The organism is Shewanella sp. 4_MG-2023 (assembly GCF_030548015.1).
Taxonomy (GTDB): Bacteria; Pseudomonadota; Gammaproteobacteria; order Enterobacterales; family Shewanellaceae; genus Shewanella.
On sequence record NZ_JAUORL010000031.1, the window covers coordinates 1 to 55,366 of the forward strand.

The following is a 55,366-nucleotide window of genomic DNA, read 5'->3' on the forward strand; positions in this document are numbered from 1 at the left end:
AATGATGAGAACTTACATACGTAAGTATGGTGCAAAAAAGCCTCAACATTAGTTGGGGCTTTTTTGTATCTGAAATTTGTTTAAATAAAACTTATTACTCATAATCCCTCGTCGTTTTTAAATAGGCGTGCCAGTTCAAGTCTGGCCTCGGGTACCATTATTCTTAGTCTTTGCTTAGCAATGATGAGAACTTACATACGTAAGTATGGTGCAAAAAAGCCTCAACATTAGTTGGGGCTTTTTTGTATCTGAAATTAGTTTAAATAAAACTTATTACTCATAATCCCTCGTCGTTTTTGAATAGACAACATCAGTTAAACTTTAGCTGGTCTTTCTTTATTCGATGTACTCAATTAAGACTATCTGAAATAAAAAACACACAATACTGAACCATGAACTAAGTTAGAGTTCTTTTTATCAAGAATATTTGGTTTTATGGGAATATTTTTAATGAATCTTCAAACTGTGATCTAATTATTACCAGAATGTCTTTTGTGACTACTTCCTAAAGTCATACAATGGTATAAATAGAAAAAAAGTTGTTCACTTCAATAGTAGGAAAGATGTAATGATATTTTCTCAAATCCCTCAAGCGCCAGCAGATCCTATCTTAGGTTTAACCGATGCCTTTAAAAAAGATACTCGTACAGACAAAGTTAACTTAGGTGTTGGGATCTACAAAGACGAAGCAGGTCAAACTCCTGTACTGACATCGGTAAAAAAAGCTGAAGCCATTTTATTAGAGACTGAGAAAACAAAGAACTATCTTGGAATTGAAGGTGTGGAGCGTTATAACCAAGTGGTTCAAAGCTTATTATTTGGTAAAGACAGTGCCATCATTCGTGACAAAAGAGCATTTACCGCCCAAGCACCTGGCGGAACAGGTTCTTTACGAGTTGCAGCTGAGTTTTTAGTAAACAACACTGACTCAAATATCTTATGGGTGAGTAACCCGACATGGGCAAACCATCAAAATATTTTTCAAACTGCTGGTTTAGAGATAAAAGAATACGGTTATTACAAAGCTGAAACCCATGACATGGATTTCGATGCTATGGTCACCGATCTAAATACTGCGCAAGCTGGTGACATGGTGCTTTTACATGGCTGCTGTCATAACCCTACAGGCATTGATTTGACTATTGAGCAGTGGCAAATCATCGGTCAACTATGTAGCGACAAGCAATTGGTTCCTTTATTTGATTTTGCTTATCAAGGCTTCGGCGCCGGCATTGAAGAAGATGCACAAGGGTTACGTGCTGTAGCTGCCAAAGTGCCTGAATTATTAGTCGCTAACTCATTCTCAAAAAACTTCGGTCTTTATAATGAGCGTATCGGTGCAGTAACCGTTGTTGCTGAAACAGAAGTTGTAGCACAAAAAAGTTTTAGCCAAATCAAAAAGACTATCCGTGCGAGTTACTCAAACCCTCCAGCTCATGGTGGCTTAATTGTGAGTACCATTTTATCTGATGATGGCTTACGTAAAGAATGGGAATCAGAGCTTAGTGCTATGCGTCAACGTATCGCAGAAATGAGAACCTTATTTGTAGATACCTTAAAGCAAGAAGGCGTATCACAAGACTTTAGCTTTATATCACGTCAAAACGGTATGTTTAGTTTTTCTGGTTTAAATAAGCAACAAGTAACTCGTTTAAAAGAAGAGTTTGGTGTTTATATTGTAGGCTCAGGTCGTATTAGCGTTGCAGGAATGACAAAACAAAATATCCCTGTGATTTGTAAAGCGATTGCACAGGTGCTTTAACGATAATGGGCCTTAAAGGCCCATTATTTTTACTTAATCAGTTATCTAAACTTGATATAAAAGCGCTTAAGGTAGTCCATTTTTAATCTCTATTATTGAAATATTTCAGTCTGTTAAAATAGCGATTAATCGCTTTAAGTCATACCTTCTATTACGTGCAAATCTCGGTATAATCACTAAAAAAATTACATAAAGGCTTTTAATTGAAAACAGGTAGAATTGGAAAGTTTACCCTTGCTTTAGCGGGGGTCATCATTGTTATGTTTTTTATCAGAGCTTGGCTAGTACCAACGATTGAACAAATCTTGATAACCACTCCTGATATAAAAGAAAACCCACAGCTTTCAAATCAAGTGCCAGATTTTTCGAGCATTTCAGATATCCCAACTAAGAAACAAACGTTTTTTGATTACATGACGCCTGCAGTCAAACATCAAAATGCAATTATTAGTGCAGAAAGAAAATTTTTAATTGTTATTCTCAATAACCTTCGTAATGGGCAACCGCTTACTGATGCTGATATTTTTAAATTGCAAAAGCTAACTCAAAAATATCGATATCAAGTAAAAAAGTTTGATTTAATCACTCTGACACCGTTACTTGAACGCGTCGATACCTTGCCAGTTAAAATGGTACTAATTCAAGCCGCCAATGAAACTGGTTGGGGCAGCTCTCGCTTCGCTACAGAAGGTAATAATTATTTTGGGCAATGGTGCTTTTCTAAAGGCTGTGGTTTAGTGCCGCAATCAAGAACCCCAGGGCTTAATCATGAAGTTGCATCGTTTGATACCCCAGAGGACTCAATAGCTGCATACCTGCTTAATTTGAATACTAATTCGGCTTACCATTTATTACGTTCAATCAGGGCGGATCTAAGAGCCCAAGATATTGAGCCCACTGCAGAAGAATTGGTCTTTGGCCTGTTACATTACTCAGAACGTAAACATGAATATATCGACGAATTACTTCTAATGATGCGTCATAATAAAAATTATTTAGCTGGATTATAGTTAATGAAAATAACAACAAGATTAGCAATGGCTACAGTGGCTTTCTCGGTAAGCTTTTTTTCAATTGCCGATACGGTATCTATTCCTTATGCCGGTTTTTACGAAAGATTAAAGCAGGTCAACAAAGCCAACTATCAGTTAGTTGAAATTGTGTTTAGTGTGCCTAAAACTCAAGCTTGCACTATTTTAAGCGGGGATATCAGTACTGAGAAAAACCAATATCCATTAACTTTTAATGAGCAGCAGCGGCTTTTTTTACCTTATGATGCTCAGTTAAAATCTGATCGCGGTTTAATTAACTTAACCATGAAGGGTGATCCCACAGGATGTGGCATAGCAATGCAGGTGAGGGCGAAGCAACAGCTTAAATCATATAATCAGCAGCAAATCCTTGCGATAAAAGATGATATGGATGCGTTATTGGATGGCCAGCAAGGTTTTCCAATGAAGTATTTTAGAAAGCCAATATCTGGTGTTACATTCAGTTTTAACGATACTGACTATCCGGTAACTGTTAGCATTGATAATAAACAGCAGCTTATTAGTGAGCCGCTACAATTGGCTAACTTTACACTCAATGAATTAAATGAGATTTCTTTTTCTGTTACTCCTGCAGTCATTAGCCCGTTTGTCGAGTAAAACTTTTTAGATAGATTGAAAAAGCCCTCAATAGAGGGCTTTTGTATATCTACAGCACTTATTAAAGTGCTGTATAATCGAACGTTATGTGATTACGGCTTGTAGGTACTCACAACATCAATTCTTGCTGCAGCATCAAGATTAATATGGCCGTTGTTACTCATATCAAGAAAATCAAATGCAGGTAGCTCTGATTCAGCCACAGCGCCAGACATAGGTGCGTCAGCATTTCTTTCAAGTGATAAGAAATCAAATTGGTTACGATCAACACCTTGTGACGGCGAGGTATTTTGCATCGCCGTGAAGATGGATTCGATTCTACCAGGGAAATCCACATCCCACTGTTTTAGCATGTCTTTAACTGCACCACGTTTTAAATTTTCTTGTGATCCGCAAAGGTTACATGGAATAATCGGGAACTGTTTCAATTCTGCGTATTCAGCGATGTCTTTTTCTTTACAGTAAGCTAATGGACGGATCACCATGTTAGCCCCATCATCCGAAAGTAATTTTGGTGGCATTGCTTTCATCTTGCCACCAAAGAACATATTTAAGAATAATGTTTCAATGATGTCATCACGGTGGTGACCTAAGGCAATTTTAGTGGCGCCGATCCGCTGTGCGAAACCATATAGGGTTCCTCTACGAAGGCGAGAACATAAAGAGCAAGTGGTTTTACCTTCAGGGATCTTATCTTTGACTATCGAGTAGGTGTCTTTTTCTAAGATATGGTAGGCCACTTTTAAACTATCTAAATAGGCAGGTAGAATATCTTCTGGAAACCCAGGTTGCTTTTGATCTAAATTTACCGCGACAACTTCAAAAGAAATCGGGGCACGTTTTTGTAAATTTAATAAAATATCAAGCATGGCATAACTGTCTTTGCCGCCTGAAAGGCAACACATAACAATGTCACCTTCTTCAATCATTTGATAATCGCCGATAGCACGACCAACTTCATGGCGGAGCTTTTTTTCGAGCTTATTTTGACGATCCAATTGTAGTTTGTTTTGTTGTTGCATTTGCGACATAAAAAAGCGCCCAGTAACCATTTGTTTCAGGGCGCGTATTATTCCAGCATTCTGCCTTAGGGTAAAGGATTTACTCTTCTAGAGGTGACTTATACCCATCTGGCTTGATAGCGAGTAGATCACAGTTAATGCTATCAATAACATGTTCTGCTGTATTACCAATTAGTGCGGCAGAAAAACCTGTACGACCCACTGTACCTAAAATAACTAACTCAGCGTCTAACTTTGTGGCTAATTCAGGAATAATATCTTCAGGCAGACCTTCTTCAACATGGCAATTTTCTAATGGAATATCAAAGCTATGGGCGATAGATTGGATCCGTTGTTCATGCTGCATTCGGACCGTGTCGTTATAACTTGCGGCATCAAACTCTGGCAATTCTATGGCTAAATTGACAGGGGTACCTGGATAGCCATTAACTAAATGCACTTTAGCTGAAAACTTATCGGCTAAATTTAAGGCGTTTTTAATAACTTTGGTATTAAGAGTCTGATGATCTTCATCTTCAGACGCTACATTTATTGCGCAAACAATATTACCTGCTACTGGCCAATCGTGTTCTTTAACCATAAGAACAGGAATAGGCGCTTTACGTAATAAATGCCAATCAGTAGGGGTGAAAATAATTGATTTGAGTTTATCGTGCTCGTGGGTGCTTTTGACCAACAAATCAAATTGTTCATCGATAGCGTATTTAATAACACTTTCAAATGGGCGATTGTGCCAAACTACTTTCGCATCAATAGACATTCCAGTCTTAGTATAACTTTCGATGGCTTCATTTAACCAGGTTTCACGTTGAGCTATAACGCCTTGACGCATAGCTTCACGCTCATTACTGGATAAAATTGATGTCATCTCGTAGGAGAAGTCAAAAATAGTGAGAAATGCAGTGATAGTTGCGTTGGACTTACTCGCTAGCTCAACAGCTCTAGCTAACGCAGGTTGATGATCTGTCATAGGGTTTATGACAACGAGTATCTTATTATAATCCTTCATAAAACCTCCAAGCTAAAATGTTAAACTCTGTTAATTAACTATCACTGTTATTGCCATAAAATACTTTGAGAGAGATCAAACTTTGAAAAGTTGTTAGGCCTAGGTTGCAATCCGCGAATTACCCGCTAACTGACTCAGTGCTTTATGATCAACAATAGTGATGTATTTGCCTTTAACTTCAATAAAGCCTGACTTTTGAAAACGGCCAAGTAAGCGGCTAATTGTTTCAACTGTTAGCCCAAGGTAATTACCAATATCACCACGGGTCATGGTTAATCTAAATTCATGAGGTGAGAAACCGCGGCTACCAAAACGGTTAGCCAGATTGCTGATAAATGCGGCTAGGCGTTCTTCGGCATTCTTTTTAGATAACAACAAAATCATTTCTTGATCGCTCATGATCTCATTACTCATGAGACGCATTATCTGTTGTCTAAGTTTTGGCATACTGCCCGCTAAGGTATCTAAAGTATCAAACGGTATTTCACATACCATTGCAGTTTCTAATGCTTGGGCAAAACTCTGATGAATTTGAGAATGAATTCCATCAAAGCCGATAACGTCACCAGCTAAATGAAAGCCAGTGATTTGTTCATCGCCTTGCTCTGTGATGGTGTAGCTTTTAATTGTGCCAGATCGAATAGCAAATAAAGACTTGAGAGGATCACCAGACTTAAATATTTGGTCACCTTTTTGCACTGGCTTTTTACGCTCAATAATCTCATCGAGTCTATCTAACTCGTTGTTATTAAGCGAGAAGGGGATACATAATGATTCCATACTGCAATCATGACAATGTATCGCACAACCTCCGGTTGATGCTCGAAGTTGTTTAGTTGGGTCTATAGGCATATGTACTCTCAATTAATTACTACTTAGCCATGTTAAACTAATAACAAAGTTACAGCTAGTTTAGCTGCATGATGGCGATATATATAGTTTGTAGCCCAAATACTACAATCAAGATCCCACTTATCATTCGGACCTGCTTTTTTTGTACCCATTGAGCTAACGTTTTCGCCGCTACACCGGCACTGAGTAACGCGGGCAATGTACCTAAACCAAAAGCTAACATGATTAAGGCGCCATCAAGGACATTACCAGCCGCAACAGCCCAAGTTAGGGTGCTATAGACTAAACCGCATGGTAACCAACCCCATATTATACCAGCCATAACGGCTTGATGTTTATGTTTAATGGGTAACAATTTGTTAGCCAATGGCTTTAAAAAACGCCATAACATTTTGCCCACTTTTTCGATTTGCACAATACCAAACCAAAGCTGGGCGATGTAAAGCCCTGTGGCTATCATCATAATGCCAGCAAAAATACGCAGGCCGATAAGATAGTTATCAAGGTCAAACATATAACCTAAGGCTGCGGTACTGGCTCCAGCTAATGCACCTGCTAGGGTATAACTGAGTATCCTGCCTAGATTGTAGCTTAATAAAAAACTTAACTGATTGGCGAGCTGATTCGATGCTGTATTAGGTAAGTTAGATGCAAATGCGCCAACTAAACCACCACACATGCCAAAGCAATGTGCCGCACCCATTAATCCAACTAAAAAAGCACCCCATACATTGTATTCAATCAATTCTTTTTCTCTGATTCTGTTTCACTTGGTTTATCTTCATCAAATAAAATAGAAACACTTTGACGGTCTAAATCGTCGAATTGTTCACTTTTGACTGCCCAAAAGAAGATGGCAACAGCAATTGCAACAAATAGCATTGCGATAGGAATTAGTACGTAGATGATACTCATATTTTTATCCTGAGTAAGCGTAAGCTGTTAGATACGACAATAATCGAACTAACTGACATTCCAATCGCTGCAATATACGGTACTACATGACCGGTAACCGCTAGCGGTAGAATAATGACATTGTAAGCAAACGCCCAAATTAAGTTTTGTTTTATTATTTTATTTGTTAACTTTGAAACTGTAATTGCTTGATTAAACTTAGATAGTTGATCACCAAGTAAAATCAAATCAGCACTATTTTTAGCGATAGCGCTGCCACTTCCCATCGCGACGGATAAATTGGCTCCGGCTAAAACGGGAGCATCATTAATGCCATCTCCAAACATTGCCACATCTTGTGTTTGTTGTAATTTGTTTATCAAATCTAGTTTATCTTTAGGGTTAAGTCCTGCATAACTATTTTTAACATTAAGCTGCTGCGCGATAGCGTTCACATGGCTGGCACAGTCACCACTAGCAATACTAACATCGATATTTTGATGTTGAAGTTGTTTTATGGTTTCTAGACTATCTACCCTGAGAGCATCCTTTAGGGAAAAACAGGCTGTAATAATGTCATTCACAGACAACCACAACAGTTTGCCGTTACACTGATTGGCATCGACTCCCACAAATTCAGCATTACCAATTTTAACGACATCAGTATTAATGTTACCTGATATGCCTAAGCCAACGTGATGCTGTATGTCGGTGGCACAAATATCACTGTGAGCATGGGCTTTAAATGCACTGGCAATTGGGTGAAGTGAGCCAGTTTCTAATGCGGCGGCATAGGCTAAAACGGTTTGTTCATTTTGGCTATCGGTTAATACAATACTTTCAAGTGAAATAGTGCCGCAGGTTAAGGTACCGGTTTTATCGAATACGACATGGTTGATACGAGGCAGTTTTTCAAATACCCCAGCTTTTCGGGTGATTATACCCAGTTTGGTAAAAATAGCCGTCGCGCAAGTAATCGCAGTTGGCGTAGCAAGGGCTAGGGCACAAGGACAGGTTGCCACTAATACCGATAATGTCACCCAAAAAGCATCTTCTGGTGAAATTTGTAACCACACCACATAGGTTAACGACGCAATTGCTAAAATCGTACCTGAAAAATAACGCGCTAACCTATCAGCCAGTTTCGCAATAGCAGGTTTGGTGTTTGAAGCCACTTCTTGCAAGCGAATAATTTCAGCGACGAGTTGATCTTGTCCTAAAGCGGTGACTTTTACCGTCAGGGCTTGATCAATATTAATTGTGCCAGCAAATACACTGTCATTAATGGTTTTAATGAGAGGCATTTGCTCACCTGTGAGCATTGATTCATTAAGACCCGATTTCCCTTCAATAATATCCCCATCAGCGGCAACGATATCGCCCGGTCTAACAAGGATAATATCGCCTAATTTTAATCGCTTGGCAGGTATTTCTGAAATATCACCATCAAGTTTTAAATGAGCTGTTAATGGCACCAGTTTATGAAGATTACTTGAATTGACGGATGCAGTTTGTTTGGCTTTTTGTTCAAAATAGCGGCCAAGTAATAGGAAGAAAGTAAACATGGAGACAGATTCAAAATACACTTCTCCATTGCCATTAATCGTTGCAAAACAACTGGCAATATAAGCTCCGGCGATTGCAATTGATACCGATAAGTCCATATTGAGTTTACCGCTAAGTAAACTTCTTATGGCGCTGAAATAAAAAGGCTGAGCAGAATAAAATACCACTGGCGCGGCCAAGGTCATACTGACCCAGCGAAAGTAATCGCGCATTTGAGTATCTTGGAGGGTGAAGTAATCAGAGTACAAGGCCAATGCAAACATCATCACTTGCATGGTAGCAAAACCAGCTAAGCCTAAGCGTAATAAAAACTTTCGGCCTTCTGTTTTACTTTGCTTTTCTTGCTCATCCACTTGATAAGGCGCAGCCTGGTAGCCAATACGGCTTATCGCCGCAAGAATTTCACTGAGTTTCAGTGACTCTTCATGCCAACTAACTAAAGCGCGCTGCGTGGTAGAATTTACGCTTATGTTAGTAATACCCGCTAATTGTTTTAGCTTATGTTCAATTAACCATGCGCATGCCGCACAGGTTATACCGTCAATCGAAACTGAAATGGTATTGATACCATCAACTTTGTGGGTAAGGTCTTGTTGAACTTCAGGGATATCATAAGCTGAGTATTGCGCTAATTCAGCTGGGACCAGGGCAGTTTGTTTGCTACCCGGTTCACTTCGATATTGGTAATAACTCGCCAGACCTGAATCAATAATAGCTTGTGAAACCGCCTGACAACCAGGACAGCACATAAGCTGATCTTGGTTGTCGATAAAAGTGGTGAATTCATTGCCAGTTAAAACAGGTTCATTACAGTGATAGCAGTTTTGCATTATATATATTAATTCAACCAGTATTTGACATCATCATGAATTTCAATACGTTGCTGGATTCTCCAGCTTGCATCAAAGCCTTCAAGTCGGACATTCCATGGCCCAGAAATCGCTTCTGATAAACCAATTCGATATGTGCCGTTGCCATCAGCAGTGGCATTAATGTTGAAATCTTTTTCTTCAAGGGTTGGGTGAATAAAACTGACTTTCAATACGGCTTGGTATGCAGGACCGCCATGCTGAGATATTTTAAGTTCGTGATCGTCAACTTCAATTAAGTATTGCATGCCTAAGTTTTTAGCTTGCTTAATTTTACGCAAATCCATATTGATGGCTTTGCCTTCTTTGTAATAATCATCTGAAACCAAGGAGTCAGCATTATCAATGGCGATACTCATCGCAACCATGCTTTTAAGGACAACAACAAAAAGAAGAACAACGATAAACCAAGGCCAAAAGTGCTTATACCAGGGAAGAGGAGCAGACATAAAACGGTCCTAATTATTAACTTTTATTATTAATCTATTTTAACCTGAAAACCATTAATAATCACTTAAAAAAAAGGCCTCGTTTAAACGAGGCCTTTTTTGTTATCAAGCTGTAACTATTTGTTTGATAAGCTATAAACGTATGCAGATACTACATGAACTTTTTCTTCACCTAGGATATCTTTCCACGCTGGCATAACACCTGAACGACCATTTGCAATTGATTGCATAACTTGTAAACGGCTTCCGCCATATAACCAAGCATCATCAGTTAAATTAGGTGCGCCCATAAACTTATTACCAGTGCCATCCATACCATGACAAGCAAAACAGCCTTTCATGAATGAACCTTGACCTTGAGCTGCTAACGTAGCGTCATGATCACGTCCTGATAGTTTAAACACGTATTCAGCTAAGCCACGAATTTCACTATCTTCGATGGGTAATCCGCCTTTAGGAGGCATCATGCCGTTACGACCATTCATCAGCGTTGTCTTAATAGTTGCAGGATCGCCACCATATAACCAATTACCATCGGTTAAATCTGGGAAGCCAACACTACCGCGAGCATCCGAACCATGACATTGAGCACAGTTTTGTAGGAATAAACGCCCACCAACTTTAAGTGCCTCTTCGTCTTTAACTAGCTCTTCAATTGGCGTAGCTAAATAAGCAGCAAAGATAGGGCCGTATTGCTTGTCAGCACTTGCGACTTCACGATCGTACTGAGAAAGGCGTTGCTCTGCAGTAGCTAACTCAACCGCTGCTTTAGACTCTTCGATTGAACGAACACTTTGGTTCGAACTTGTCCAACCAAATAGCCCTTGATAGCTGCCAAGACCGGGGTAAAGTGCTAGATAAATCAAACCAAACACGATACTGATGTAGAACATATAAGACCACCACTTTGGTAGTGGGTTATTGAGTTCTTCAATGCCGTCAAAGCTATGACCCATTGATTCCCCTTCATCAATTCCTGTGTTGTTCTTAGAGCAAGCTCTAAGCAGGAAAAAACAACCGGCGATAACTAATAATGTTGGAAAAATAATCCAAACGTTCCAAAAGATACTCATTACTTATTATCTCCTGAATTATTAGCGCGTGTCGCGATTTCTTCTTCAGAAAAAATCAGATTAGCAGCTTCATCAAATTTGGCTTTGCTTTTTGAGCTATAAGCCCAATAGAAAATACCGGCAAATACCACCATAACAATAATGGTTAGAATGCCTTGTAATGTTCCATAATCCATAACTGCCTCCTTATTTCAGTGCATGACCTAAAGACTGAAGATAAGCAATTAACGCTTCAAGTTCAGTTTTGCCTTTAACAGCAGCTTCAGCACCTGCAATTTCTTCCGCGGTATACAAATTATGATCCGGGTGGAAATTACTTAAGATTTGCATTTTATTGCCCGTTAGTTTTCCATCTAATTTGGTATCTGCTAACCAAGGGTAAGCAGGCATATTAGATTGAGGCACTACACTACGTGGGTCGATTAAATGCACTTCATGCCATTTATCACTGTAACGACCGCCAACACGGGCTAAGTCAGGACCAGTACGTTTAGACCCCCACTGAAATGGGTGGTCCCAAACTGATTCGCCAGCAACAGAGTAGTGACCGTAACGTTCAGTTTCGGCACGTAAAGGACGGATCATTTGACTGTGACAGTTGTAACAACCTTCACGGACATAAATATCACGACCTTCAATCTGCAAAGCATTGTACGGCTTTAAACCTTCAACTGGTTCAGTAGTATCTTTTTGGAAAAGCAAAGGGGTGATCTGTACTAGACCACCGAAACTAATTGCGATTACAGTAAAAATACCAAGCAGGCCGATGTTTTTTTCGATTATTTCATGATTAAATTTCATCGTTCTGCTCCTTATGCTTTGGCTTCAGCTAATGCTGGAAGGGTGTCTTTAGGGGCATTAACGGTACGCAACACGTTATACGCCATGATAAACATACCCGTTAAGAAGAACACACCACCAATAAAGCGAACAAAGTAGAACGGATAAGATGCTTCTAAGCTTTCAACAAAGCTATAAGTCAAAGTACCGTCAGAGTTAACTGCGCGCCACATTAGACCTTGCATCACACCAGAGATCCACATTGATACTATGTATAAAACTGTACCAATTGTCGCTAACCAGAAATGGACGTTAACTAGGCTAGTACTGTACATACGGCCATGGCCAAATAGCACAGGAATTAAATGGTATAAAGAACCAATTGAAACCATCGCAACCCAACCAAGCGCACCAGAGTGAACGTGACCAACAGTCCAGTCAGTGTAATGAGACAGTGCGTTTACGGTTTTAATTGCCATCATTGGTCCTTCGAAGGTAGACATACCATAGAAAGATAATGAAACAACTAAGAAACGTAATACTGGATCTGTACGCAGTTTATGCCAAGCACCAGACAGTGTCATAATACCGTTAATCATACCGCCCCAAGAAGGTGCGAATAAAATTAGCGACATCACCATACCCAATGTTTGTGTCCAATCAGGTAAAGCAGTGTAATGAAGATGATGCGGACCTGCCCAGATATATAACGCAATCAATGCCCAAAAGTGAACAATTGATAAACGGTAAGAATATACCGGACGACCAGCTTGCTTAGGTACAAAATAGTACATCATACCTAAGAAACCTGCTGTTAATAAGAAACCAACAGCGTTATGGCCATACCACCACTGCACCATGGCATCTACTGCGCCAGAATACATTGAATAGGATTTGAATAAGCTTACTGGTACCGCCATTGAGTTAACAATGTGCAATACTGCAACCGTAATGATGAAAGCACCGAAGAACCAGTTTGCAACGTAAATATGCGATGTTGTTCGTTTGATAATGGTACCAAAGAACACAATTGCATAACTCACCCAGACAATGGTAATGGCGATATCAATTGGCCACTCAAGTTCTGCATATTCTTTACCAGAGGTGAAACCCATTGGTAATGTAATTGCAGCAGAGAGGATAATGGCTTGCCATCCCCAAAACGTGAAAGCAGCTAATTTAGGTGCAAACAGTTTGGTTTGACAAGTGCGTTGTACGATATAGTAGGATGTTGCGAAAAGGGCTGAAGTACCAAACGCGAAAATCACGGCATTCGTATGTAAAGGTCGTAAACGACTATACGTTAACCATGGAGTTTCAAAGTTTAGTTGTGGCCAGATTAACTGGGCCGCAATCAATACACCAACTGCCATACCAACGATTCCCCACAATACTGTGGTTAATGCAAATTGGCGAACAACGGTGTAATTGTAATCAGCGCCTGTAGGCTGGGAATGGTTCATCATAATGCTTCCACGGCTTATTACTTTTACTTTAAAATTAGTAAAGAAAGATCTTTACCTGTTTAGGGTGACAGGTGGTTAAAAAAGTATCTGTTTTAGAGTTGCTTTTTTAATTATTGTCAAGGTGTTACCTCATGTTTTTTATAACTATCACGAGGCAATGCAATGATACTTGAGCTAAGTCAAAAAAGATATATGTGAGCTAGGTGTAAACTTGATCTAGATCAATTTCCTAAAGATAATGTTATCAATATGAATCGAGAGGTTAAAAGTTGTGCAGTTTTTAACAAAATGGATTGTTGGCTCTTTTTTTATAGTGTTTTTAGGTGGATGTAATCCTCAATCAAACACTAAAACAGTAACATCTGATGTAATAGACAGCAGTTTGTGCCAATTTCAACAAGGGGTATGTAAGTTAAATGTTAACAGTGTCGACATTATGCTGATGATTAACCCCGTTTTCACACCAAGTGAAAAACCTTTGAGTATTGATTTACACTTTTCTGTCCCTGTCACTGATGTAAAAATGCGAATCGAAGGAAGAGACATGTTTATGGGGGTAATACCGGTAAATCTTACTGCAGAAAAAAACAGTAATCCTAACCACTATAAAGGTAGTGCTATTTACGGTTCCTGTAGTAGTAATTATATGGTTTGGCGCGCGCTAGTTAACTATTCAATTGACGGAAAGCCGCAATCAACATGGTTTGATTTTTTAGCTGACAATAAATAGTCAAAGATAAAGGCTGAATCTTATTGATAATCATTCTCAATTAGTTATAATAGCCAAAAAATCAATTGAGAAAATTGTATGTCCCAATTAAACATTTCAATATCCATCGATAAACTTGCTAAGTTAATTCAATCAGGCCAATTGTGCGTTGCTGACTTTAGAAGTTTAGACACTCAAACAAAGCAACAGTTATGGCAATTATGTCTGCTCAGTTGTAAAGAACGGATACACTGCCAGCATCCTGCCGATAACCCTAACAACTTAATAGAAATGTTTTCTGAGTTAGGGTGATTTAAGCATTATGAAAACTAAAATCACCTTCTTTAAACCAAGTTAGTACTACCGACATAGTGAATGTCAAACTTCATTAGTAGATGACGAGTTGGTACCTCAAAACGTTAACAGTGCTTAACTTCAGATTGCATCAAACTTTCAAATCAAAGCCAGTATTATTGATTAAGTCTAGGTTCAGTTACTGACAAGCTTTTAACGGGCCAATTAATTGTTAGTTTAGTTATTTGATGCCGCCATAATCATTTTATTACGAAGCCACTTATTAGCGGGCTCTTTATCGACATTCACATGCCAATATAAATGCACGTCAATGCCCGGCAATTCAACAGGCATCGGATAAATGTTGATATCAAACAATTCACTGTACATCTCAGCTGCTCTTCTAGGCAATGTGAGCAACATATCGTTATTGGTGATAATACGGCATGCCGAAAAAGGATGTTGGCAGCGTAATGATATTTTACGATGTAAGCCTAAGCGTGATAATTCAAAATCTTCAAGTCCTGGCCCTGTTGAGCGCGAAGACACTAAAACATGTTGAAGATGTAAATAAGTATCCAAATCTAAGCTGCTATTAATAGTAGGGTGCTCCTTGCGTGCCACCACCACCACTTGATCTAGTTCTAGTTGGGTATGCAAAATATTATTGCTAACAGGAATAAGTGCATCAATGGCTAAATCGATATCGCCACTGGCTAATTTATTTTCTAAATCACTACGCCTTACGCGTTTATTACTGCGTAGATTTATCGTCGGAGACTCTTTAGATAAACTTTGCTGTAGTGGCGGTAAATAGTAGGGTTCTAATGAACCATGTAATGACAGTGAAAAATTTTCACGGGAGGTTGACGGCTCAAACTGCCTTGATTGCACCAAACAAACCTGTAACTGATGTAAGGCTTCACGCACATCCGCAATAACATTCTTTGCCACCGGCGTCGGTCTCATTTCATTACCTTGTCGCACAAATAAAGCATCATCAAAGTGAGCACGCAACTTACCTAAGGAATGACTGACTGCGGGTTGAGACAAATTCAGTACTGAAGCCGCCTTTGTTATATTTCCCTCACAATAAATTGCATCAAAAACCACAAACAAATTTAAATCTATTTTCATGCTGACACCATTGCATCCTTGCTAAAAATCTACACTGCTAACTTTAATCAAAAAAATTCAACCTACGCTGGTCAAAATTTATCAGCCTAACTATTTAAAATATAAATAGTAGGGTATAAGAACTATTCATTTGTTTAATCTAGGTTGCAACTTTAGCATAGTCAAGTCGATTTTAAACAGCCCGATTACAAAGGTAACTAAACCACCAGCAGTTGTTAGTCAATAAACGTGCAGGTGGTAATTAAAAGCTATAAACAAATTGAAGCATCAATAAACGTTTTTTGTTTCGCTGCTTAAAACCCAATATCACACTGAGTATTTATATGGCTGCAATATATTTGATAAGACATGGGCAAGCTTCTTTTGGAAGTGCTGATTACGATCAGCTGTCAAAAAAAGGTGAACAACAAGCACAGCTTCTTGGTGAATATTGGCGCGCAAGAGCCCAGCCAAGTAAGTTTTATTGTGGCGATCTGTTACGCCATGGGCAAACATTATCTGGATTTAATAAAGGTTATCAAACCAGCACAGTACCGATGATTATTCACTCGGGCTTTAATGAATTTGACCATGTTGATATTTTAAAAAAACACCACCCTCAATGGCAAAACTTCCCCAAGATGAGTGAAGATATCAATAAATTGCAGCACCCCAATAAAACCTTTCAAAAAGAATTTGCACTGGCGTTAGAACGCTGGATGTTCAGTGATAAACATGACGAATATAAAGAAAGCTGGCCGCAGTTCAAGTTACGCTGCATCCGTGCGCTACAAAATATAATAGATCAAGAGTTGGCCACTAAACGCCAGCTTAGTGCTAATGATGACAATGCAAAAAAATCAAAAGATATATTGGTATTTACTTCCGGCGGAACAATTTCAGTCATCATTCAACATATCCTTAAATTAACCAATAAAGAATTATTGATGATAAATCAGCAGGTTAGAAATACCAGTGTTACTAAATTATTATTTTCAGAACAGATGCTAAGTATCGATTATTTAAATAATTATAGTCATTTAGAGCAAGCAGGAGAAGACTGGGTAACCTTTAGATAACGCCGCATAAAACAACTTAAAAATAGATAGGGATTAAGCATGGCAGAGATCAACTTATTTGATTTAACAGGGAAAGTAGCATTAGTCACTGGCGCGAGTCGTGGTATTGGTGAAAGTATTGCGAAACTTTTAGGCCAGTACGGCGCGCATGTTATCGTTTCAAGTCGAAAACTTGATGCGTGTAATAAAGTGGTCGATGACATTGTTATCGCTGGCGGCAGTGCAGAGGCAATTGCATGTCATATTGGTGAGATGGAACAAATAGACTCGCTGTTTGCCGCTATTACACAAAAGCATGGCAAGTTAGATATTTTAGTGAACAATGCCGCCGCTAATCCATATTTCGGCCACATTATGGATACTGATTTAAGTGCCTTTCAAAAAACTGTCGACGTTAACATTCGTGGCTATTTCTTTATGTCTACCCAAGGCGCTAAATTGATGAAGCAAAGTGGCGGTGGATCTATTGTCAATGTGGCATCCGTTAATGGCGTTATCCCGGGTGATTATCAAGGTATATATTCGATAACCAAAGCTGCGGTAATTTCAATGACGCACGCTTTTGCCAAAGAATGTGCTCAGTTTAATATTCGAGTTAATGCGTTACTACCTGGCGGCACAGATACTAAATTTGCCTCGGCATTAGTCGACAACCCTAAAATCCTCAAACAAATGATGCATCACGTGCCAATGAAACGTGTGGCGCAGCCAGACGAAATGGCCGGAACAGTATTGTATCTCGTCTCTAACGCTTCTAGCTATACCACAGGCACCGCGATTAATGTGGATGGTGGCTATTTAATCGGTTAATTAACGAGATTATGGCAAAAGCCGTTATTAATAGCAGTCAATTCGCATCAAATAACTAAAAACAATAACCAATAAAAACCCGTGTTAGGAAAAAAATTATGAGCAGTCAAAACAGCACTATTTCAAGCAACAGCACTCCGAATAACACCAATAATAGTATCGATAAACTATTTGAATCTTTCAGCAGCAAAAGTTTGTCATTAAAAAATAAAACCGTGATGGCACCAATGACACGTGCCTTTTCGCCAAACTATGTGCCTACTGCAGATGTTGCGGCTTACTATCGTCGCCGCGCAGAAGGTGATGTAGGTTTAATTATTACCGAAGGTACCTTTATTTCCCATAAAGCGGCTAACGGTTATGAAAACGTGCCCGCGATTTATGGAGAGAAGGCCCTTGCAGGCTGGAAGCATGTGGTAGATGAAGTACACGCCGCTGGCGGAAAAATTGCCCCTCAGCTTTGGCATGTGGGGTCTGTCAGAAAATTAGGCATAGGTCCAGATAAAGAAGCGCCTGCCCATAGTCCGTCTGGTTTATACAAACCTGGCGCAGAAAATGGTGTCGCTATGACTCAGGCCGATATTGATGACGTTGTTGCTTCATTTGCCCAAGCAGCATTGGATGCGAAAAATATTGGATTTGATGCTATCGAAGTGCATGGGGCACATGGTTACTTAGTTGATCAGTTTTTCTGGGAAGGCACCAACCAACGCCATGATAAATATGGTGGCTCACTTGAAAATCGCACTCGTTTCGGTGTTGAGATTGTCAAAGCCATACGTGTAGCTGTAGGTGCAGACTTTACAATTATTTTCCGATTTTCTCAGTGGAAACAACAAGATTATAGCGCCAAGCTTTGCCAAACCCCTGAGGAATTAGAAACTTTCTTATGTTTACTCAGCAATGCCGGTGTCGATATATTCCACGCAAGTACCCGACGCTTTTGGGTTGCTGAGTTTAAAGGTTCAGATCTTAATTTAGCGGGCTGGACTAAAAAGCTTACCAATAAACCCGTTATTACAGTGGGTAATGTTGGTTTAGATGCTGACTTTATCGGTGAAGGTAACGCCGATCTTTCTGGCACATCTAACCCAACGGGTATTGATGAATTACTGATCCGTTTAAATAACGATGAGTTTGACTTAGTGGGTATTGGCCGCGCTTTACTCGTTGATCCGCAGTGGGTAAATAAGATTAAGTCCAATGCGATAGACGAGATTAAACCATTTAACAAAAAATCACTGATGTCGCTTAGTTGATTGTTAACTGACGACATGACCTGCGTACTGCACTGTTTGTAATGCAAAAAATGATGTTCAGATTGAAAGGGGAATAAAATGGATTTTGAATACAGTCCTAAAGTTCAGCAGCTAATGAAACGTGTCAGCAAATTTATGGATTTACATATTTTTCCTAACGAAGCAGCAATGCATAAACAAGTTGAACTTGAACCTTGGTCAACCCCTCCTTTAATGGAAGAGCTCAAGGCAATCGCAAAAGCGGAAGGCTTATGGAATTTATTTTTACCGGTTACCTATGGCAAATATAGTGCAGGGTTAACCAACCTTGAATATGCACCGCTGGCAGAGTTAATGGGCCGAGTCATGTGGGCGCCTGAAGTATTTAACTGCGCTGCACCTGACACTGGCAATATGGAAGTATTAGCTCGTTACGGTAACGAAGCCCAAAAGAAACAATGGTTAGAACCATTACTGGAAGGCAAAATTCGTTCAGCTTTTGCGATGACAGAGCCAGAAGTCGCTTCAAGTGATGCGACCAATATTGAATTACGTATAGAACGTGACGGTAATGAATATGTCATTAATGGCCGTAAATTCTATATCAGTGGCGCATGCCGCAAGCAATGTGAAATTATGATTGTGATGGGTAAAACGGATCCAACAAATAGCAATCGCTACGTACAGCAGTCACAGGTGCTGGTACCAATGGATACCCCTGGTGTGACTTTAGTCAGGCCGATGAAGGTATTTGGTTTTGATGACTCGCCAGAAGGCCACGCTGAAGTCATGTTTGACAATGTCCGTGTACCTGTTGCAAACATTATTGTTGGTGAGGGCAAAGGTTTTGAAATCGCTCAAGGTCGCTTAGGCCCTGGGCGGATACATCATTGCATGCGCTCAGTTGGCATCGCCCAGCGGGCTTTAGATTTAATGTGTAAACGTGTCAGTGAACGCATTGTGTTTGGTCAGCCGATGATAAAACAACAATCGGTACGTGAAGATATTGCAAAGTCAGCCTGTCAGATTGAACAAGCGCGATTGATGACGTTAAAAGCAGCCCAAAAAATGGACACCGAAGGCAATAAAGCCGCTAAAGATTTAATCGCCATGATTAAAATTGTTGCCCCGAATATGTCCCTTGATGTCATCGACCGTGCAATCCAATGCCATGGGGCTGTGGGTGTTAGCCAAGATACATTTTTAGCTCATGCTTGGGCTGGGCAACGAACCTTACGTTTAGCTGATGGACCCGATCAGGTGCATATGATGCAACTGGGACGTGACTTAGTTAAGAAGGTAGCGAATTAACATCTGGCATCACCTGACTGTAATCAAAAGGGTGAAGTGGTTTTGATTCGCGACACTAAATTAAGTTAACTATTGACCCTAAGTGGTCTAAAAGAGAATTGCCAATGTTAGACGATAATTTAATAGACCTTAAACAATTAACTCAGTATCTAGAGCGCCATATTGCGGGTTTTAAGGGTCCCATTACGCTTGAAAAGTTTGCCGGTGGCCAGTCTAACCCGACGTTTAAATTGCAAGCGGCAACAGGTAACTATGTGCTGCGCAGGCAACCACCTGGCAAGTTGCTAAAGTCAGCCCATGCTGTGGATCGCGAATATAAAGTGATCAAAGCATTGCAAGATACTAAGGTGCCAGTCGCAAAGGTATATCACTTATGTGAGGACCCAAACATCATCGGCTCGATGTTCTATGTGATGGAGTATTGCGATGGCACTGTGTATTGGAGTGCATCTTTATCTGACATAGCCACGAATAAGCAACGTACAGCAATGTATGATGAAATGAACAAAGTATTGGTAGCGCTGCATAGTGTTGATGTCGAGCAGGTAGGGTTAAGTGATTATGGTAAAGCAGGTAACTATTTTGAGCGTCAATTAGCCCGTTGGACTTCTCAATACCGCCAGACTGAAATTACCCCCATTAAAGCGATGAATGATCTAAGCCAATGGCTAGAAGCGAATTTACCTAATGATGACGGTCGAAGCTGTCTAGTCCATGGCGATTTTCGCCTAGACAATATGATGTTTGCCAAAGACTCAGCCAAGGTCATTGCACTGCTTGATTGGGAATTATCAACGTTAGGCCACCCGTATGCTGATTTAGCTTATCAATGTATGCAACTAAGAATGCCTGCAGGTATGGGTAGCATCGACGGATTGAAAGGTGTCGATCGTACTAGTTTAGGTATCCCTACCGAAGAGGAATATGTAGCCCGATATTGCCAAAGAATGGGTATCGAGCGCATTGAAAATTGGGTGTTTTATCTCGCATTTAGTTTCTTCAGGTTAGCCGCTATTGCTCAAGGCGTTGCTAAACGCGCATCCCAAGGCAATGCATCAAACGAAAATGCTAATAAAGTCGGCGCATTTGTCGAACCGTTAGCAAAAATGGCCCTACAAGTAATCGCCCAAAAATAACTTGCAGCTTTCACTGCTATAACCAAATAAACCACGAATTACAGGAGTTATCTCATGGATCCATTATTAGATTTTAGCGGTAAAGTCGCCATCATAACCGGGGCGGCACAAGGTTTTGGACAACTACTTGCCCAAGAACTAGCAAATCGCGGCGCTAAACTAGTGATCAGCGATATCAATGAAGCAGGTGTTCATAAAGTGGCAGATGATATTGCGGCAACAGGCGCAGAAATTCTAGCCATGAAATGCGATGTTTCAAAAAATGACCAGTGTAAATTAATGGTAGACACTGCCATGGAGGTATTTGGTCGTGTAGATATTGGAGTCAATAACGCCGGGGTTGCCCATGAGTTTATGCCGTTTCATCAGATAGATGAATCTATTATGGATAGCCAATTTGCGGTAAACGTTAAAGGTGTGCAATTTGGCATGCGTCATCAAATACAACAAATGCTGACCCAAGGAGAAGGGGTCATTCTTAATGTCAGTTCTATGGCGGGTATTGGCGGCGCGGCATTAGGCAGTGCTTATTCAATGGCAAAACATGCGGTTATTGGCTTAACCAAAACCGCTGCGGTTGAATATGGCCGCGCCAATATACGGGTTAATGCAATTTGTCCATTCTTTACGCTAACCCCTATGGTCACCAATTTTGCAGATGCTGAGCAGCAACAAAAAATGAGCCGCGGCGCACCTATGAAACGCCTCGGTGAGCCCAAAGAAATAGTCGCGGTGATGTTGATGATGCTATCGCCAGCAAATACCTATATGACAGGCCAATGTATCGCAGTAGATGGCGGAGTATCAGCCCTTTAAAAGGCAACTTTTAGCCAGAGTGAGTTAGTCACGCTTAGGGAATCACTGTTTTACAGGATTTACAGCGAGTTTTTGACCAATAAAGAGAACAAATTATGCCAGCTAGTTTAATGAATCAACGCGATCTTGAATTTATGCTTTATGAACTGTTTGATAGTGAGGCTTTGATTACTCGTGAGCGTTACCAAGATCATGATCGACAAACATTTAATGAAGTCGTTAATACCGCTAAAGCCATTGCAGAGAAGCATTTTCTTCCCATTCGCCAAAAGTTAGATACACATCAACCGACATTTGATGGCACTAAAGTGCATCTCATACCTGAATTAAAACCTGCTATTGATGCCGTCAATGAATCAGGTATTGCTGCAGCCACCGCAGATTACGATGTCGGTGGAATGCAACTGCCGCCAATTGTCGCCAGTGCAGCTGGCGCTTATCTTAGTGTGGCTGGGGGCGTAGGTATGGGTTACAACATGCTAACAACGGCAAACGCCAATTTACTTGAAGCCCACGGCAGTGATGAACTGATTGAAACCTGGGTTAAACCAATGCGTGAAGGTCGCTTCATGGGTACCATGGCGATGACTGAACCGGGAAGTGGCTCTGGTTTAGGGGATTTAACCACCAAAGCGATTAAAGCTGAAGATGGCAGTTATCGCATAACGGGTAATAAAATATTTATTTCGGGCGGTGATCACGATCTCAGTGAAAATATCGTCCATTTGGTGCTTGCCCGTCTCCGTGGCGCACCGCAAGGGGTAAAAGGTATTTCACTTTTTGTCGTCCCTAAATTTTTATTAAATGAAGACGGCACAATCGGTAACGATAATGAAGTGGCATTGGCAGGATTATTTCATAAAATGGGCGGCCGGGCGCAAACCTCAACGGCGCTGAGTTTTGGTGAAAAAAATGGTTCAATAGGTTACTTGGTGGGTGAAGAACATTGCGGTTTGAAATACATGTTTCACATGATGAATGAAGCCCGCATCATGGTCGGCATGAGTGGCGCTGTACTTGCTGTCGCCGGTTATCAGTACTCAGTTGATTATGCCAAAAACCGTCCACAAGGTCGTTTACCTTCTTGTAAAGACCCGTTATCCCCTATGGTCAATATTATTGAGCATGCAGATGTAAAACGTATGCTATTAGCGCAAAAGGCCATTGCAGAAGGTGCTTTATCATTAGTGTTATACGGCACCCAATTAAGTGATGACGAGAAAACAGCGCCAACCATAGAGCAACGACAATATGCTCACACGCTATTAGACTTTTTAACCCCCATCATTAAAACCTGGCCATCTGAATATGGGCCTAAAGCCAACTCCTATGCGATTCAGGTAATGGGAGGCCATGGTTATATTAATGAGCATCCTGTGGAAATGTTCTATCGTGATAACCGTCTTAATCCGATACACGAAGGCACAACAGGCATTCAATCATTAGATTTAATGACCCGCAAAGTGCCTATGAACAAGATGCAGGGTTATATAGCAACATTGGACGAAATAACTAAAACCATTGCTGTAGCAAAAAAACACCCAAATTTAAAAGTGTTTTCGAGTCAGTTAAGTGATGCAGTAAGGTTATTAAAAATTACTACTGACTCAGTATTAACGGCAATGTCGACTGAAAATATAGACTTAGCATTAGCCAACTCAGTTAAATATCTGGAATTGTTTGGCCACATTATTATTGCATGGCTATGGTTAAAACAAGCGATAGTAGCCACAGAAGCACTCAGTAAAAAGCCGCATCAAGCAGATGAAAACTTTTATCAAGGTAAGCTGCAGGCTCAGCAATATTTTTATCGATTTGAACTACCGAAAATTGAGCACTGGTCAACCATTTTGTTAACCTCTGACAGTACAAGTTTTGATATGCAACCTGATTGGTTTTAAAGGTTGTATTGTGTATCTGGTGATTTTGAAGCTTAACTTATAAATTAATTTATAACCCCCTCAAAAGCATGATTGATTTTATCAGTCATGCTTTTTTATTATCAGGGTAAATTTTCATTCAATTTATCTTTTTAACTTCCACACCTACTATTCGCTACGGGAATGTGAAGGTATCAAAACTATTCATTTGTTTAATCTTGTTGCTCACATTAGCATGAGTTAATGCTTAATTTTTATTCATTAATTAAATGTGACAAGGGAATGACAACATAATGCCAACAGTAATTAATAGAGAAGACATTGGAAAGTATATCGGCTTTCAAGCTGAGGCTACTGATTGGCATACCATTACTCAAGAGCAAATAAACCAATTTGCAGATTGCACGCTCGATCATCAATTTATCCATGTAGATGAACAAAAAGCCAAATCGACCCCCTTCGGCAGCACCATTGCTCACGGTTTTTTATCTTTGTCTATGTTGTCTCATTTTGCCGAAGACTTCAGCGTCATCATCGATGGTTTTTATATGGGCTTAAATGCCGGTTTCGATAAAGTGCGATTTTTACAACCTGTAACGGTTAACAGTCGTGTTCGTGCTTTTGCAAAAACCTTATCTATTGAAGAGAAAAAACCAGGACAATTTAGATTATCTACCGAAGTAACAATAGAAATAGAAGGCTGTGATACACCAGCGCTGGTTGCTCAATGGATTTCAGTACAAATGGTTAAATAAAGACTTTTCTGGAACCACAATAACAAGAAAGAAATATAACAATTAGGAAATCATTATGACGATGAGTTTTGACGGAAAAGTGGCAATAGTTACTGGCGCTGGAAATGGTTTAGGCCGTTCGCACGCATTAGAGTTAGCTAAAAGAGGCGCTAAAGTGGTGGTTAACGATTTAGGCGGTGCTCGAGATGGCAGCGGCGCTTCAAGTGCAGCCTCTCAAGAAGTGGTTAGATTGATTGAGACTATGGGCGGAGAAGCCATAAGTCATGGTGCTAATGTGGCTAATTTTAACGAAGTGGAAGACATGGTGCAGCAGGCCATGGCGAAGTGGGGGCGGGTTGATATTCTTATCAACAATGCTGGTATCTTACGCGATAAATCATTTTCTAAAATGCTCCTAGATGACTTCAAGTTAGTGATGGATGTCCACGTTATGGGATCAGTGAACTGCACTAAAGCGGTTTGGGAAATCATGAAACAGCAAAATTATGGCCGTATTGTGATGACCACATCCTCAAGTGGCATGTACGGTAACTTTGGCCAGTCAAATTATGGCGCGGCGAAAATGGCGGTGTTAGGTTTGATGAATACCTTAGTACTTGAAGGCGCTAAAAATAACATTCGAATTAATGCGTTAGCGCCTACTGCAGGTACACGAATGACGGAAGATTTAATGCCAGAAGAAATTGTAAAAGCATTCGTACCTGAGGCGGTAACTGCTGGGATGCTAACCTTATGTGATGATGAAGCGCCTAATCGATTCATTTTATGTGCCGGAGCTGGCGGGTATTCTAGCGCAAGCATCTTTGAAACGGACGGGTGCTTTTTACCTCAATCTTCACAAACCCCAGAACAAGTCCGTGCTCATTGGGATGAGTTAACGGCGCAAGAAAGCCAAACAGAACTCACTTCAGGCGCCAAGCAAGGTGAGAAATTTGTTATGAAAGCAATGGCGTTTATGCAATCTCAGCACTAATTCTTAAACTAATAATTTTACATACAATCATAATAAATTTAGCGACTCAGTTTTGTTTGCTTTATACCGAACCTAAGAATATAAAAACTAAAATAATTAAAATAAGAGAGGGGATTTATGAGAGAAGCCGTCATAGTTTCAGCTGCACGTTCACCGATAGGCAAAGCTTATCGGGGCGCTTTTAACGATCTTTCTGCGCCGACTTTAGCAGCTGCTACGGTCACCGCCGCCATAGAACGAGCTGGAATTGAGCCAAGTGATATTGATGACTGCATCTTTGGCGTGGTGTTAACTCAGGGCAATCAAGGAATGAATTTTGGCCGTCAGGTTGCCATGGCGGCTAATTTACCCGTTTCAGTTCCCGGAATGACAATTGATCGTCAATGTTCTTCAGGCTTAATGTCGATTTCAATCGCGGCCAACCAAATTGTCTGTGATGGTTCGCAAATCGTTGTCGCAGGGGGCTGTGAATCACTGAGTTTAGTGCAAAACGATAAAATAAATAGCTACAGGGTAGTTGATCCAAACGTAAAAGCTTATCGACCCGCCATTTATATGCCGATGCTTGATACTGCTGAAGTAGTCGCAAAGCGTTATAACATTTCTAGAGAACAACAAGACCACTACGCTTTATTATCACAACAACGTACTGCAGCAGCGCAAGCGGCTGGAAAGTTTGATGATGAGATAGTGCCAGTAACTTGCACTAAATTAGTCATGGATAAACAAACTGGCGCCATTACTCAGCAACAAGTCACTTTGTCTAAAGATGAAGGCAATCGTCCATCAACCAATTTAGCGGGTTTATCGGGTTTAAAAGTCGTTAAAGACAATGGCTCCATAACTGGCGGTAACGCATCACAGTTATCAGATGGCGCTGCTGCAGTGGTTGTTATGGAGCGTGAACTCGCCAAAGAGCGAGGTCTTGAACCATTAGGGGTTTATCGCGGTTTAGTGGTGACAGGCTGTGAACCCGATGAAATGGGTATTGGTCCTATTTATGCCATTCCTAAATTACTCGAGCGTCACGGCTTAACCATGGATGACATCGGTTTGTGGGAAATAAACGAAGCTTTTGCTGTTCAAGTGTTGTATTGCGCAGAATACTTAACTATTCCAGAAGATCGGTTAAACGTTAATGGTGGTGCAATTTCTATCGGCCACCCGTATGGTATGAGTGGCACTCGAATGGTAATGCATGCATTAATTGAAGGTAAGCGTCGTGGGGTTAAATACGTAGTCATAAGTATGTGTATTGGTGGCGGACAAGGTGCAGCGGGCTTGTTTGAAGTGCTTTAAGGTTTAACAATAATAAATAAGAGGCAAGTATTATGGAAAAGATTTGGCTTGAAAAAAGTTATCCACCTGGGGTTGAATTTGAGATTGATCCAGATAAATACAGTTCATTAGCTGAGTTGTTTTTTAAATATACCAAGTTATATAAAGACAACACCGCCTTCGTTAATATGGATGTTGCTATTAGCTATGCAGAACTTGAGCAACAGGCTACTGATTTTGCGGCCTATCTACAACAAGAGCTAGGGCTAGTAAAAGGTGATAAATTTGCCATTATGATCCCTAATTTATTGCAATATCCCATAGCCCTGTTTGGTGCGCTGATAGCTGGGCTTACTGTCGTCAATGTTAACCCGCTTTATACTCCTCGGGAACTTGAGCATCAACTCAAGGATTCTGGCGCCAAAGCTATTCTCATTCTCGAAAACTTTGCCAATGTACTACAAGCCGTTATTGATAAGACCGCTGTAGAACAAGTGATTATCACTGCTGTAGGTGACCGCTTAGGAACAATTAAAGGTGCTTTAATTAATACCGCGCTAAGACATGTAAAAAAACAAGTCCCAGAATATAACTTACCTCAAGCAATAAAATTTAATAAAGCCTTAGCTTTAGGCAGTAAATTATCTTTTACTCCAGTTGAAATTGTCGGTGCTGATTTAGCTTTTTTACAATACACCGGCGGCACGACAGGCCCATCAAAAGGGGCTATGTTAACCCACCGTAATATGGTGGCAAATATAGAGCAATCTAAAGCTGTAACTAAGAATGTTTATGAAATAGGTAAAGAAATCATGATTACGGCTTTGCCGCTTTATCATATCTTTGCACTTACATCGAACTGCCTAGCCTTTATGCCTTTTGGTGGTAAAAATATTCTAATCACCAATCCACGTGATATGGACGGCTTTGTTAAAGAGTTAGCTAAATATCCTTTTACTGCTATTACGGGGGTGAATACCTTATTCAATGGCTTATTACATACCCCAGGTTTTGACAAACTAGATTTTAGTTCTCTTAAAATGGGCTTTGGTGGCGGTATGTCAGTCCAACGGCCCGTCGCAGAACTGTGGGAAAAAGTAACTAAGACTCGCTTATTAGAAGGTTATGGATTAACAGAATGCGCCCCATTAGTCACCATGAGCCCATATAACCAACAAAGTTATAACGGTTCCATTGGCGTGCCAGCCTCGTCAACGGATATCCGCTTAGTAGGCCCCGATGGTGAAGACGTTGCCAATGGTGATCCCGGTGAAATGTGGGTTAAAGGCCCACAAGTGATGAAGGGTTATCATAATCGCCAAGATGCTACTGATGAAATCCTTATCGATGGCTGGTTAGCAACCGGCGATATTGCCACCATGGATGAAAATGGCTTTTTTACCATTGTTGACCGTAAAAAGGACATGATTATTGTCTCCGGCTTTAACGTTTTCCCTAACGAAATTGAAGAAGTACTCGTTAGCCATGAAGGCATATTAGAAGCCGCTGCTGTTGCAGCGCCAAGTGATGCAACTGGAGAAATGGTCAAAGTGTTTGTGGTTAGAAAAGATCCTGATTTAGACGAAGCCGCGGTATATGAGCACTGCACTGAATTACTGACTAATTATAAGCGCCCTAAAGAAGTGACCTTCTTAGATGAATTACCTAAAAGTAATGTCGGTAAAGTACTTAGAAAAGAGCTTCGTTCATAGTCAATAACCTAGTAGTAAGATTGCATTTGAATTTAACGTTCTAAATTTCAATACTTTAATAGCAGATCAGGGGCATAATGACCTGATCTGTTTTCCGCTGCCATGATTTAGCAATCATTATAGATATTCATTAATGACAAAGCTTAGTTTCTTAGTGTGACCCATCTGAAAAATAACAAGAAATACAGGAACAAATATATGAAATTTAAAAAACTGCCCATAAGCCAACTGTCAGTTTCTATTATGCTATTTTTAGCAGGCTCAGTAACGTTACAAGCTAATGATTTAGCAGAGGTGGGTATTGAATTAGATGCAGCTAAAGCTGCTATTGATATTGATGAAAACAGCTTTAGCTGTATCCGCGATATGACACCAGTAAGGCATTTTTATGTGGACAACATACTTGGTGATCTTGACGCAACATTGGCAGTAGCCAATGCCCCTGAGGGAGCAAAATATCCTCCAGGCTCAGTAGTACAGTTGGTACCAACAGAAGTGATGGTAAAAGGCAAGGCGGGTTCATCTCCTGTCACAGGTGATTGGGAATTTTTTGAGTTAGAAGTCAGTGAGGACGGCTCAAAAATAGTTAATCGCGGCTTTGTTGATGTCAATAACCGTTTTGGCGGCAATTGTTTTACTTGTCATTTACCTGCTCGCGATAAGTGGGACTTTATCTGTGAATCAGATCATGGTTGTGAACCCATTCCAATCGATCACAGCATGACGGGTGCGCTGCAACGCTCAGATCCTCGCTGCGGCGAAGAAGCACTTGAATCTGGCGACAGTATGGCGTTATTTAAATTAAAAACCATGGTGGTTATTGGTTCGGTTAAAAAGTGGTTTGAAGAGCTTTTTTAACCACACTGCTATTAAGAGTAAAGCGAATAAGCTTTGCTCTTTTTTATGGAAATTTTAAAAGTAAGATTAACCAAGTCAGGGATGAACATGAATGAAGTCAAAACCCATTACCGAAATTGTAATATTTGTGAAGCCATGTGTGGCTTGGAAATTAAATATCAAGACAAACAAATCTTATCGATAAAGGGCGATCAAAACGATCCTTTTAGTAAAGGTTACAATTGCCCTAAAGCCACCGCGTTAGAAGATTTTTATTACGACAAAGATCGTTTAAAAACCCCCATTAAACGTACTACATCAGGTTGGGTTGATATCTCATGGGAAGAGGCATTTGATGAAATAACCGAGAAATTCAAAGCGATTCAACATAAACATGGCAAAAACGCATTGGCAGTTTATTTGGGCAACCCTAATGCCCACAGCCTTGGCAATGCCATGATGCTAAAACCCTTTTCAAAGTCTTTGGGCACCATAAACCGTTTTAGCTCAGCTTCGGCTGATCAATTACCCCATCATGTAGCATCTAACTTCATGTTTGGTGCCGGCATGTTAATCCCAGTACCAGACATTGATCGCACCGACTTTATGCTAATTATTGGTGGTAACCCTGTTGTGTCAAACGGCAGCATGATGACAGCGCCAAATGTTATCGGGCGCATGAAGGCGATTCAAAAAAGAGGTGGTAAGGTTGTCGTCGTCGATCCTAAATGTTCACGTACCGCTAAAATTGCCGATCAGCATCTGTTTATTCGCCCAGAAAAAGACGCTTTACTGCTATTTGCGCTGATCCATTGTGTATTTGCGTCTAACAAAGTGAATTTACGTCACTTAGCCGCCATGACTGATGGTGTTGAGACACTTGAATCTGTCGCAAAAGACTATGCGCCTGAAGATGTTGCTGAATTTGTTGGTATCGATGCACAGAGTATTCGCCAGCTAGCTGCTGATATGACCGCCGCAGATTCAGCCGTTTGTTATAGCCGTATGGGCGCCTCAACACAAACCTTTGGTGGTTTATGCCAATGGTTAACCAATGTACTGAATATCATCACAGGTAATTTTGATCGTGCTGGTGGCGCTATGTTTCCTCAGCCTGCTTATGATTTACTAAGAAACCACGTAAAAGGGCATAAATCATCATTTGGCCAATATCACTCTCGGGTTAGAAAGCTGCCATTTTTTAACGGGGAATTCCCAGTCTCCACCTTGGCTGAAGAAATACAAACACCAGGTGAAAGTCAAATAAAGAGCTTGATTACTATTGCAGGCAATCCGGTACTGTCTGCGCCCAATGGCAAGCAATTAGCGGATGCATTTACTGAGTTGGATTACATGGTGTCGGTGGATATCTACCTTAATGAAACCACAAAATACGCCGATATTATTCTACCCGGCACCACTGGCGTTGAAAATTCGCATTTTGATATCTTCTTTAACTCTTTTTCAGTAAGGAACACGGTTAAATACTCAGCGCCATTGTTTGAAAAAAATGCTAATCAGCGTAGTGACTGGCAAATTTTAAAAGAAATATCATCACGTATGACCAATACCCCCATGGATCCTTATACCCCTGAGATGATCTTAGATAGGGAATTAACCCAAGGGCCTTATGGCGAAGAAGGTATGAGTTTACAAAAGCTGATTGATAATCCACATGGGATTGATATGGGCCCATTGATGCCGTGTATTGAGCAAAGGATTAAAACGGCTACAGGTAAAATAGACTTAGCGCCGCGAATATACCTCGATGATTTATCACGCTTAAATGCGCTGATGGCCACTGCGCCAAGAGATCAAACATATCCATTTGATTTAATTGGCCGCCGTTTAGTGAAAAGTCACAATACCTGGACGCAAAACTCGGCGCGTTTAGTTAAAGGTAAAAATCCCTGTACCTTAGAAATCCATAGCCAAGATGCGCAAACCCTCGGTATTAAACAAGGACAATTGCTTAAGGTGAGTTCTCGGGTGGGTGAAATCCACATAGAAGCCGCAATTACCAATGACATTCTCCAAGGCGTGGTGTGTATGCCACAAGGTTGGGGTCATAACCAACAAGGTACGCGCATGTCCATTGCAGCAACACAACCGGGTGTCAGTATGAACGACTTAACCGATGCGAGTAAGGTCGATACGTTAACGGGGAATGCGGTTCTTAATGGCATACCCGTCGCAATTAAACTTGCCTCACTGTAGGGGAAACATGACAGATGAAATACTTTACACCGTTATTTGTTTTTATTGCTGGTTGGATACTCTTAATATTTAGTGATACTTTGGCGACAATTGGCCTTGTAAATGGTTTGCTGCAACTACTCTTGTTTACCCTGGTGGTATGTATTCCTACATGGCGTACAGGCCGAATGTCCTACGTTGATATCGGTTGGCCGTGGGGACTCACGCTTATTGGTATTATGACTTGGTGTTACAGTGATGGCGACTCAACCCGTGTTGCATTCGTCAGTATGGCTTATATCTTTGCCGGTAGTCGCATGGGATTCGGTGCGTTAAAACTGTGGACTTCTGGTCATCTGCAAACAGAACTGCCACGATATGAATACCAAAAACGTCGCTGGCAAAAAGCCGGTAAAACCAACGTAGCGTTAGCGCAGCAAATAGAGGCGATAATACAAGGTTTGGCCAATGCATCTTATTTGGCTTTACCTGCATTTATTATTGCAGCCAATACAGACTCACAAATTTCAATATTTGAAATTATCGGCATTATTGTGTGGCTGGCTGCATTTGCGATGGAAACTATTGCCGATATACAAAAGTTAGCTTTTTTGAAAGCGATGAAATCGATAGGGATTAAGAATCAGGTTTGTAATGTGGGCTTATGGCGATTTAGTCGTCATCCAAATTATTTTGCTGAATGGATGGTGTGGAATGGATTAGTCATTGCCGCTATTCCATCATGGCTAGCCTTATACCAACAAGAATCGGTGGTGATATGGGGGTTATTAGGAGTCGGTTTACTGATTACCTCCAAAATAATGTACACCACCTTAGTTGTTTATACTGGCGCAGTACCTTCTGAGTTCTATTCAGTGCAAAAACGCCCTGAATATAAGGCCTATCAACAAACAACTAATATCTTTTTCCCGGGCCCGAATAAGACACGGTAAATAAAACGCTAACTAAAAATAGCACTAGAACTAAAACTATCACCAATAGGTAAAAGCATGTTTAAAAGTACTGACAACTATATTGCTTCGAGCGATCTCACTATGGCTGTGAATGCCGCTATCGCATTAGAAAAACCGTTATTGATTAAAGGCGAGCCGGGTACCGGTAAAACTCAATTAGCGGCAGAGTTAGCTAAATCTTTAAATTGTAAGTTGTATCAGTGGCATATTAAGTCGACCACTAAAGCGCAGCAAGGCTTGTACGAATACGATGCGGTGTCACGCCTAAGAGATAGTCAATTAGGTGATGCACGTGTGCATGATATTTCAAACTATATCGTTAAAGGTAAGTTATGGCAGGCTTTTGAAGAAGAGCAAAGACCGATCTTACTTATTGATGAAATAGACAAAGCTGACATCGAATTCCCCAACGATTTACTGCAAGAGTTAGACAAGATGGAGTTTCATGTTTATGAAACTCAGCAAGTGATTAAAGCTAAACAAAGACCCATTATCATCATTACCTCAAACAACGAAAAAGAACTGCCTGATGCCTTTTTAAGACGCTGCTTTTTCCATTACATTAAATTCCCGACCAAAGTTGAAATGGAAAAAATCATCGATGTGCATCATCCTGATGTGAAGCAACAACTACTCAAGCAAAGTTTAGAGGTGTTTTTTGACTTACGAGAGGTCAATGGCATTAAGAAAAAACCATCAACCTCTGAACTGATTGATTGGATCAAGCTATTAATATCAGATGATATTTCTCAAGCGAGTCTATTAGATAAAAATTCTGACGTAATTCCGTTATTTGGTGCGCTGCTTAAAAATGAACAAGATGTGTCACTACTTGAAAAACTGGCTTTTATGAGTCGTAGAAACCGCTAATCGCTAAATAAAGGTAACAAAATCATGTTTATTGATTTTTTTCTTACGTTGAAAAAACATAACGTACCTTGCAGTTTGCGTGAGTTATTAGATCTTATTGCCTTATTAAAAAAAGGCGTAGTGTTTGCAGACGTTGAAGATTTTTATAATTTGGCCAAAATCGTGATGGTTAAAGACGAAATTTATTACGACAAATATGACAACGCTTTTGCGGAATACTTTAAAGGCATCGAAAGCATAGATGTGTTTGATCAAATCTTGCCTGAAGATTGGTTACGTAAAGAATTTGAAAAGCATTTAAGTGATGAAGAAAAACAACAGCTGAAAGCCTTAGGTGGCCTTGAACAGCTAATGAAGGCATTAAAAGAGCGACTCGAAGAACAGAAAAAACGCCATGCTGGTGGCAATAAATGGATCGGTACCGGTGGCACTTCACCTTTTGGTGCTTATGGCTATAATCCTGAAGGAATAAGAGTAGGGCAAGAGGGTAACCGTAACAATAGCGCCGTTAAAGTCTGGGATAAACGTGAGTTTAAAAACTTCGACCAAGACCGAGAGCTAGGTACCCGTAATATCAAGTTAGCATTAAAAAAATTACGTAAATTTGCCCGTACTGGAGCCAGTGAAAAGTTAGATATTAACACCACTATTCGCTCCACTGCTCAAAATGGTGGCTTATTAGATGTACACATGGAGCCAGAGCGCCACAATGCGGTAAAAGTACTGATGTTTTTTGATGTCGGCGGCTCAATGGATGATTACATTCAAACCTGTGAAGAGCTTTTTTCAGCCGCCCATACTGAATTCAAACAATTAAAATTTTTCTATTTTCATAATTGTTTATACGACAAAGTATGGCAAGACAATAGCAGGCGCTATCAACAAACCATTGACCTTGAAGAAGTCATCAGAACATACGGTTCAGATTATAAAGTCATATTTGTCGGCGATGCGACAATGGGGCCTTATGAAATTGTCGCCCGCGGTGGCAGTGTTGAACACTGGAATGAGAAACCTGGCAGTGATTATATGAATCGGCTATTGGGCCACTTCAATAAAGTGACCTGGTTAAATCCACAACCCCAGCAGCATTGGTCTTATCATCAGTCGATATCGATAATTCAGCAGTTAATGGATAACAAAATGTACCCGCTAACGGTAGATGGTATTGGTAGGGCGATTAAGGAACTGAGTTAACTCGCGATATAAAATCGACAAACTACAGCTTCATATTGAGCTAAAATAATTCAAGGAAGAAATAAGTGGCTTTTGTTAGGTATCACAAAAACCGTATTTAAAATTATGATTATAAAAGAGATTAATATCACCCAAAAAGCCATTGAGCTGTTTTTAATCGCCATTGTTGTCAGTGTTTTTCTAAATGACATTATCATTAATGAACATACCTTAGCCGCTAACCATCTTTGGTATTTAGCCTTAGCGGTTATCATATTAAGCCTATATCGGCTAGATATCCGCCCCAACAAACAAAATAAAATTCACCATCAAGGTTTAAAAAAAACAGGTATTTATAGTCTACTGTTTATTGCAATTTACCTTTGTGGTCCACTCGCCACAGCAAGATATGGTCATGTTTTACTGACTACGCTAGGTAAATATGAGCATGTTAACCATGAGTTCATTGTTAAATATGTGAGTACAGCCTATAGCAGTCAATATTGTACTGGCGCTGTTTACATTAAAAGTTACCAATTATTCGGCAATGACCGTATATGCGGGGTACCTAAATCGCTTTGGTTTAGGTTAAAAAAAGGTGATACATTAACCGTTAAAGGTAGACAAACTAGCCTAGCGTTTGAATATCAGACCGTACAGTTAATCAACAACACTAGCGGAAGCTAACCGCTGTAACAACAAGGTTTTATGAATAAGGATTAGGTGTGAATAACATACAAAAAATAGCTGGCGTTGCTGCACTTTTTGAAGCTGTTATTTACATATCAGCTTTTATATTTTTTGGTGCGTGTTGGGATTACCCAGTCAGTGCAGGTGATACACAAAAACTCAGTTATCTAATTCATCATCAATCAATTTTATCAATCGTTAATTTTGTTATGTATGTCGCTTTTGGGCTTTTTTTAGCCATATTAGTTATAGCGATCCATCAACGGATGAAAACCAAAGCGCCTCTTTTGTCACAAACGGCTACAGTCTTCGGTATTATTTGGGTTGGCCTTGTCATCGCAAGTGGCATGATTGCAAATGTTGGATTAGCAGCTGTTATCGATTTGTCAGCCCAAAATCCACAGCAAGCAATGACCCTTTTAATGGTTATAAATACAATCGTTGAGGCTTTTGGAGGCGGCAACGAAATTGTCGGCGGCTTATGGGTTCTATTATTGAGTGTTGCAGGGTTAAAAGCGATTGAATTACCGAAATGGTTACACTATTTCGGACTATTAATTGGAACTGTCGGTGTTCTTACAATTTATCCTGCTGAAATCCTCACTGAAATATTTGGCTTAAGCCAAATAGTGTGGTTCTCTTGGCTAGGTATGGCAATGCTTGTAAACCTTAACAGCGAATAGGGCGTTCAAACGGCTGAATGACCATTGCAGTCACTAAGTAAATTACTATGGAGTTAACTTTAAAGATAAATATGCAAAAAGTTTCGCACCTTGTAGTAAATAAAAATAGGCCGCCAGAAGCTAAGACTATTGTTAGTTTTACTTTATAAATATAGCTGACTAATTTAGCTGCTATTAAGTAATAACATTATTAATACCATTAGCGTTGTTACCAGTCTTTGACTATGGCCTTAATCATATTGGCAGTATTTTGTGGTTGCTCTAGGGGGAACATATGACCACCATTGGGCATCATGGAAACTTCAATGTTGTTTAAGTTTGCAAAGCGAGTGAAATACTTAACCGGGAATACGTCAGTTTTTTCGCCATAAATAAGTGCAGCTGGGACCTTAAGTTGGTTTTTATATCTGGCTAAGTTACAAGGTAAATGTCTGAAAATATCGGCTTCAACTTCGGGGGTAAAGCTTAATTCTAAGCGTTTATTGCGCTGGGTTACACCATGGTCAACGTAATCTTTTAAACACCTTGGATCAAAGTTTTTAAATAAATTTTTCTGTGCGAAGTAACCAACTAAGTTAGTGTTTAGCGGCCAATGACGTTGACGGTTTTGTGCCCGGCCTGCAGGAGACCATTTATCAATAAGACGAGTCTTTTTAACAACTTTAAGCACATGACTGAAAGGGCCTGTAACAACTGGCGGATCTAACATGATTACACCACGAAACAACTCTGGATGTTGGCATGCTGCAAGAAATGACAGAATGCCACCAAATGAATGACCAATACATATCACTTTTTCATCTTGCTGTTTTAAATAATCAAGCAACTCAGTAACCAAGTGCTGCCAATTAGTGTGTATAGGGTATTTATGATTATGCCCATATTGATCATGAGCAATGGTACTGAACTTTTCATTAAATTCACCGAGAAATGTTTTATAACTTCCTGCAGGAAATCCATTGGCGTGAACGAGGTTAATCAGTGGCTTGGTCATAGTTACTTCATACCATGTTTGATTACTTTTGGTTTAAAATCTTTTTATAAAATCTTGTTATAAAAGCTTTTATAAAAAGGCTATTGTCGATTTAAACACTGTTTGGTTAATTCAATCGAGCAATAGCCCTACAGCGAGTTAGAATATTTTTGAATTATCAATTGGTGTTAGCTCTTGAAACTCTGGTGCTCGTTTTTGCGCTTTGGCAGTAAAAGTTTCCATCATGTCATTTTGCGGTTGGAACATACCACTTTGCCAAGCTGCCATATAATTTAAGCTGTCTGCTACAGAATGATCGCGGCCATAATTTATCATCTCTTTACAGCCTGCTACCGCCAATGGTGAGCGAGCAGCAATTTCAGCTGCTATTGCCATTACGCCTGTTAACATGCTTTGTTGATCTTCAAATACCTGATTAACCAGACCTGCATCTTTGGCTTCATTGGCTGGCATTCTGCGACCGGTATAGGCTAATTCTTTAACTAAACCCATTGAGATTAATTTAGGTAAACGCTGTAATGTGCCTAAGTCAGCGGTCATGCCTAATTTAGTTTCTTCAATACTGAAAAAAGCATCACTGGTACAATAACGACAATCAGCAGCGCTGACCATATCAACCGCGCCACCAATACAACCACCTTGAACGGCCATTAATACTGGCATTCTGGCACTTTCTAATACGTTGAAGCACTCTTGTAGCCTTAATACTAAGCGGCGTAATTGCTCATGTTTACGGCCTAATTCAATATTCTTATCATTATTACTTTGGGTAAAAACGGCTAGATCCATTCCTGCACAGAAATGTTTACCTGTTGATGAAATAACAATGACACGAGCAGCAGCTTGATCATTTATCTGTTGAATCACTTTTGGGAATTCATCCCAAAAATCAATATTCATTGAATTAAATTCATCTGGACGATTAAGCTTGATATGAGCAATTTTAGCGTTAACTTCTACAGTCAAACTGTTAAACTTTTCATTGTTATTCATCGTATTAACCTTATAAAATTAACGTGCTTTGGGCATCGATTTCTATCGCGCTATCTAACGCGGCAAGGATTGCGTGACGTTCTTTTAGTTTGGTGCCGTGATGTGATTTCATATCAAGAGATTGCATATGCTTAGCCACTGCATAGGCAGTGGCCATCAGGTGCTCAGGTTCAACAACTTGATCAAGAAAACCTGCTGAAACCGCTGTTTGTGGGGCAAACAGTTCAGCGACTATAACTGAACGAGTAAGATAATTACGTGGGATACGATTTCGCGCAAGCTCAATACCGGCATTGTGCATTGTCATGCCTATAGCGACTTCATTTAAACCAATTTTAAAATCACCCGCACAGCCAATACGGTAGTCACAACTGAGTAATAAAAATGCCCCTTTGGCAATAGCATGACCGGTACATGCCCCAATAATAGGGGTCGGGAACGCCAGCATTCTGCGGGCTAACTTAGAGCCTGCGGTTACCAGTGCTATTGCAGCCTCTGAACTAGACTTCATGGTTTTAAGATCAAAGCCACCTGAAAATATTCCGGCTTGGCCTGTTAAAATAACTACGGCTTGTTGCTGCTCAGCAGCATCTAAAGCGACATTAATTTCTGTAATTATCTCTGGCGAGATAGCATTAACTTTGCCATTGTTTAGCGTAATTACATGTATATTGTTGTCGATTTCGACCTTGATAAGTTCCATTTGCTACCTTTTTAGTTTTAGTTGTCTGTTTTTATTGTCAATCGTTGGTTGTAATATTGTTGCTGTTAATTACTTTATACAGTATTTACTCTAATAAAAAGTCCTATCCGTGTTTTAACACTAATTGATAGGCCGCTCTTTGTTGAACTTTGCAGAGGTAAGCTTTGATATTGTCTTGTCCCTTGAGTAATTTTAAACTCATGGCTATCTCTAACATTATGGTCATCATGATATCGGCGGCGCTAAAGTCATTGCCAGCAAAGTAACTGTGGCTTGCTAAATATTGGTCAATATAAGCAAAGTCGATTGCTAATTCTTTGGCAATATAACTATCTAGTGGGTAACTACTGGCACGGGGTTCCATTTGCAATAATAAAGTCGTGATAACGGGTAAAGCCAGTGAGCCTTCGGCAAAATGTAACCATTCAAGGTATTGATAATATTGGCTGCTATTTGTGTCTGGTCTTAAATGCGTTGAATAATCTTGGTTTAAGATATATTCCATAATGGCACCAGACTCACATATGGTTATGTCATCATCAACCATGATGGGGGATTTACCCAGAGGGTGTATGGCATATAACGCCTTCGGTGCGAGGTTAGTGTTTGGATCACGCTGATGTATGACTAACTCATAGGGTAACTTCATCTCTTCAAGTAACCATAAAACGCGTTTAGATCTTGATTTAACTAAATGGTGAACTGTAATCATATGAGTATCTTCCGTGTTGTTAATTTTTTAAAGGGCTTCATTTCGCGATATCTAACTGCACTTTCGGTTTATCGGCGCGATTAAACTTTGAATTAAATATTCTGACGAGTACACCTGCAGTAAATAGCATGGTTAACGTATAAATAGCAGGTGTAAATGACATTTTATAATTGGCCAATAAGGTCAGCGCCATGAACATGGATAAAGTACTATTTTGTAAACCTACTTCGATGGTAATTGAAGTGCGCTGAGCAAGGTTTAAACCAAGCCACTTACTTGAATAGTAGCCCAGTGCCATGGTTGAAATATTGAGCAATATTGAAACTGGCCCTGCAGCGATAAGGGCTGAAACCACAATGTCTTTTTGAATGTATGTCAAAAAGATAATTAATAAGGTTAAAAATAAAATACCAAATTTAGACACATGAACTTGTGTACTGTCAGCTAATTTGGGGGCAAATCGCTTTATTAACATCCCGATGCCAATAGGCAATATTGTCAGCTTCATTAAACTTATCATGGTGGTAATAATCGGTAATGAGAACTCAGTACCTTTACCCATAAAGTGCTCAAGCGATAAGTTAAGTATCACTGGAATGGTAAATACCGTTATGATGCTGGCTATTGCTGTCATCGAAACTGACAGCGCGACATCTCCTTTGGCTAAATGGGTAAACATATTCGAAGTCGTACCACCTGGACATAGTACTAACAGCATGACGCCTACGGCATATTCTGGTTCTAAAGGCATGACACTTGCCAATACAAACCCTATAAGCGGCAAAAGTATGAGTTGATTAACCAAACCGATAGATACAGCTTTAGGGTACTTTACCACTCGCTTAAAATCTTTAGGAATAAGAGAAAGCCCCATTCCCATCATGATTAAAAATATACAAATTGGAATCACTTTTGTGTTTACAAATTTGACTAATTCAATACTTTCCATACGAACCTCAGGTTTAACAGACCTTGCTGCTGGCCAATTTAAATGAATTGATATTATTAATTACCAAGAAACAATTTGGCCCACAGATGCATCGGCTTTACCTGCTAATACTTGTTGGTAAATGGCATCTAATTCAGTAACGTTATAAGTTGTGTTGATGGTTATGTTCACACGGCAAAACTCAATGTAACGCAGTAATGCTAAATTCATCTGGTTCATCATTTCGGTGGCACCATATTCTGCAGCACGTTTTTTAAGCTGGTTTGGTGCAAAAAAGAACTCTGGTTTTGCGCCCGGCAAGCTAGCAACGTTAAAACCATCCGAGATATCAATATCTTGGTGATGAGTTGCCCCTATTCGACACGAATAACGCAGTGAGTCTGCAAAGTGGTAATGTATTGCTGAAAGTGTTGATTGACCGCCAGCCATATCAACTAAAATTGATGTGACACCGCTGTCGAGTGACGCTATTTGTTGGTAGCTGACAACTTGATCATAACAAGCTAATGACTCAACAAATTTACGATTAGATTCAGAGGTGATACCAATAGCAGGGCGTTCGCCTCTGTCTTTAATTGAGAAGGCCAGGGCAATGCTGGTTTTACTTGATGCACTGGTGATGAGGTATTGAGCTGCGTCAAAGTAATTATTATCAAACATAAAGTCATCAACTAACCATGAAGTGGTAAATAAACCTCGAAGTAAAATATCAAATTCTTCGTTATTTATCTGATAATAAGGATTAGTATTAACCCGATCAAAGCGACTGTAAACAGGTGAAAGACCTTCTCGGCATGGATTTATATCAGAAAATCCCGTTGTAGCGATATTGCCAGCAATAACGGTTAAATGAGTCGCCATTGGCATAAATCCCCAAAGCCTTTCTCCCACTTTAATATGTTGGCAATTTGAAGCAATAACATCTGCATAGCCCATTACTGGGAGTCGCCCCCATTGGGCTTGCTCAGTGCTATTTGCCGTTGGGAAAAATCGCCAATAACCTAAAGCATCTCCGGTGACGCCGTAACTAATGTTGTTTGCTGTAAGAGCAAATTTATCTACTTTCAGCAGTAATTCATTTTCAGCTAAAGGCTGTTCAATATTAAGTGGTACTACTCGGGTTTGGATTAAATTTGATTTTGAAACTTCAAAAACAAATGCACTGTGGGTTAACGTTTGTGATTGGGTCATAACAAGCCTTTATTTTTGTGATTATGTATTAATAAAATGATTCATGACGTGGTTTATCTCTGCAGGTCTTTCGTGTTGTAACCAGTGACTGCAATTTTTGAAACGCACTATGGTGCAATCCGGAACGTATTGGTTAATATCGGTAAGATTCTCATTAACAAAGGCTTGGTCTCGTTCACCCCATAAAATAAGCGTTGGAAGGTTAATACGTATATTGGGTATTTTTATTGTCGCGATGTCTTTAATTGGACTCAATTGACCCGAGTCTTCACTTTTTGACGAGCAGTTATTTTGTTGTTTTAGCGCTGAATGATTAGTGTTTTCTTTTGCCGCTAATTGCGGCATTGCACGGTAATATTGCAGCATGCCATTAATGCCGCCTTGTTGACTCCAAACCTGACGGTACTCAGCTTTGGTTTTATTACTAAATGTACTTTTATAAGCACTTACCATGATGTTCTCAGCTAGGTATTGATAGTTATTTTGCTGTAATAAATGCTCTGCATTTTGACTAATTAAGTCATGAATATAGGTACTCTTTTGGCGTTGTAGTGGGTTGTTAACCATTTCTCGGGTGAAGGTACTTGGATGCGCGGCATTCAAAATAATCAGTTTACATATTAGTTGTGGATGAAAGGCTGCAAGGGGCCAAGCGATGGCGCCGCCCCAATCATGGGCAACTAAAATCACTGCGCTATTTGGGCTAATGTGTTTAATAAACTTTGAAAAGAAAGCGATTAAATTGGGGACAGAGTAAAAATCAACTTCAGTAGGTTTATCACTTAAGTTGTACCCAGGTAAATCAGGCGCTATAACCCGATAATTTTCAGCGAAATAACTTAATTGCTTACGCCAAACGCCCCAATATTCAGGAAAACCATGAAGGAAAATGATCGTTGGCTTTGCTTCTGTGCCTGATACAAGATTCGATTCAACATAGTGAATGTTGGTCTGATCTATTAACGCAAACTTATGCTCCAACTGCATGTTGATTCTCTTTTAATGTCATATATAAAAAGGCATTTATTCGAAAAAACTGACTGCATTATCGATTAACTCTCTGTCTGTTCTGGTTTTATTTACAGGATTAGTGTCATCAGCAAAGCCAAAAGACATGCCAAATAAGATGCCGCGTTCCTCAGGTAGGTTTAATGCTTCTCGCACAGGATCAGGAAATTGACCTAAGGCACCTTGCATACAATTTGATATGCCATGCTGAGCAAGAACTAATGAAAGTGTTTGCGCGTAAATACCTAAATCTACTGCACCCATAATGTCTAAATATTTATCCATGGTAAAAAATACCGCATGGGGAGCATCAAAGAATTGCCAGTTACGCAGCATTGCCATTTGACGCGCTTTCTTATCTTCTCTGGCTATGCCTAATTCGGTGTAAAGCGCATTTGCTGATCCAAACTGACGCTCGCGGTGTACGCCACTGTATTGTGCCGTCCAGTTAAAGTCTGGGTTTGGCTTGGCGCCGCTCATTAATAATTCCATGAATTGATGTTGTAATTTGTGTTTTGTTTTTCCCGACACCACACAGGCTTGCCAAGGTTGAACATTACAATTGGAAGGGGATAATTGCACCGTTTCAAAAATGTGTTTTAAGGTTTCTTGTGGTACAGGCTTATTCAAAAACGCACGTGCTGAATAGCGTTGTTTTAAAATCGTTTCAATAGGCATTTGCTGACTCTTTACTTAGTATAAAAATGTAGAGTGTTATTAATTGCGTTAAAGGTTAAAGCCAACAGCGACAATGTAAGTCATTATCACTATTGGCTTTCTCTTAACTAAAACTCATAGGAAATGTTAGCACCGAAAGTACGAGGTTGATTTGGGTAGCCATTAAAACTACCTGCTTGAATCGGAGGCGGGAATGCTGACAATAAGTATTCGTCGTTGGTTAAATTACGTACCCAAAGCTGTAGATTGATACCATTGCCAAAGGCTAATCCGGTGCTGGCATTAACGGTATTAACTTCGCGAGTTAATGAATCAGGCACGTTTTCAGCTAATTTAGTGTCACTTTCATATAAGTAATCAACTCTAGCGTAGCCATATATGTCCTCACCGATTTCATAATTATAAGCAAGTCCTGCTGTCAGGCTTAAATCAGAGATACCAGCTGGTTTTTCACCGGATAAATCCACAGGCCCGTCTAGACCTGATGCGCCAACAAAGGAATCATAAACAGGGTCAAGGTAAGTCCCAGCAAAGGTGATTGACCAATCACTGTTTAAATTATATTTGGAGTCAAATTCAATCCCTTGAGTACTTTGCTTACCTGCATTAGCTAGCACAAATCCAGTACCGATAAAGATAGATGATTGAAATCCTTCAATAGTTTGATCAAAAAATGTGGCATTAAAAGCGCCATTTTCAAAACGTGTTTTAATACCAAGCTCGTAAACGGTAGCTTCTTCAGGAGAGGCATAACGTCCGCCATAAGCTTGGTTAGGTTGTGAAATACCGGCAGTTTCTAATGCCTCTTGATCTGATGCAAAAGGGCTACTATAACGGGACAAATTCCATGACGTTGCTTTAAAGCCTGTTGCAGCTGTGGCAAATATATTGACGTTATTGTTGATTTCGTAGGCTAGGCGAAATGACCAGGTGGTTTTGCTGTCATCTGTTTTATGGTTTTCTACCACGTTAGGTAATTCCATCATTGGCGGTAAAAATTGTAAACCTTTCAATACTGGAACTGCAGGAGCTAGTTGGGGGATCGAACCAATGGGCACACCAAACAAGGTAAGATCATTATCTAAATCAATTGCAGAAAATACATCAGTATTAGTTTGTTCTATGGTGATGTCTTTTTGGTCATTAATATAACTGACACCAAAAATAGCCGTTAGCTGTTCAGTGATATGGTAATCAAAGCTTGCGAACAGAGAATAGGCATCATTTTTTTGTTCAAACTCTGAGTTAACGGCTGAGGTGTTTGAAAAAAATGTTCCTGGTTCAAGACCATATACTCCTTCAACACCTGCTAATAACCCTGGGGCACCGCCTGCAGCGGTTAATACATGAAAGTAGTTTCGAATATCATTACCGTAATATAAAGTATCGCCAGTAATCACTTCTTCATGGAACAGATAGGCACCGACCATCCATTCAAAGTCTCGCTCGCCTGTTGAAGTTAAGCGCAACTCTTGAGTGACGGTTTCTATTTCTGTGTGACCACCTTCAGTGAGAATATCTAAAGACGTGTAATCAACATCATTCTTAAATCCTGAATCATTACTGCGATAAGCACTGATTGACGTTAATGCAAAACCATCAAAATCAACGTCAATTTGTAGTGAGGCACCGCCATCTTCGACATTATTGTCAGGATTTGAATTAAGTGCAGATTGATAAGAAAATGAATCATTTTCGTCGATAACAATGCCACCTAATGCGCGAACGGCAGCAGTAGTAGCACCATTAATTGAATCTTCAACAGCGCAGCAGGCCTCTTGAATTTCGCTATAGTCGGCTATTAAGCGAAATTTAACATCTTCAGTGGGTTCATATAAAGCTTGCCCTCGAATGTTCCAACGGTCGCGGTCATTAACATCTGAAAGACCAACAATACTTTCAGCATAACCATCGCGAGCGTTATAACCGCCCGATAAACTCACGGCAAACGTATCAGAGAGCCCATTAGTTATATAGCCTTTAACTATTTGTTGATTGTAATTGCCATAGCCTAATTCAACCATGCCTTCTAAATCATATGAAGGTTCCATGGTAGTTACGCTGATCACACCAGCAGATGCATTTTTACCAAATAAGGTACTTTGGGGGCCACTGAGCACTTCTATTTGTTGAACTCGCGGTAAGTCACCTATTTGCGCCGCTGCGCGGGAGCGGTAGACACCATCAATGAACACACCAACCGATGGCTCAATCCCGGTATTATTGGTGCCATTACCAAATCCACGAATTGAGAAGTTAGTATTAGTAGAGCGCTGTAATGGCGTAACCCGTAAAGTGGGCACCAATGTTTGTAGATCGTTAATATCAAGCGTATTTGACTGTTTAATTGCAGCGCCGTCGACTACGGTTACCGCCACTGGTGACTCTTGCAGGCTTTTTAGGCGTTTAGAGGCTGTGACATAGATGACTTCGATATCATCTTTTTCTTCTGAGTTGGTGTTTACTTCTTCAGCAATAGCCGATGAATTAAGTACCCCACAAACGGCTAACGCGGTTAAAGAGTGCTTAAAGATTTGTACTGTTTTTACATTCATATTTATCCCCAAGAATGACCAATAGTTATTAAGTAACCTTGTCAACAAACTGATTTACTTAAGTTATTTGTGACACTTGAGTGCTCTATTAATAACCAGTAAACATCTAGTTTTTAATTGCGTTATTCAATAACTGCAAGGGAATAAATTAGAAGCTAACCTAAGCTTCTGAATATAACTAACTACCACTTTTATGAACGTTTAAACGCCAAATCATGCTATGTGGAGTTTCTGTATTTATCCAATCAATTGTTTTAATAGATAACTATTCATGTAAGGAATACAGGCAGGGCTCAGTCTATGTATATGTATATGTATATGTATATGTATATGGTATGGAAATTACATCGAGGAACAAATACCCACTGACCCGATTAACTAAATAGCATAAATCAATACCATATTATTTTTACTAATAGATCGTCATAAGTATTATGCATTTGGATAATAGCTTTAGTTAACTTAGCATCGAATATTCGGAAATGTTATTTGTGTGAATTATCATCCAAATAGTCAGTTACCACCTTAAATAAAATAATTATTTGGAGAATGACAATGCCTGACTACAAAGCGCCCATACGCGATTTTAAATTTGTGATGCAAGAGTTACTTGGCTGTGAAAGCCATTACCAAGGTCTTGGTTATGAAGATGCAAGTATAGATATGATTGATGCCATCATTGCTGAGGCGGCTAAATTAACTGAACAAGTCGTGGCACCATTAAACCAAATTGGCGACCAACAAGGTTGTACTTGGACTGACGGAAACGTCACAACTCCTGATGGCTTTAAAGATGCCTATAAACAGTATGTCGAAGGTGGATGGCCAACGTTATCGATACGAAGTTTACTTTGTATTACTGGCTTTTTTATCTTCCCTTTAAATTTGAATAGCTTGTCTAAATATTCTAAATCATCATCAACTGTACTGGTCAAATTCAAACAACCTGTCGGGTTAATCACTTCTCTATATTATGTTAAGTCGATAACAACAGCCTTTCTGTAAAACACAATAATAAGTCGATTCAGTAATGCTTTTACTTGGTGTTTTTAGGCGGTCCAGTAGGTGCCTCATCTGCCGTGATGTAACCATCTTTATTTTTATCAAAATGATTAAAGCGCTTTGTGCCAGCTTTAAACTCTGAAGCCGATACTTTTGCATCGCCATCTTTATCAAATCGATTAATAAATTTATTACTTTGAGTACTGCTTTTGATTTTGTTGTTTTGTTTTTGAGTCGTTGAACCCGTCAGGTTACTTGCCCTTGCATATTCGTTAATATATTCAGTCAGAGGCTGCTCATATGTTTGGGCCGCTAAAACGACATTGCCATCTCGTACACTGCGTACATAATTCTCAACTCGAATAAAATCGCCTTGTGGCCCACGAGACATCGGTGCACCTGTTTTAGGGTCGCTGCGCTGAGAACCCGCGCCATGAACATCCATTGTTATGCCACGCATTTCACCTAAGGCTTTACCAAAGGCCACATAAACCGCTGCAGATTCTGGCACTGGCCCATCAAGATGAGTTGTTGAACTCCAGTAATAAGGATAATCTTTTTCGCCAGATTCATTCTTTATCGAAGATGTGTAAAAAATCGGGTCGATTGCCGCTGAATTAGAGGTTTCAGGTGAGCGGGTATAATCCACGATGCTTTGTAACTCTTTTGCATCTGGTAAACGCCAATCGCTATGGCCAGCTAAAGTTAGATCCTCAGAATATTGCAGTGCTTGTTGCCAATTCAAACCTTTGTTACTGTCTGTCTGTTGCCAAGTTAAACCAGTCGCCAAATCAGTGGTGGTACCATCCTTATTGTCAATGAAGTTGTTTTTACCATAGGCTTTATTTCCCCTCACAAACCTAAAGTACATTTTATTCGGCGTTTTAGTGCGTGGATTAAACTTTGGGTAACCTTTAATACGGCCATCAACAAAATTCACCCCAAAAACCGTATCATCACTTTTCATTGTTTTGCCGACATACTCGGTACTCGACCATGTTTGGGCATCAATCTCTCGTTCTCCAGCTTTAGTATTACCAAGAGGTTGATTGAAGAAACTGGTGTCGATGAAAGGGGTGAGCGCTTTTTCTCCTTTAACGCTGCCTGTAAATTGAATGAGAGAATAGAGCTCTTTAATGGTGGGAATTCGCCAGTCACCATAACCTGCTAATTTTAGAGTGTTTATTTTTAAAAGTGCTTCATCATAACTCAGTTTATCCCCCATCTGTTTTTGCCAGATTAAACCAGTGACATTATCGGTGATAGTGCCATTGTTATTGTCGGTGTAAGAAGGAGGGTTAGTGCTATAACTGGCATCTTGACCATAAAAATCATTGGCATTGTCTGGTAATGGTATTACTGCATTGTTGCTGTAGGATTTTCTTTGTCCGGTATCGACGATTGGGTAACTTGCTATCTTTTGTGATGTTTTGACTATGCTTTCCTTCACTGCAGTATTAACGGCCATAAGATCTTCACTGAAAATGACATTACCACTATAATTTTTATGAATTTCTTTTAAGCTCGCTTCAGCATCAACTTCCCCCGCAGTAAAATGGGTGTAGACCAGATTTTTGACATTAGCTTTTTGGGCAAGTGTACTGGAGTCGTTTAAATTAAGGTGAGCACGATTTTTTTTATTACCGCTCTTTTTATTTTTGTTGTTCGAACCTTTATTTATGCTTTGATCATTAGATTTTTTGTTTTTATTCCGTCCACCTATCATTACCATTCCGCCAGAATCGATAATCATATAATCTGCATTGCTCGCGAAGGTGGGCAGTGCTTCTGAATAAGTCAGATCTCCAGTAATGACAATCGATTGGCCATTGTAATCGAAGCGGTAAGCAACAGTATGAATGGTGTGTGGAACTTGAAGCGTGGTGACCTGTATATCACCGACCTTAAAGGATTCTCCGCCTTGTATATCTGTAACATCAAAAGCCTTGATACGATCGGCAAGGTTTCTCTTAGTTTTGCCTAGTCGATATGTAATATCAGCTTCATACAAATCCAAATTTGTTTCCGTGAGTTTCTTCGTATTGGGTGGACCAACAATGGTGAAGTTATTTCGCCCTAGTAACAGACGAATTAACATGGGTACAAATTCTTCATTATGATCAAGATGATGATGGGTAATAAGTAGGCTAGATAAATGACGAATATCAACGCCGAGTTTAGACAAATTAGCTTGAGTGCCATTACCCATATCAACCAATATATGAGTGTTTCCGGCAGAGATTAACGTACTCGCGCTCGCACGGTTTTCATTATAGATAGGCGAACCAGAACCAATAATAGTGGCCGTTAATTGATCTGCTGCATGAGCAGTAGCAGCTAGCAATGAACTGAACATAAAAAAACCAAATATTATCTTTTTCATAGAAACCTTTTTATGTCTATTGGATGCTATCAACAACGAAAATAGGGTAAATCAAGTCGTCATTATTGTTGCTTGGATATTTATAATACCAATAAAAAAACCAACAAAAATAAAATTTACTTAACTTTAACAACTTTACATAACGGGCTTTAGTTTATAGTTTTATCCACATAAAGGTATCTCGATGCTGTTAAACGCTAAGGAATGTAGCGCTGTGATTAGGGTGAATTGATGTTAATACAGACATATTAAAGGTAAAGCTGGGGCAGGGGTTTAACTCAGAAATGTAAAAATGTATTGCTTCGTTTTATGTGGAGAAATACGCTAAATAGTTTGAAGTCGTGGCAACAGTTGTTGGCCACGACTCTTTAAAATTGAATTAAACTTGAGGGGTAATTAAGTACTTCTCACCAGTAGCTTGCTTTGAATAACCCGCTATCGATTGTAATGTTAATACCTCTGCCAATGACACTTCATGGGTGTAGTGGCTTGCAAACGTTGTGGTAATTTCATCAGCAACACGTTTACGCATTGCCACGACAGTCTCAGTGCCTAGTTTGCCGAGTGCATTGAATAATAAGAATCCATTGACTCCCCATGCAAAACCAAAGTTACGATTCAGCGTAATAGGTCCACGGTTTAAAGCACCATAAATGTAAACTTGTTTGAAAATGTCAGAACCATAAACACTATGTTCTGTCATATCACGAGATGCGGCAACTTCCATACTGTTAAGGATGTCACTGGTTAATTGACCGCCACCAATGGGATCAAACGCAATCGTTGCACCAGTTTCAATGATTGCAGCAGTTAAATCAGCAAGGAAAGTGTCACTAGTTGAATTGACAATATATTTTGCCCCCATATCTCGTAAAAGCGTTTCTTGTTCAGCTTTACGGACGATGTTAATTAAATCGACGCCATCGGCAATACAAATACGGTTTAGCATTTGGCCAAGGTTAGATGCCGCAGCCGCATGAATGATGGCTTTATGGCCTTCAGCGCGCATCGTTTCAACCATTGCTAATGCGGTAAGCGGGTTCACAAAAGATGAAGCGCCTTCTTTAGCTGTTGTGCCTTCTTTTAACTCTAAGCAACTTCGTACATTGGCACAGATATATTGACGATAGGTGCCACCGCCAATAACAGCAACGGTCTTGCCCATTAACGCTTGCGCTGCAGGAGAAGATCCCGCTGCTATGACGGTTCCAGCACCTTCATTACCCACAGGTGTGGCTTTACCTACACGTGTTTTAACTGCAGGCATATAGTGAGCGGGGACATTCGCGGTGATAGTAGGGTTCTGTTCAGTGCCAGATTGTGTCGCGGTTGTCATATCAGCTGCGCTGAATAAAACGGCTAAATCAGAAGGATTTAAAGGTGCAGCTTCAATGCGAATAACGATCTCATCGGCAGAAGGTTGTGGCATTTCGATGTTTGTTAAAGCCAGTGTTAGTTTATTGTCTTCACTGATTGTTGAAGTCAGTTGAATATTGGTATCAGTCATAAGGTTTTGCTCCTGCAAATAATTAAATTTGGTGTACCAATAACGTTATTGTATTGGTTGTATTTTGTTCGTTTTAAAACTCAAGTACTAATTTAAGTTTTAAATATTTTTATGATTTAAGTGACTATGCCGCATCTGCTGCTTGGATCTGAGCTTGTAGCTTTTGCATAAACTCGGGCATATTTGCCAGTCGATCTGCCTCTATACTTTGGGCAATGGCAGATTGACTCATGGAATCATTCCACTGTTTCATGCCTGGGACCTGTGCAAGTACATCCCAGTTAAGTTGGCTAGACGCAAATGCACTGACAATGGTGTTTACGTGATAAACGTAGATATCAGCCATGGTAAATTTTTCACCAGCAATCCACGGTGAAAACTGACCCAAGCGACTTAACGCGATAACGCCACGATTTAATACTTGGCGTACTTCAATCGCTACCGATTCAGGTATGTCGGTGCCTGAAAATACATATGGTATAAATCGTCTGCTTGGCAGTTCAAAATAGAGTTCTGCTATTTTCATGATTTGACGTACAACTGCACGTTCACCAGCATTTTCAGGGTATAGCTGCTGATCATTCGATGTAGGGTAATTCTCTTCGATAAAATCACAAATGACACTCGACTCTGAAAGATGTAAGCCTTCAGTTGTTGTTATAACAGGTACTTTCCCTGCAGGACTGATTGCCAGTAACTCATCACTACCACCGTAAATAAGGTTTTCTTGAAATGGCAGTGCTTTGTATAAGAGTAGATGTTTAACTAGGTTGTAATAGTTACTAGCAGCAAAACCGTGCAAAATAATCATAAATCAGTTTTCCATCTTTAATGTCTGGATTGTTGTTAATGGCGAATAAACACAGTTAAAGTTCTTGTATTTAACTCGTTGCAACAGAGAGGGTTGCAATGTTTAAGATAAATCCATTATTACTGGTTTTTATGGGGTTATATATAAGGAGATATGTGGAACACTATTGCTTAAAAGACAATAGTAAGACTGGAAGGCCGTAATATTTAAGTTGTTTTATTCTAAATAGGTTAGGGTGATTAAAACGAGTAAAGGGAAATTACATCTTGCTCAATCTATAAAAATCAGCTTTATCATCTCGTTAAATTGACGAACTTGCACACGGTAACTTTGGTGAAATAGCCAAGTAAAACTTAAAAAATTTCAATATAAATTCACAATGTCATAGCGAACAACAAAGCAGACTGCTCTAGTCAAAGTAATAAGTTAGCAGCTCAAATAACATTATTTAAAATAAAACCTTCTAAGTGTTTAGATCTCATCAAACATCAATAAGCGTCTAAAAAACAATCAAATAGATTCAAAAATCTTTACATACAATCAAACTAGCAAACAAAAAAACACCATTAACCAACTTAACTTGAGATTATTTTAATTGTTAATAACATTCAAGTGGTCTACTTTACTATAAGCTTATGGTCAATGAGACTTATAGCTAGCTCGTAGTAAACACAATAAAAAAAGTGATTTTATAAAATGACAAATTAAAAATACAATACTCTTCAGGAAATATAAATGAATATACAAAACGATAGATTTAAATTATCCAGGACAAGCTTACTGGTTTCCCCTTTACTACTATTATTGTCGGCATGTTCAGATGATGACAAAAAAACACCCGTAGTGCCTCCAATACCCGAAGTTCCGCCAGCCGTAGAAGTCGATCCAGATCCAGAGCCGTTAGTGACTAATTTAGTCGAAGCAGCAAACAAAGCAAATAAACGCATTGGTACCGCGTTAAGTCATGGTGTTTTAAGCAATAACGAGACTGACTATATCGACATAGTAAAGAAAGAATTTAACTATGTGACACCTGAAAATATCGGTAAATGGGGATCTATTCAAAATACTAGCTCTGACGTTTGGGATTATGACGCTTTAGATAGCATGATCGATTTTGTCGAAGAAAATGACATAGCGTTTAAAGGCCACGCCTTAGTATGGCATCGCCAAGCACCATCTTTTGTTAATGGTGATGTAACAGCTGAAGATTTAACCATATTAATTAATGCGCATATCGATGCTACGGCAGCGCGTTATAGCGGACAAATATATGCGTGGGATGTGGCAAACGAAGTAATGGGTGATGATGCTAATTATCGTGACTCTGTATTCTTTGAAAAGCTAGATAAAAACTACATTGCTGATGCGTTCACTAGAGCACATGTTGCTGATCCTGATGCGAAGTTGTTTTATAACGATTACAGTATCGATAACATCAATGCTAAGTCTGATGCTGTATTTACCATGGTTTCAGAATTAATCAATGCTGAAGTCCCGATTCACGGGGTGGGTTTTCAAATGCATTTAGATGCATCAAATGCACCATCAACCCAGCAAATGACCGATAACCTGCAACGTTTTGCTGATTTGGACTTAGACGTTAACATCAGTGAAATTGATGTGCGTTTATCCGCCTTACCTTGGGACCAAGTGACTAAACTGGCTATTCAACAACAGGTATACCATCGTGCAGTCAATGCATGCATGAATGTTGACCGTTGTGACGCTGTCACGGTTTGGGGGTTCACAGACAAATATAGTTGGATTGATGGCGAGTTTGGACCCGATGATCCACTTTTATACACTGCTGATTACCAAAGAAAACCGGCTTATTTTGCGATAGCTGATGCCTTTATGGGTATTGAAGCTGATGAATCAGGTGTGATGCCAAACTTAATTGCCAATGGTAACTTTGAAATAGGCACAGACGGCTGGACAACCTTAGGCGAAACAACGACAAGAACCACTGAATATCAACAGAATGGAATAACATCGCTGTTATCTTCAGCAAGTGAAGATGCTAAAGCGACAGCTAGCATTGATATCACCAGCTTACTTAAGGCAAACAGCGTCTATGACCTTAAAGCTTGGGTGATGTCAGCTAACGAAACAACATTAGCAAGCTCTGTAAATGTAATACTCGAATGTGTCGCTGAAGAAGCGAACACTATCGTTGTTAATTCAGCCGTTGCCAGCAACACTGAGTTTACCCAATTATCAAGTTCATTTTCCGTACCTAATTGTGAGCTTGTCAACGCCACTTTATCAGTTGAAGGCGCTGATGTAAGTGAAGACTTTTACTTAGATGCAGTAAGCCTTCGACCACAAGCTTTAATGCCTAACACTGATGGTTTTGGCGATAACCTTTTAGCTAACAGTGATTTTGAAATTGATGCTTCAGGGTGGGAAGGTTACGACACATCAGCAGTTGCAATCACCACAAGCAAAGTATTTGCCGGAAGCCAAAGTCTAGTCGGTACTGCGCGTACCCAAGAATACCAAGGGCCATCAACGAATATTTTGAGTCTTGTTGAGTCAGGCCAAACTTACCAATTGTTTGCTCGAACGGCAATTAGTGAAGGTTTAGCTCAAGTTAAAGCGACAATTAGTGCAACCTGTTCAGATGGTGTTAAGTACTTAGGCACTGGTGCTACGGAGGCTAACTCAACTGATTGGTCTTTAATTGCGGGGCAGGTAACGTTACCTACCTGTGCGATGAGCGATGCCATTCTTTATTTTGAAGGCCCTGCAGTGGGTATTGATATCTATGTCGATGACGTTACTTTTCATCAAGAAAAGAAAGATTTAGGTCCTAACTTAGTAACAAACAGCGACTTTGAAATAAACACTGATGGTTGGTCAGTTTGGGGCGGCACATTAGCCAGCTCAACAAACTATGCCAACACAGGTAATAGCAGTGCTTTACATAGTGATAGAACAGGGACTTGGCAAGGCCCGTTATTTAATTTACAGCCTTTTGCTGAAACCGGTAAGACTTATGAAATTACCACATATGCCCGCATTAAAATGCAGATGAAGATCTGTTAAACATTACCTTAAAAACCTTATGTGAAGGTGATGAAGAAGCTGATGCATCTTACACTCAACATGGTGCTATAACGGCTACCAATGGCGAGTGGACAAAGTTAACCGGTAGTTTGGTGTTACCAAATTGTGCGCTTACTAGTGCCGTTGTTTATTTTGATGGCCCCGCAATTGGTGTCGATATTTATATCGATAGCGTGTCTATTACCAGTGACATTACTGTGGACGCTGATAACTTATTGACCAATTCAACCTTTGAATCGGGTATAAATGGCTGGGCAACTTGGGGGGCAAACATTGAAGAAAGTACTGATTTTGCTCACACAGGTGAAAAGTCAGCGTTAGTTAATTCACGTACCAATGATTGGCAAGGGCCTGTCTACGACTTTTTGGGGCGAGGAGTTGCAAATACCGCTTATGATATCAGCGGTTGGATAAGAGTTGCAGGTTCCGACAGTGAAAACGTTAGCATTAACATCAAGCAAACCTGTGAAGGTTCAGAGGCGGTTTACACCGAGGCAGGCCCAGCCGTTACTGTGTCAGACAGTGAATGGACCTTAGTGAGTGGCACATTTACCCCCCTGATTGTGAATTAACTGAGCTCTCGGTGTATTTTTCAAATGCCGCTGTAGGCGTTGATATCTATTTAGACGACGCGGTAGTTAAGTTGGCCTCGGTAGAATAAAATAGACTGTGTTTATTTACTCAATAAGTAAGCTCGTTTAATAAATGGTACCAAAATAAGCAAAGATTTATATCGGGCAGAGGGCGTTACATCAAGTTATAACCTCTGGCATTGTTTGTAGATTAATTAAATTATAATATTTAATCGAGGGTGTAACAGATTCTGTGTAACTGCAATTTAGTTAATATGCTTCACAATTCTGTCTTCGAACTCAATAATAAAT

At 39.9% G+C, this 55,366-nt stretch carries 49 protein-coding genes and 1 pseudogene; 26 read left to right on the plus strand and 24 right to left on the minus strand.

From position 1 onward, the window contains the following. Window positions 1–568 precede the first annotated feature (568 nt). The 3 genes from Q4546_RS15375 (at window position 569) to Q4546_RS15385 (ending at window position 3,411) form a co-directional block, all read left to right on the plus strand. Entirely contained in the window at window positions 569–1,762 is a 1,194-nt protein-coding gene (locus Q4546_RS15375; protein WP_102435403.1) for an amino acid aminotransferase, read from the plus strand. A gap of 203 nt (window positions 1,763–1,965) precedes the next feature. After that, complete coding sequence (locus Q4546_RS15380; RefSeq protein WP_303446546.1) at window positions 1,966–2,772, plus strand: glucosaminidase domain-containing protein; 807 nt, start codon at window positions 1,966–1,968, stop codon at window positions 2,770–2,772. 3 nt (window positions 2,773–2,775) lie between these two features. Next, window positions 2,776–3,411 carry a DUF2987 domain-containing protein gene (locus Q4546_RS15385; protein WP_303446548.1) on the plus strand — a complete coding sequence of 212 codons (636 nt, stop codon included), beginning with the start codon at window positions 2,776–2,778 and terminating at the stop codon, window positions 3,409–3,411. A 92-nt stretch (window positions 3,412–3,503) separates the two neighbouring features. On the opposite strand, the gene ttcA is transcribed toward Q4546_RS15385, so the two are convergent. From ttcA to ccoN, 11 genes are all read right to left on the minus strand, one after another. After that, window positions 3,504–4,442 carry a tRNA 2-thiocytidine(32) synthetase TtcA gene (ttcA, locus tag Q4546_RS15390; protein ID WP_198589347.1) on the minus strand — a complete coding sequence of 313 codons (939 nt, stop codon included), beginning with the start codon at window positions 4,440–4,442 and terminating at the stop codon, window positions 3,504–3,506. Between the two features lie 70 nt (window positions 4,443–4,512). Further along, window positions 4,513–5,442 (minus strand): universal stress protein UspE, encoded by a 930-nt coding sequence (uspE, locus tag Q4546_RS15395; RefSeq protein ID WP_102435397.1) that lies wholly within the window; start codon window positions 5,440–5,442, stop codon window positions 4,513–4,515. Window positions 5,443–5,541: 99 nt separating this feature from the next. Next, window positions 5,542–6,294, minus strand: a complete 753-nt coding sequence (gene etrA / locus Q4546_RS15400; protein ID WP_102435395.1) for an electron transport transcriptional regulator EtrA — start codon at window positions 6,292–6,294, stop codon at window positions 5,542–5,544. Between the two features lie 55 nt (window positions 6,295–6,349). After that, window positions 6,350–7,039: a sulfite exporter TauE/SafE family protein gene (locus Q4546_RS15405; RefSeq protein ID WP_303446549.1), complete on the minus strand. Its 690-nt coding sequence runs from the start codon at window positions 7,037–7,039 to the stop codon at window positions 6,350–6,352. Then, a complete protein-coding gene (gene ccoS / locus Q4546_RS15410) occupies window positions 7,036–7,209 on the minus strand; it encodes a cbb3-type cytochrome oxidase assembly protein CcoS (protein ID WP_102435391.1) in 174 nt (57 codons plus the stop codon). The genes Q4546_RS15405 and ccoS overlap by 4 nt, the downstream gene beginning before the upstream one ends. After that, the gene (locus tag Q4546_RS15415) at window positions 7,206–9,584 is read right to left on the minus strand and encodes a heavy metal translocating P-type ATPase (protein WP_102520581.1); all 2,379 of its coding nucleotides are present in this window, start codon (window positions 9,582–9,584) and stop codon (window positions 7,206–7,208) included. The genes ccoS and Q4546_RS15415 overlap by 4 nt, the downstream gene beginning before the upstream one ends. An 8-nt stretch (window positions 9,585–9,592) precedes the next feature. Beyond that, on the minus strand, window positions 9,593–10,072 hold the full coding sequence (locus Q4546_RS15420; protein ID WP_303446550.1) for a FixH family protein: 480 nt from the start codon (window positions 10,070–10,072) through the stop codon (window positions 9,593–9,595). A gap of 116 nt (window positions 10,073–10,188) precedes the next feature. Then, window positions 10,189–11,145 (minus strand): cytochrome-c oxidase, cbb3-type subunit III, encoded by a 957-nt coding sequence (gene ccoP, locus Q4546_RS15425; protein ID WP_102439471.1) that lies wholly within the window; start codon window positions 11,143–11,145, stop codon window positions 10,189–10,191. Beyond that, complete coding sequence (locus tag Q4546_RS15430) at window positions 11,145–11,321, minus strand: cbb3-type cytochrome c oxidase subunit 3 (RefSeq protein WP_102439470.1); 177 nt, start codon at window positions 11,319–11,321, stop codon at window positions 11,145–11,147. Before Q4546_RS15430 ends, ccoP begins: the two co-directional genes overlap by 1 nt. A 10-nt stretch (window positions 11,322–11,331) precedes the next feature. Continuing rightward, the gene (gene ccoO / locus Q4546_RS15435) at window positions 11,332–11,946 is read right to left on the minus strand and encodes a cytochrome-c oxidase, cbb3-type subunit II (RefSeq protein ID WP_102439469.1); all 615 of its coding nucleotides are present in this window, start codon (window positions 11,944–11,946) and stop codon (window positions 11,332–11,334) included. Window positions 11,947–11,957: 11 nt separating this feature from the next. Continuing rightward, window positions 11,958–13,391, minus strand: a complete 1,434-nt coding sequence (gene ccoN / locus Q4546_RS15440) for a cytochrome-c oxidase, cbb3-type subunit I (RefSeq protein WP_102439468.1) — start codon at window positions 13,389–13,391, stop codon at window positions 11,958–11,960. Between the two features lie 271 nt (window positions 13,392–13,662). Between ccoN and Q4546_RS15445 the strand changes: the two genes are divergently transcribed. Continuing rightward, window positions 13,663–14,121: a hypothetical protein gene (locus Q4546_RS15445; RefSeq protein WP_102476786.1), complete on the plus strand. Its 459-nt coding sequence runs from the start codon at window positions 13,663–13,665 to the stop codon at window positions 14,119–14,121. 78 nt (window positions 14,122–14,199) lie between these two features. Beyond that, window positions 14,200–14,412, plus strand: a complete 213-nt coding sequence (locus Q4546_RS15450; protein WP_102439466.1) for a hypothetical protein — start codon at window positions 14,200–14,202, stop codon at window positions 14,410–14,412. A 219-nt stretch (window positions 14,413–14,631) separates the two neighbouring features. Here the strand turns inward: Q4546_RS15450 and Q4546_RS15455 are convergent, their stop codons facing one another. Further along, window positions 14,632–15,531, minus strand: a complete 900-nt coding sequence (locus Q4546_RS15455; RefSeq protein WP_102520578.1) for a LysR family transcriptional regulator — start codon at window positions 15,529–15,531, stop codon at window positions 14,632–14,634. 323 nt (window positions 15,532–15,854) lie between these two features. Here Q4546_RS15455 and Q4546_RS15460 point away from each other — a divergent pair, with 323 nt between their 5' ends. The 18 genes from Q4546_RS15460 (at window position 15,855) to Q4546_RS15545 (ending at window position 35,924) form a co-directional block, all read left to right on the plus strand. Continuing rightward, the gene (locus Q4546_RS15460; protein WP_102439464.1) at window positions 15,855–16,589 is read left to right on the plus strand and encodes a histidine phosphatase family protein; all 735 of its coding nucleotides are present in this window, start codon (window positions 15,855–15,857) and stop codon (window positions 16,587–16,589) included. A 39-nt stretch (window positions 16,590–16,628) separates the two neighbouring features. Continuing rightward, window positions 16,629–17,399, plus strand: coding sequence for an SDR family oxidoreductase (locus Q4546_RS15465; RefSeq protein WP_102439463.1), 771 nt, complete (start codon window positions 16,629–16,631; stop codon window positions 17,397–17,399). 98 nt (window positions 17,400–17,497) lie between these two features. Next, window positions 17,498–18,658, plus strand: a complete 1,161-nt coding sequence (locus tag Q4546_RS15470) for an NADH:flavin oxidoreductase (protein WP_303446552.1) — start codon at window positions 17,498–17,500, stop codon at window positions 18,656–18,658. Window positions 18,659–18,736: 78 nt separating this feature from the next. Continuing rightward, window positions 18,737–19,948, plus strand: a complete 1,212-nt coding sequence (locus tag Q4546_RS15475) for an acyl-CoA dehydrogenase family protein (protein WP_102439462.1) — start codon at window positions 18,737–18,739, stop codon at window positions 19,946–19,948. Between the two features lie 104 nt (window positions 19,949–20,052). Next, a complete protein-coding gene (locus tag Q4546_RS15480; RefSeq protein WP_303446553.1) occupies window positions 20,053–21,084 on the plus strand; it encodes a phosphotransferase family protein in 1,032 nt (343 codons plus the stop codon). Between the two features lie 54 nt (window positions 21,085–21,138). Beyond that, a complete protein-coding gene (locus Q4546_RS15485; protein WP_102476789.1) occupies window positions 21,139–21,900 on the plus strand; it encodes an SDR family NAD(P)-dependent oxidoreductase in 762 nt (253 codons plus the stop codon). A gap of 95 nt (window positions 21,901–21,995) precedes the next feature. After that, window positions 21,996–23,801, plus strand: coding sequence for an acyl-CoA dehydrogenase (locus tag Q4546_RS15490; RefSeq protein WP_303446554.1), 1,806 nt, complete (start codon window positions 21,996–21,998; stop codon window positions 23,799–23,801). A 272-nt stretch (window positions 23,802–24,073) separates the two neighbouring features. Further along, the gene (locus tag Q4546_RS15495) at window positions 24,074–24,535 is read left to right on the plus strand and encodes a MaoC family dehydratase (protein ID WP_102439458.1); all 462 of its coding nucleotides are present in this window, start codon (window positions 24,074–24,076) and stop codon (window positions 24,533–24,535) included. A 55-nt stretch (window positions 24,536–24,590) separates the two neighbouring features. Continuing rightward, window positions 24,591–25,508 carry an SDR family NAD(P)-dependent oxidoreductase gene (locus Q4546_RS15500; protein ID WP_303446555.1) on the plus strand — a complete coding sequence of 306 codons (918 nt, stop codon included), beginning with the start codon at window positions 24,591–24,593 and terminating at the stop codon, window positions 25,506–25,508. A gap of 117 nt (window positions 25,509–25,625) precedes the next feature. After that, window positions 25,626–26,807 carry an acetyl-CoA C-acyltransferase gene (locus Q4546_RS15505; protein WP_303446557.1) on the plus strand — a complete coding sequence of 394 codons (1,182 nt, stop codon included), beginning with the start codon at window positions 25,626–25,628 and terminating at the stop codon, window positions 26,805–26,807. A gap of 32 nt (window positions 26,808–26,839) precedes the next feature. Beyond that, window positions 26,840–28,498, plus strand: coding sequence for an AMP-binding protein (locus tag Q4546_RS15510; RefSeq protein ID WP_102476793.1), 1,659 nt, complete (start codon window positions 26,840–26,842; stop codon window positions 28,496–28,498). A gap of 198 nt (window positions 28,499–28,696) precedes the next feature. Continuing rightward, complete coding sequence (locus Q4546_RS15515; RefSeq protein ID WP_303446558.1) at window positions 28,697–29,356, plus strand: hypothetical protein; 660 nt, start codon at window positions 28,697–28,699, stop codon at window positions 29,354–29,356. Window positions 29,357–29,443: 87 nt separating this feature from the next. Further along, the gene (locus Q4546_RS15520; protein ID WP_303446560.1) at window positions 29,444–31,552 is read left to right on the plus strand and encodes a molybdopterin-dependent oxidoreductase; all 2,109 of its coding nucleotides are present in this window, start codon (window positions 29,444–29,446) and stop codon (window positions 31,550–31,552) included. 14 nt (window positions 31,553–31,566) lie between these two features. Further along, window positions 31,567–32,484 carry a DUF1295 domain-containing protein gene (locus tag Q4546_RS15525; protein WP_303446562.1) on the plus strand — a complete coding sequence of 306 codons (918 nt, stop codon included), beginning with the start codon at window positions 31,567–31,569 and terminating at the stop codon, window positions 32,482–32,484. Window positions 32,485–32,541: 57 nt separating this feature from the next. Then, window positions 32,542–33,375: a MoxR family ATPase gene (locus Q4546_RS15530; RefSeq protein WP_303446563.1), complete on the plus strand. Its 834-nt coding sequence runs from the start codon at window positions 32,542–32,544 to the stop codon at window positions 33,373–33,375. A gap of 24 nt (window positions 33,376–33,399) precedes the next feature. After that, window positions 33,400–34,572, plus strand: coding sequence for a VWA domain-containing protein (locus Q4546_RS15535; protein ID WP_303446564.1), 1,173 nt, complete (start codon window positions 33,400–33,402; stop codon window positions 34,570–34,572). A 105-nt stretch (window positions 34,573–34,677) separates the two neighbouring features. Further along, window positions 34,678–35,238 carry a hypothetical protein gene (locus Q4546_RS15540; protein ID WP_102476797.1) on the plus strand — a complete coding sequence of 187 codons (561 nt, stop codon included), beginning with the start codon at window positions 34,678–34,680 and terminating at the stop codon, window positions 35,236–35,238. Between the two features lie 38 nt (window positions 35,239–35,276). Further along, window positions 35,277–35,924 (plus strand): DUF4386 family protein, encoded by a 648-nt coding sequence (locus tag Q4546_RS15545; RefSeq protein WP_102476798.1) that lies wholly within the window; start codon window positions 35,277–35,279, stop codon window positions 35,922–35,924. Between the two features lie 208 nt (window positions 35,925–36,132). Here Q4546_RS15545 and Q4546_RS15550 read toward each other — a convergent pair whose 3' ends face one another. The 9 genes from Q4546_RS15550 to Q4546_RS15590 all read right to left on the minus strand — a co-directional run bounded on the left by Q4546_RS15550 (window position 36,133) and on the right by Q4546_RS15590 (window position 45,707). Continuing rightward, on the minus strand, window positions 36,133–36,918 hold the full coding sequence (locus tag Q4546_RS15550; RefSeq protein ID WP_102520564.1) for an alpha/beta fold hydrolase: 786 nt from the start codon (window positions 36,916–36,918) through the stop codon (window positions 36,133–36,135). 138 nt (window positions 36,919–37,056) lie between these two features. After that, window positions 37,057–37,911 (minus strand): crotonase/enoyl-CoA hydratase family protein, encoded by an 855-nt coding sequence (locus Q4546_RS15555; RefSeq protein ID WP_102439303.1) that lies wholly within the window; start codon window positions 37,909–37,911, stop codon window positions 37,057–37,059. A gap of 10 nt (window positions 37,912–37,921) precedes the next feature. Beyond that, a complete protein-coding gene (locus Q4546_RS15560) occupies window positions 37,922–38,614 on the minus strand; it encodes a crotonase/enoyl-CoA hydratase family protein (protein WP_102476800.1) in 693 nt (230 codons plus the stop codon). Window positions 38,615–38,717: 103 nt separating this feature from the next. Beyond that, complete coding sequence (locus tag Q4546_RS15565; protein ID WP_303446566.1) at window positions 38,718–39,326, minus strand: glutathione S-transferase family protein; 609 nt, start codon at window positions 39,324–39,326, stop codon at window positions 38,718–38,720. Between the two features lie 37 nt (window positions 39,327–39,363). Further along, entirely contained in the window at window positions 39,364–40,275 is a 912-nt protein-coding gene (locus tag Q4546_RS15570) for a bile acid:sodium symporter family protein (protein ID WP_102439300.1), read from the minus strand. A gap of 60 nt (window positions 40,276–40,335) precedes the next feature. Beyond that, window positions 40,336–41,466: a DUF2855 family protein gene (locus Q4546_RS15575; RefSeq protein ID WP_303446567.1), complete on the minus strand. Its 1,131-nt coding sequence runs from the start codon at window positions 41,464–41,466 to the stop codon at window positions 40,336–40,338. Window positions 41,467–41,487: 21 nt separating this feature from the next. Then, window positions 41,488–42,453 (minus strand): alpha/beta fold hydrolase, encoded by a 966-nt coding sequence (locus Q4546_RS15580; RefSeq protein ID WP_102520563.1) that lies wholly within the window; start codon window positions 42,451–42,453, stop codon window positions 41,488–41,490. Between the two features lie 36 nt (window positions 42,454–42,489). Then, window positions 42,490–43,152, minus strand: coding sequence for a nitroreductase (locus Q4546_RS15585; protein ID WP_102439297.1), 663 nt, complete (start codon window positions 43,150–43,152; stop codon window positions 42,490–42,492). A 107-nt stretch (window positions 43,153–43,259) separates the two neighbouring features. After that, window positions 43,260–45,707 (minus strand): TonB-dependent receptor, encoded by a 2,448-nt coding sequence (locus Q4546_RS15590; protein WP_303446568.1) that lies wholly within the window; start codon window positions 45,705–45,707, stop codon window positions 43,260–43,262. Window positions 45,708–46,262: 555 nt separating this feature from the next. On the opposite strand from Q4546_RS15590, the pseudogene Q4546_RS15595 reads away from it, so the two are divergent. After that, window positions 46,263–46,544: pseudogene (locus Q4546_RS15595) on the plus strand (acyl-CoA dehydrogenase N-terminal domain-containing protein); the annotation flags it as partial. A gap of 199 nt (window positions 46,545–46,743) precedes the next feature. On the opposite strand, the gene Q4546_RS15600 reads toward Q4546_RS15595, so the two are convergent. The 3 genes from Q4546_RS15600 to Q4546_RS15610 form a co-directional block, all read right to left on the minus strand. Next, a complete protein-coding gene (locus Q4546_RS15600) occupies window positions 46,744–49,092 on the minus strand; it encodes a DUF1566 domain-containing protein (protein ID WP_133126587.1) in 2,349 nt (782 codons plus the stop codon). 379 nt (window positions 49,093–49,471) lie between these two features. Continuing rightward, window positions 49,472–50,599: a zinc-binding dehydrogenase gene (locus Q4546_RS15605; protein ID WP_303446569.1), complete on the minus strand. Its 1,128-nt coding sequence runs from the start codon at window positions 50,597–50,599 to the stop codon at window positions 49,472–49,474. Window positions 50,600–50,723: 124 nt separating this feature from the next. Then, window positions 50,724–51,410, minus strand: a complete 687-nt coding sequence (locus Q4546_RS15610; RefSeq protein WP_303446570.1) for a glutathione S-transferase family protein — start codon at window positions 51,408–51,410, stop codon at window positions 50,724–50,726. 735 nt (window positions 51,411–52,145) lie between these two features. Here Q4546_RS15610 and Q4546_RS15615 point away from each other — a divergent pair. Beyond that, on the plus strand, window positions 52,146–54,461 hold the full coding sequence (locus Q4546_RS15615; RefSeq protein ID WP_303446571.1) for an endo-1,4-beta-xylanase: 2,316 nt from the start codon (window positions 52,146–52,148) through the stop codon (window positions 54,459–54,461). A 113-nt stretch (window positions 54,462–54,574) separates the two neighbouring features. Next, on the plus strand, window positions 54,575–55,054 hold the full coding sequence (locus Q4546_RS15620; protein WP_303446573.1) for a carbohydrate binding domain-containing protein: 480 nt from the start codon (window positions 54,575–54,577) through the stop codon (window positions 55,052–55,054). Window positions 55,055–55,366 lie beyond the last annotated feature (312 nt).

What these genes read in the sequence shown, in the direction of transcription:
- Q4546_RS15375 (WP_102435403.1), top strand. Translation starts at nt 569, where the DNA reads ATGATATTTTCTCAAATCCCTCAAGCGCCAGCAGATCCTATCTTAGGT.
- Q4546_RS15385 (WP_303446548.1), top strand. Translation starts at nt 2,776, where the DNA reads ATGAAAATAACAACAAGATTAGCAATGGCTACAGTGGCTTTCTCGGTA.
- ttcA (WP_198589347.1), bottom strand. Translation starts at nt 4,442, where the DNA reads ATGTCGCAAATGCAACAACAAAACAAACTACAATTGGATCGTCAAAAT.
- uspE (WP_102435397.1), bottom strand. Translation starts at nt 5,442, where the DNA reads ATGAAGGATTATAATAAGATACTCGTTGTCATAAACCCTATGACAGAT.
- etrA (WP_102435395.1), bottom strand. Translation starts at nt 6,294, where the DNA reads ATGCCTATAGACCCAACTAAACAACTTCGAGCATCAACCGGAGGTTGT.
- ccoS (WP_102435391.1), bottom strand. Translation starts at nt 7,209, where the DNA reads ATGAGTATCATCTACGTACTAATTCCTATCGCAATGCTATTTGTTGCA.
- Q4546_RS15415 (WP_102520581.1), bottom strand. Translation starts at nt 9,584, where the DNA reads ATGCAAAACTGCTATCACTGTAATGAACCTGTTTTAACTGGCAATGAA.
- Q4546_RS15420 (WP_303446550.1), bottom strand. Translation starts at nt 10,072, where the DNA reads ATGTCTGCTCCTCTTCCCTGGTATAAGCACTTTTGGCCTTGGTTTATC.
- ccoP (WP_102439471.1), bottom strand. Translation starts at nt 11,145, where the DNA reads ATGAGTATCTTTTGGAACGTTTGGATTATTTTTCCAACATTATTAGTT.
- Q4546_RS15430 (WP_102439470.1), bottom strand. Translation starts at nt 11,321, where the DNA reads ATGGATTATGGAACATTACAAGGCATTCTAACCATTATTGTTATGGTG.
- ccoO (WP_102439469.1), bottom strand. Translation starts at nt 11,946, where the DNA reads ATGAAATTTAATCATGAAATAATCGAAAAAAACATCGGCCTGCTTGGT.
- ccoN (WP_102439468.1), bottom strand. Translation starts at nt 13,391, where the DNA reads ATGATGAACCATTCCCAGCCTACAGGCGCTGATTACAATTACACCGTT.
- Q4546_RS15450 (WP_102439466.1), top strand. Translation starts at nt 14,200, where the DNA reads ATGTCCCAATTAAACATTTCAATATCCATCGATAAACTTGCTAAGTTA.
- Q4546_RS15455 (WP_102520578.1), bottom strand. Translation starts at nt 15,531, where the DNA reads ATGAAAATAGATTTAAATTTGTTTGTGGTTTTTGATGCAATTTATTGT.
- Q4546_RS15460 (WP_102439464.1), top strand. Translation starts at nt 15,855, where the DNA reads ATGGCTGCAATATATTTGATAAGACATGGGCAAGCTTCTTTTGGAAGT.
- Q4546_RS15465 (WP_102439463.1), top strand. Translation starts at nt 16,629, where the DNA reads ATGGCAGAGATCAACTTATTTGATTTAACAGGGAAAGTAGCATTAGTC.
- Q4546_RS15470 (WP_303446552.1), top strand. Translation starts at nt 17,498, where the DNA reads ATGAGCAGTCAAAACAGCACTATTTCAAGCAACAGCACTCCGAATAAC.
- Q4546_RS15475 (WP_102439462.1), top strand. Translation starts at nt 18,737, where the DNA reads ATGGATTTTGAATACAGTCCTAAAGTTCAGCAGCTAATGAAACGTGTC.
- Q4546_RS15480 (WP_303446553.1), top strand. Translation starts at nt 20,053, where the DNA reads ATGTTAGACGATAATTTAATAGACCTTAAACAATTAACTCAGTATCTA.
- Q4546_RS15485 (WP_102476789.1), top strand. Translation starts at nt 21,139, where the DNA reads ATGGATCCATTATTAGATTTTAGCGGTAAAGTCGCCATCATAACCGGG.
- Q4546_RS15490 (WP_303446554.1), top strand. Translation starts at nt 21,996, where the DNA reads ATGCCAGCTAGTTTAATGAATCAACGCGATCTTGAATTTATGCTTTAT.
- Q4546_RS15495 (WP_102439458.1), top strand. Translation starts at nt 24,074, where the DNA reads ATGCCAACAGTAATTAATAGAGAAGACATTGGAAAGTATATCGGCTTT.
- Q4546_RS15500 (WP_303446555.1), top strand. Translation starts at nt 24,591, where the DNA reads ATGACGATGAGTTTTGACGGAAAAGTGGCAATAGTTACTGGCGCTGGA.
- Q4546_RS15505 (WP_303446557.1), top strand. Translation starts at nt 25,626, where the DNA reads ATGAGAGAAGCCGTCATAGTTTCAGCTGCACGTTCACCGATAGGCAAA.
- Q4546_RS15510 (WP_102476793.1), top strand. Translation starts at nt 26,840, where the DNA reads ATGGAAAAGATTTGGCTTGAAAAAAGTTATCCACCTGGGGTTGAATTT.
- Q4546_RS15515 (WP_303446558.1), top strand. Translation starts at nt 28,697, where the DNA reads ATGAAATTTAAAAAACTGCCCATAAGCCAACTGTCAGTTTCTATTATG.
- Q4546_RS15520 (WP_303446560.1), top strand. Translation starts at nt 29,444, where the DNA reads ATGAATGAAGTCAAAACCCATTACCGAAATTGTAATATTTGTGAAGCC.
- Q4546_RS15525 (WP_303446562.1), top strand. Translation starts at nt 31,567, where the DNA reads ATGAAATACTTTACACCGTTATTTGTTTTTATTGCTGGTTGGATACTC.
- Q4546_RS15530 (WP_303446563.1), top strand. Translation starts at nt 32,542, where the DNA reads ATGTTTAAAAGTACTGACAACTATATTGCTTCGAGCGATCTCACTATG.
- Q4546_RS15535 (WP_303446564.1), top strand. Translation starts at nt 33,400, where the DNA reads ATGTTTATTGATTTTTTTCTTACGTTGAAAAAACATAACGTACCTTGC.
- Q4546_RS15540 (WP_102476797.1), top strand. Translation starts at nt 34,678, where the DNA reads ATGATTATAAAAGAGATTAATATCACCCAAAAAGCCATTGAGCTGTTT.
- Q4546_RS15550 (WP_102520564.1), bottom strand. Translation starts at nt 36,918, where the DNA reads ATGACCAAGCCACTGATTAACCTCGTTCACGCCAATGGATTTCCTGCA.
- Q4546_RS15555 (WP_102439303.1), bottom strand. Translation starts at nt 37,911, where the DNA reads ATGAATAACAATGAAAAGTTTAACAGTTTGACTGTAGAAGTTAACGCT.
- Q4546_RS15560 (WP_102476800.1), bottom strand. Translation starts at nt 38,614, where the DNA reads ATGGAACTTATCAAGGTCGAAATCGACAACAATATACATGTAATTACG.
- Q4546_RS15565 (WP_303446566.1), bottom strand. Translation starts at nt 39,326, where the DNA reads ATGATTACAGTTCACCATTTAGTTAAATCAAGATCTAAACGCGTTTTA.
- Q4546_RS15570 (WP_102439300.1), bottom strand. Translation starts at nt 40,275, where the DNA reads ATGGAAAGTATTGAATTAGTCAAATTTGTAAACACAAAAGTGATTCCA.
- Q4546_RS15575 (WP_303446567.1), bottom strand. Translation starts at nt 41,466, where the DNA reads ATGACCCAATCACAAACGTTAACCCACAGTGCATTTGTTTTTGAAGTT.
- Q4546_RS15580 (WP_102520563.1), bottom strand. Translation starts at nt 42,453, where the DNA reads ATGCAGTTGGAGCATAAGTTTGCGTTAATAGATCAGACCAACATTCAC.
- Q4546_RS15585 (WP_102439297.1), bottom strand. Translation starts at nt 43,152, where the DNA reads ATGCCTATTGAAACGATTTTAAAACAACGCTATTCAGCACGTGCGTTT.
- Q4546_RS15590 (WP_303446568.1), bottom strand. Translation starts at nt 45,707, where the DNA reads ATGAATGTAAAAACAGTACAAATCTTTAAGCACTCTTTAACCGCGTTA.
- Q4546_RS15600 (WP_133126587.1), bottom strand. Translation starts at nt 49,092, where the DNA reads ATGAAAAAGATAATATTTGGTTTTTTTATGTTCAGTTCATTGCTAGCT.
- Q4546_RS15605 (WP_303446569.1), bottom strand. Translation starts at nt 50,599, where the DNA reads ATGACTGATACCAATATTCAACTGACTTCAACAATCAGTGAAGACAAT.
- Q4546_RS15610 (WP_303446570.1), bottom strand. Translation starts at nt 51,410, where the DNA reads ATGATTATTTTGCACGGTTTTGCTGCTAGTAACTATTACAACCTAGTT.
- Q4546_RS15615 (WP_303446571.1), top strand. Translation starts at nt 52,146, where the DNA reads ATGAATATACAAAACGATAGATTTAAATTATCCAGGACAAGCTTACTG.